Here is a 45,983-nt window from a genome sequence, read left to right on the forward strand (position 1 = left end):
TTTGTTTTGTCAGTTAAAAACTTTGGCTCCGTCCTCTCTTGGGGGCGCGCCCCCAAGAGAGGACGGACAATACTCTGAAAGAGGTAATTCCTAAATCAAAATTTTGCACTTCGATTTGGAATCTTCATACATTATATATATGGGGTTCTTAAAAGGAGATAGGGGAAGATAAGAGGAGATAAAGGAAGATAAGAGACGAATGTTTCAGGCATGTGAGTGTGTGCCAAAAATAAGTTGTCGTCACAAAAATGGTTCCCGGACGGGAGTATGCCGTCCGGGAACCATTTTGTCTTAAGATGTGTTTGTTACTTCTTATTTTGCCTTATAAGTGATTGTCAGTTTCTCGAATCCTTCCTCGTCTTCGTCTCCAAGATATGCTTTCAGGTTGTTTCCGACCAGTTCGAATTCAAGCAGATTGCCTTCGTCTGCGAATGCAGAAGGAACCGCTCCCTTGTTCTTGCCGGTTGCCATCCATGCTGCCGGTAGGAAAAACCTTCCAAGATACTTCATGCCGGAGTATACTTTGCATTGCATGGCAAGTGTTCCGAATGGCGATATTATCATCTCGTCGCAAGAACTCTTGTACCATATCTCATTTTCATACCCCATGTCGTCGTCATCTGCACCCATGCTTTGAAGAAATTTCTCAAACTCTTCAAACGTGCCGAATGTCTTGCTTATGGATTGTCCGCCTTTCTCGCCTGCCGTAAAATGATACTGTTCCGCCGTCCATGTTCTGCACAGACTGTTTATGTCACCGCTTATTTTCGGTGTCTTGCGATATTTGTACGTCTTTGTGCCGTTCTTGTCTTGGACTGTCATGCTGCTTTCCGTAAACGTCACTGTGCCGAAACCGTCAAGCGCATATACGTATTCTCCGGTTTTCTTGTACGTACCGGTCTTCAGTCCGTAGTTGTAACCGCTGCTGCCGTTGCTATTCTCACGCATCACCGGAGCATGCTTTTTGGTCAGGGACACTCCGCCATTGTTGTCTTTGTACTCGATGATATATTCCTCTCCTGCCGTAAGTTCAATGTACTTGTATGGAGAGTTGTCATCTGTTATTTCGTATTTTGCAGCGTTCTCCATGTTCGCTGGCGGAGTTACGGGAGTCTCATCCCCGTTTCCGTCGTCATCACTGCTGCATGCTGTAAGGCTTATCGCTGCTGTCATAAGAAACAGCATGCTTGTAAGAAAACCAATTTTTTTCATGTATGTTTTATTGTTATTAATATGATATTGTTGTCTTTGAAATAGGTGAGGAGCCTGTTGTATCGACACACAAGGCTCCTCATCGTTAAAAGAAAGGGACTAATATTAGAAGTTATAACCCACGTTGAACATGAAGTTGGAGTTCTTCATGTCCACGCCGTCCATATCGGATATGTTCGTAAGACCGAACTGATATGCGCAGCCGATGTAGAACTTGCTTACCGTAACGCCGGCGCCAATCTGCAGACCTGCATCGAACTTCTTTGCCACGTTGTCGTCAAAGAAATCCACGTCTAACTTCTCGTCCTCATCTTCCGTTTTCAACTTGCCGCTTATTCCGTATGCAAGATAAGGTCCGAAGTTTACCTGCAGCTGTGTGGCTTCGCTGAAGTTGTAACGATAAGAAGCGAGCACCGGAATTTCAAGATACAGCGGATTGGCTTTCATTTCGTAGCCGTCGCCCTTGAAACCTTTCTGTGTCGCATACAGTCCGGTCTGGACATAGAGGCTCTGCAACAGCGGTATGTCTACGTTTACTCCTACATTGAAGCCGAAGCGGCTCTTTACTGCATCGTCCATGTCGCCTGTTATAGTAGACAGGTTTCCACCAATGCGTACACCGAAAGTTATGGGCTTGTCTGCCTTTTCGGTCGAGAAGAACGAGGATGAACTTGCTGAATTCTGCGCAGATGCCGTGAGTGAAAGTACGGCACATGCTGCGATGATAAATAATTTTTTCATTGTTCTCTTGTTTTAAGTTATTAATAAAGTTGATTATAATGCGAAATCCATACGCCATATATTGTATAGTCTGTCAGTTGAGCAACGTTGTGGCAGGAAGAAAAAGCTTCGTCCGTGCAGTGAACGGATTGACGACAGACCGTTTTCGGGATGATGTGTGAGTTGTGCCATAATGATAATGAACAGTCTTCTCTTGTGTTAATTTATTCTTTCTATTGTTTATTTTCGTTGCAAAGATATAAAAATAGACGCAATTACCCCCCCCGTTATGTTAAAACAGGTTAAATGATGGTAATGAAAATAATGCCTTATGCCTTGCATAAAAGTTTGATGTGGAATGGCTGTATATTACTGAAGTGTTGAGTCCGGTGGTTGTATGGTAATAAAAAACACGCTGCCACTCTCGGCGAGCAGCAGCGTATCAAACTATGTTTAACTAAAAAATCTTTCAGAATTTGAAGGGAGTCTCACGACTACCTTTGCCATCCTTTCAAACAATCATGAAAACTTTACCTTAAAATAAACTACTATTAACCTAAACAATCTATTAACCTTTATGTGATGCAAAGGTACGATAATATTTTGTATCGCCAAGCGCTTATAAGTGTATTCTTGCCAATCAAAGTCTGTTTCTTGACATCTGTCAATGTCACAGTTGCCGATATATGTGTTTTCACTTCGCATAACGGCTGCCGGCGGCTGTTTTTATGTCGTGCCATGTACGGTCTGTGAAGTGCGACGGACTGTCGTGTGGATAGTTCATAAAAGGGCTTTTCAGACGCCTGTTGTAACGTGTTCATTTTCAAGTGAATACCTTTTGCGTTCCAAAAGGGCATCTTTCAGCCTCTAAAAGGCGGCATATTGGAACGCAAAAGGTGCCCTTTTAGAACGCGAAAGACGGCATATAGGAAATCCAACGGACATAAAGAGAAAACCGATTGGAAATCTGATGACCGATTTGGGATTAAAAACATCTTTTTATTTTGTATTTTGTCTATTTTCAACTAACTTTGTCTCTTGAAGAATTTAACCGGAAAATCACTTATGCGAGTACTTATTATAAATACCAGCGGCAGGACGGGCGGTGCCGCCGTGGCGGCAAACCGCCTTATGGAAGCTCTCAACAACAACGGCGAGAAGGCGAAGATGTTGGTGTGCGACAAGGATACCGATCAGATTACCGTTGTAGGACTGCATAACGGTCTGCGCCGTCATCTGAACTTTCTGTGGGAACGGTGGTGTATATTCGTGCGCATGCATTTCTCTAAGAAAAACCTTTTCGAGGTGGACATTGCCAACGCGGGTATGGACATAACGAAGCTGCGCGAGTTTAAGGAAGCCGATGTCATACATCTCAGCTGGATAAATCAGGGCATGCTGTCGCTCAAGGGAATAAGAAAGATACTGGAGAGCGGCAAGCCGGTGGTGTGGACCATGCACGACTTCTGGCCCTCTACGGGCATCTGTCACTATCCGCGCACTTGCAAGGAGTATCGCAACGGGACGTGTCGCAACTGCCGTTACCTGCCGGGAGGCGGCTCGGAGCATGACATGTCGTACAGGGTGTGGAAGAAGAAGGCACGTATATGGCATAGTCACAATATCATTTTCGTGGCGTGCAGCAAGTGGCTTGCTGCCAATGCGCGGTCGGCATCGCTGCTTGCAGGCAAGCAGGTTACAGCTATTCCCAATCCTATCGACACACGTATCTTCCGTCCGTGTGACAAGACGGAGGCACGGATGAACCTTTCTCTGCCGCAAGACAAACGCTTGATACTCTTCGTGTCGCAGCGGATAACCGACAGGCGTAAGGGCATGGACTATTTTGTGGAGGCGTGCGGCAAGCTCGCTGCGGAACATCCGGAAATGTGCGACAGCACCGGAGTAGTGATTCTTGGCGGTCATGCGGAGGACTATGAAGATCGTTTGCCCTTTACTGCATATCCTTTAGGTTATGTAAGTGACGAGAAGAAGATTGTGGATGTGTATAATGCAGTTGACCTTTTCGTACTTCCGTCGCTTGAAGACAACCTGCCGAATACCATCATGGAGGCAATGGCGTGCGGTGTTCCGTGCGTGGGATTTAACGTCGGCGGCATTCCGGAGATGATAGACCATAGGAAAAACGGATATGTGGCTGAGTACAGGAATTCTTCCGACCTTGCCGCAGGTATGGCATGGACGCTCGAAAACGACGGTTATGCCGGTCTTTGCGAAAATGCCGTACGTAAGGTTGCGGCAAGCTATTCGCAGCAGAGTGTTGCCCTTAGATATATCGAAGTGTATAATCAGGCAATAGCCTACAGGCACTATAAGATATGATAAAGTTTACGATAATAACGGTTACATATAATGCGGCTGATGTTTTCAAGCGTACGGCGGACAGTGTGCTGGCTCAGAAGTATCCGTATGTGGAGCATCTGATAATCGACGGGGCGTCTACGGACCGTACTCTTGAGATGGCCGGTGTGTACAAGATGTGTTCTGATGCTACGGTTATAGGGCATACCGTGATAATAAAGTCGGAGCCCGACAAGGGGCTGTATGATGCCATGAACAAGGGACTGGACATGGCAACGGGGCACTATGTGTGTTTTCTCAATGCCGGGGACTTCTTTCCTGACAGTGATACCCTCGGTACTGTGGCCCGCAACATGCAACCTCGCAATCTGAACGGGGCTGACAAGCCGTTGCCTGCAGTGCTTTACGGTGATACGGATGTCACCGATAATGAAGGCAACTTCTTGTGTCACCGCCGTCTTTCACCGCCCGAAAAACTGACATGGCGTTCGTTCCGGAGCGGGATGCTCGTGTGTCATCAGGCTTTCTATGCCCGTACGGACATTGCCCGGAAATTTCATTATGACCTAAGATACCGCCATTCTGCCGATGTGGACTGGTGTATAAGAGTAATGAAAAAGGCTGATGATATGGGGTTGGAGATGAAGAATTTGCATGCCGTCGTTGCCTGTTATCAGCGCGAAGGACAGTCCACACGTTATCATCGTGCATCGCTCATGGAGCGTTTTGTCATCATGTGTCGTCATTACGGAATATGGCAGACGGTCGTAATGCATGCATGGTTTGTGATAAGACTTGTGCTTAAGCGTTGATATACAAGGATGTCTGAAAGCAGAATGATGATTTATGAATAATCGTCGGTTTTGCATTTAATAACAGTTTTTCTTTGACTTTATGTCGTAAAACATTTATTTTTGCACATGACAAATTATCTATAAACATATAAAAGTATTTTGAGATGAAAAAGACAATGATGAGTATAGCCCTCATGGCAGCACTATGCTTTTCTACCGGGGCATCTGCACAGAGTGTCAAAACTGCTAAAAAAACTTGTGGGAAAGAATGTGTTCAGAAGTGTGACGGTCAGATGAAGAAAGCGGCAGATTGTAAGGCTGCATGTGCAAAGGCTGACTGCAAGAAGATAGCTGACTGCAAGTCTGAATGTAAGAAAGTTAAGGCTTGCAAGTCTGAATGCAAGAAGGAAGCATGCAAGCAGGCTGAGACTTGTAAGGCAAAGGCAACGGATAAGGCTGCAAAATAATATAGCGCGGTATGTTATATGCCGTTTAACTTTGGTTATATAAACAAAAACACCGGGATGAATTGAGTTGTCATCCCGGTGTTTTTGTTGCCGTGCGGCATTAAAGCCGCCCTGTAATATCTTTTAAGTATATCTTAGTATCTGCCCCGGACGTATCTTCTTGTTCTTGCTTATGCGGTTGATTTTGCAGAGCTTGTCCACCGATATGCCGCGTTTGCGTGCGATAGAGGATATTGTCTCGCCACGTGATACCTTGTGATAGCGTACGTCTCCTCTGCTTCTTGCACTCGTCTTTGTTGTGTTGTTGACGTTGCCGTTCACGTCAGCGGAGTTATAGCTGTCGCTTGTTTTCCCATAGAGCCTGTTCGCTTTGTCCGATTCGTTCATGTAAGAGCTGCGTCGGAACATGTATGAATCCTCTGTTACATCCTGGTTTTTGAAGTCGAACATCAACGCAGGATTAAGTGCCACACCGCAAAGACGTGTCTCGAAGTGAAGGTGTGAACCCGTGCTGCGTCCTGTGTTGCCGCCTAATCCGATGGGATCTCCTGCCTTTACGTTCACGTTTTCGTTCACCAGATGCTTTGACATGTGACCGTATATGGTTTCAAGTCCGTTGTTGTGGCGTATCACCACATAGTTGCCGTATCCTCTTGCCTCGTATCTCACGATGCGCACCTTGCCGTCAAAGGCGGCACGGATTGTGTCTCCGATATACACTTTGATGTCAAGTCCCTTGTGCATGCGACCCCAACGGCGTCCGAAATTGGATGTGATGACCTTGCTTGTGGTAGGCATACAGAACTTGCGGAGGTTGATATTGAATGAATCAGGTAGCTGAGTGGCACGGTGTGCGTATTTGTTGCTCCACTCGGTGTACAACTGTGCCGCCGGAGAATGTGCCTGTTCTTTTTGTATTATGTTGCGTAGAACCAATGTGTCTACGGCTTTCATCTTTCTGTCCACCGGTGCCTGGCGTGCCAAAAGGTCTTGCGCCATTGCCGGAAGGGCTGATATTGTCAGGAAAGTTGTAATCGCAAATGTCTTAATTGTTCTTTTAAAATACATAATAATCATTATTGTTTATTTACAAAGCGGTGCGTGTCCGCATGGTAAGAACCGATAATAAATATGAAAGAAGTTATCGGTTAACTTAGTAGTTCGGTGCAAATATAATAAAAAACAGCTAAAGTTGTATATATATTAACAGTTTTTATTGTCAATTTAACACAATCATTAAGATGTCTAAACACTTTTGTTTCAGGATATTGCCGCCCAGTTTATGTTAGTTTTTCTTAATTCCGAAAGTCTTTTCCACAGTAGTGCATACTCCGGTTTGCGGCATGTCGGGTCGTCATCGACAATCTTTTGCGCCTCTTCGCGTGCCAGCTGTACAAGCTGTCCGTCGCGTGCTATGTCGGCAATCTTAAGGTCGAACGCCATGCCGCTTTGTTGCGTGCCTTCCAAATCGCCTGGTCCGCGCAGTTTGAGGTCGGCTTCCGCTATTCTGAAACCGTCGTTCGTGTCGCACATTATGTCTATTCTCCTGCGTGTATCCTTGCTTAGTTGCGGTTTGCTTACGAGTATACAGTATGACTGGTTGGCGCCTCGTCCCACACGTCCCCTCAACTGATGCAGTTGTGAAAGACCGAAACGTTCGGCGTTGAGGATTACCATTACAGAGGCATTTGGCACGTTTACCCCTACTTCGATCACTGTTGTTGCCACGAGGATTTGCGTCTCCCGGTTTACAAACTTCTGCATTTCAGCCTCTTTCTCTGCCGGTTTCATCTTGCCGTGAACCTTTCCTATCTTGAATTCGGGAAATACCTCGCACAATGTTTCGTATCCGTTTTCAAGATCCTGCAGGTCGCTTTTCTCGCTTTCCTGTATCAAAGGGAATACCATGTAGACCTGTCTTCCGTCGCGTATCTGCTGTCTTATGCCGTTGTAAAGACTCGTCATCTGATTGTTCAGCTTATGAATTGTCATCACGGGCTTGCGTCCCGGCGGCAGCTCGTCTATCACGCTGACATCTAGGTCACCGTATATCGTCATGGCAAGCGTGCGCGGTATCGGTGTCGCAGTCATCACAAGCACATGCGGCGGGTTGCTGCTTTTGTTCCACAACTTGGCACGTTGCGCCACGCCGAACCTGTGCTGCTCGTCCACGATGACAAGACCGAGGTTGGCAAACTGCACCGTTTCCTCTATAACGGCATGTGTTCCGACGAGTATCTGTACGCTTCCGTCCAGGAGACCGTCGAGCACAGCCTTTCTTTTCTTGCCTTTTACGATGCCTGTAAGCAGTTCGGTGCGTATGTCCATGTTGCCGAGAAATCCCCGTATAGTAGCCAGATGCTGTTCGGCAAGTATTTCTGTCGGAGCCATGATGCACGCCTGAAAACCGTTGTCGAGAGCAATAAGCATGGACATGAGGGCGACGAGTGTCTTGCCGCTGCCTACATCACCTTGCAACAGACGGTTCATCTGGCTTCCCGAGCACACGTCCCTGCGTATCTCCTTTATCACCCTTTTCTGTGCACCGGTGAGCGGAAAGGGAAGATGATCGTGATAAAAGCCGTTGAAAAACGTGCCTACTTTCTTGAAAATATATCCTCGGTATTTGCGCCGCTGGTCGCTTGCGTAGCGCAGAATGTTCAACTGTATGTAGAACAGTTCTTCGAACTTAAGACGGAGTTTTGCTTTGGACATGTCTTCGGAAGTCTTCGGATAGTGTATGTCACGCAGTGCCCTGTCCCGCGATACAAGCTTCAGCCGTCCCGTGATGAATGGCGGAAGTGTCTCGTCGAGCGGTACGGTAATTCTCTCAAGCATGCCTTTCATGATCTTCTCTACCGCCCTTGAGGTCATGCCTGCTTTCTTCATCTTCTCCGTTGTGCCGTAGTACGGCTGCATGCCCATTTGCGACAATTGCAGTTCCGATGCCTGTTCAATCTCGGGATGTGCCAGTTGGTAACGGTTGCCGAATATTGTCGGCTTGCCGAAGACGATGTATTTCTGTCCTACCTTGAATGTTTTTCTTATATATTGTACGCCTGTGAACCATACGAGGTCGGCAATTCCCGTGCCGTCGGAGAAGTGGGCTACGAGCCGTTTGCGTCGTGGTCCCATTTCAAATTCCTCGAAACTGAGTATCTGTCCGCTTATCTGGACGAACGGCATGTCGCTTCTTATCTCCTTGACGCTGTATATGCGGCTGCGGTCGACATACTTGTAAGGATAGTACTCCAGCAGATCTCTGAGCGTAGCTATGCCCAGTTCGCTGCTCAGCAGAACCTTTTTCCGCGGTCCGATGCCCGGCATATACTGTATGTCCTGGTCCAAGATGTCGATCATGTCGTATTGTTCCGGCGTTTTCTTGCTATTTGTTTATTATAGCCTCGGCTGTTTTCATGTCAAACGGAGTTGTAATCTTGATGTTCTCCCTGTTCCCTTCGGTCAGTGTTATGCTCACTCCTGCGTGCTCCATTACAGACGCGTCGTCGGTGAAGTCGTCCGTGTACGGCTGGCGGTATGCCTCTTTCAGCATGCCGATGTCAAATACCTGAGGCGTCTGCACAAGCACATATTCGTTTCTCGGCACGGTCACGGAATGACCGTCCGCATAGGTGTGGCGTATTGTGTCGACAACCGGAACAACCGGAACAACCGCCTTTGCGGTGCGTGCCATATCGTAACAGCGGCTTATTACCTCTGTTGCGGGAAACGGGCGCACGCCGTCGTGCACACCCACCGTCCCTGTTGTGCCGTCGGGTATCAGTGCCAATCCGTTCTTTACGGAGTGGAAGCGCGTCTCGCCCCCTTCCGCTATGCAGTGCACTATGTCGAAGTTGTGCTTCCGACACAATTCTTCCCAATATCCGTGCTGCGCCTTCGGCAATACCAATATGATGTTCAGTGCATCGCTGTATTCGCGAAACCGCCTTATCGTGTGCATCAGCACAGGCTCTCCGTCGAGCGGAAGAAACTGCTTGGGAATGTCTCCTCCCATGCGCAATCCCTTGCCCCCGGCTACGATTATAGCATATTCCATAACCCTTCGAGTGCCCTTTGCGTTATCTCTCCATAAGGTGCAGATACCTCATTCCGTTTGCTATTCCGTCTGCCGTGTCCGCATCTTTGAGAATGGACAGCAGCGTGTATGCGTATGGCAGAGCCGCAGCGGGACCTTCGCCTGTAACGATGTTGCCGTCTACGGTGTACAAATCGCCTGTATATTCGGCACCTTCGAGATACAGCTCGAAGCCCGGGTAGCACGTCGCACGCCTGCCTTTGAGCAATCCGAGACCGCCCAGTACCATTGGAGCAGCGCATATCGCCGCCACGAGTTTGCCTTTGCCGGCCTGGGCGAGAATGGCTTTTTTCACTCCATCGTGGTTGTTCAGGTTCTCGGCTCCCGGCATTCCTCCCGGCAGCATCAGCAGGTCGGCATCGTCAAAGCAAGCCTTGTCGAATGTCGTGTCCGCCTTTACTGTAACCCCGTGTGCACTCGTCACGTCTCTTGAGCCTGTTATACTTACCGTCGTAAACTCCACTCCGCCACGTCGCATGACGTCTAATGGTATCAGAGCCTCGATGTCCTCGAAGCCGTCCGCCATGAATTGATATACTTTTATCATATATAATAAGGTGTAATATGTATCTCTCAGTCTTTCAGACAAGCAAGATATGCCTGTATGGTATTACCCAGTCCCATGTACAACGCATCGCAGATGAGGGCGTGACCGATGCTCACCTCGTCGAGCCACGGTATGTTGCGGTGGAAATAAGTAAGGTTCTCAAGACTCAGGTCGTGCCCTGCGTTCAGTCCCAGTCCCAGTTCCTTCGCCACCTTTGCCGCCTCCACGAACGGCTTTATCGCCTCTTCCCTGTTTCGTGGATACCCCGCTGCGTATGGCTCTGTGTAGAGTTCTATGCGGTCGGTGCCACATTCTTTGGCTCCCTCCACCATTTTGCACGACGGGTCAACGAAGATACTGGTACGTATGCCCGCCTCTTTGAAACGTCCTATCACGTCGGTCAGGAACGCCCTGTTTGCCACCGTGTCCCATCCGTGGTTGCTTGTCAGCTGGTCGTCGGTGTCAGGCACGAGCGTCACCTGTGTCGGGCACACTTCCAACACCAGTTCTATATATTTGTCTATGGGGTTTCCCTCTATGTTCAGTTCTGTTTTCACAAGAGGCTTTATGCTGCGCACGTCCATGTATCGGATGTGCCTTTCGTCGGGGCGTGGGTGCACGGTGATGCCTTGTGCACCGAAAAGCTCACAATCGACCGCCACTTTCAGCACGTCGGGATTATTGCCGCCGCGTGCGTTACGGATAGTCGCCACCTTGTTGATGTTTACGCTGAGTTTTGTCATTTCCTTTAATTTTTCCGTCTGCCGGTTTCTTTTGCTGCCGTTCTTTCTGACCGCAGGCTGTCCGAAAACTCATGAGCTTATAACCGTCACAATCTAAATTATTCATTCATATCTGCCTGTTATTAAGCAAAAAACAGTATTTTTGCATATTACTCTGTCACAGGCAGCAATTCCGAGGCTGCCCTGCAATCGATTTTTTCCTGCATTGCCGGGCTGCCGTTTATCTTATTACAAAGATAGTTTAAACCGTGGACAATGCAAAATAAAATATGTTTTTTTATCAGTGTTGCCCCGCATGCGGTCATAAACGGGTACCTTGTGCATACAAAAACATAGAAGACAACATAACAGAACATGGCAGCGAAACAGTTGAGATTTGCCGTTTTCGGCAATATATACCAGGCAAGAAAATCGGCAGGCATACAAAGCATACTATCCTGTCTGCGGCATCACGGTGCCGATATATGTATGGAAAGGATGTTCCATGCGTTTCTTTCGGACAGCGGGAACAAGGGTCTTGATGATGTAAAGGTGTTTGATGGTAATGATTTCGATGCCGACTTTGTTCTTTCCATGGGCGGCGACGGCACGCTGTTGAAGTCGGCTGCCGGTGTAGGCGACAAGAACATACCCGTTGTCGGTGTCAATATGGGGCGTCTCGGTTTCCTTGCCAACGTCGGCGCAGGCGACATAAACAAGGCTCTCGACGACATTTGCGCGGGCAGATACGAGATCGACGAGCATGCCGTAATACAACTGTCGGCAGGCGGCACGCCGTTTGGCGGCTGCAGTTTTGCCATGAACGACATCTCCATACTTAAGCGCGACAACGCCTCGATGATAACCATACACACGTGGATCAACGACGAGTATATCGTTACATACCGTGCCGACGGGCTTATCGTTACAACCCCCACGGGTTCCACGGCATACTCTCTGTCCAACGGCGGACCTATAATAACGCCCGGCACGGGCATACTGTGCCTTACGCCGGTGGCTCCGCACAGTCTCAACATACGTCCCATAGTGATACCCGACAATGCTGTTATAAGGCTCGAAGTGGAGAGCCGCAGCCACAATTTCCTGATTGCGGCGGACGGACGGTCGGCTGACTGCCGCGAGGGTGTGCAGTTAGAGATACGCAAGGCGCCGTATACCATAAAGACGGTGAAGCTTGTAGGGCATACTTACGCCTCTACCTTGCGCGAGAAAATGATGTGGGGCGTTGACACGAGAAAGTGACGTTGAAGTGTGTAAAGAAACAAACCGCTTGTAAAATGAACATAAAAGAACTTTTCAGAAAGCACGAAAGCCGTTACACCACATCGCAGATAATGGGATGGTTGTGGCGCTCGTGGCGCGGCAACAGGCTGCAGGCGGTGCTTAACATAGTTCTGGGACTGCTCGGAGTCGTTGTCAGTCTGTCGTCGGTGTGGGCGGTTCAACACGCCATCGATGTGGCGTCGCATGCCGTCGAAGGCTCTCTATATATGTCGGTGGCGGTGATGGGCGCCCTTATACTGTGCGATTTCGCCATACATATATCAGGTGTATGGGTTAAAAACATATTGGGCATACGTGCGCAGAACCGCATGCAGCAGCGCATGCTCGACCGTATTCTGCGCTCGGAGTGGCACGGCAAGGAGAGCCACCACAGCGGTGATGTGCTCAACAGGCTCGAGTTTGATGTCAACAATGTGGTGAACTTCCTTACCGAGACCGTTCCCGGGGCAATCTCCGTGCTTGCCCTTTTCCTCGGAGCGTTCTTCTATCTCTTTTCCATGGACAGCCGTCTGGCACTTGTCATCGTTGCCATGATACCCGTGTTTGTGGTTATCAGCAAGATTTATGTCGGGCGCATGCGCCGGCTCACGCGCCTTGTACGCGACAGCGACAGCAAGGTTCAGAGCGTGTTGCAGGAGACAATACAGAACCGTATGCTGATAAAGACACTCGAACGCGACACCGCCATGGTGGAAAGGCTCGACCGCACACAGGGCGAGCTGCGCCGTAACGTGGTGCGCCGCACGGCATTTTCGGTCTTCTCCAACCTCGTTCTCAATTTCGGCTTTGCCCTCGGATACCTCGTCGCCTTCTTGTGGAGCGCCATGAGGATGTACAGTCACACACTCTCGTTCGGCGGAATGACGGCTTTCCTGCAGCTTGTGGGCAAGATACAGGGACCGGCGCGCAACCTGACAAAGCTCGTACCGGCGTTTGTGTCGGTATTTACGGCTGCCGAACGACTTATGGAACTGGAGGAAAACCCGCTCGAAGAACAGGGCGACTCGGTATATATGGCATCGTCCGGGGGCGTGGGTGTGAGGCTTGAAAACGTGTCGTACGGTTATGACAGTAATGAAGACAACGTCATAGACAGCCTTTCCTTCGACTTTGAACCCGGCAGTTGCACTGCCGTCCTGGGCGAGACCGGTGCGGGAAAGACAACACTTCTGCGCATGCTTCTTGCCCTTATACGTCCCGCCGAAGGCTCGGCTGTAATATATAACGGCAACGGCGAGAAGCCGCTTTCGCCCCTCACGCGGTGTAACTTCGTATATGTACCGCAGGGAAACACGCTTATGAGCGGTACCATACGCGACAATCTGCGTCTTGGAAAGCTCGATGCCGGCGACGAGGAGATGTTTGCCGCGCTTGATAAGGCATGTGCCGGATTTGTAAAGTTGCTGCCGAAGGGACTTGACACAGACTGTAGCGAGCACGGCGGAGGACTGAGCGAGGGGCAGGCGCAGCGCATAGCCATTGCCCGTGCGCTGCTTCGCGGCGGAAGCATAATGCTCTTCGACGAGGCTACAAGTGCCCTCGACCCCGATACAGAGCGCGCTTTGCTCCGTAACATCCTTGCCGCGCACGACAAGACGGTGATATTTATTACACACCGTCCCGCCGTTGTGGACTATTGCGACAAGGTGCTCCGGATAGATAAGAGGTAGGACTTACAATTTTCATACACCACCTTCTGACTTCCAAAAGGTGCCCTTTTGCACTGTAAAAGGGCACCTTTAAGCGTCTTAAATGCCACCTTTTGGAAGGCAAAAGATATCGGTTTGAATTTGAAAGTAAAAATTCCGAGAAAGCTACGGATCGTAAGTAAATGACGTTTTCATGAAGTCCGGGGATTTGATACATTATTCACATTAATATGATATGTATCGCCCGACTTCCCGAAAACAGTATAATTGTATCACATACAATGATTACATAACTTGAGATGTTACGTTCTATCAATAGCATGTAATCATTATTAATTTATCAAATTAAATTTAACCTTATGAAAAAACAAAAGCGATTAATTCTTGGTGGAGCCTTATTGGCATTGGCTCTTGCCGGTCATGCGCAGAAGATTGACTTCAATGCTTATGGCAGGAACGTGAATACGGTGACCGAACCGGGATTTACGCCGTGGGCGATAGAGAAGCTGCCGTCTGTCAGCATGACTCTTGACAACGGCGTAACCATAACGCTGAACAACGGAGACGTGGAAAACACCACACTGAAGTCAAACCAGTGGAAAGACGGAGTGGAGAAACTCGGCTCGAAGATTATCAACGACGCGGCGGTGCTTTACGGTCTTGACGAGGACGGCAATACCCCCACTCTTACGACAAGTGGAACGGTCAACGTCGTGATAGAAGGTCTGCCGGCAGGAGAACACTCGCTTCTTGCATATCATAACTGCGTTGACGGAGGCACTCCGGTCATTGCAAAACTCGATGTTGCGGTGAACGGCACGACCGTTCTTACGGGTGTGGCGCAGACACAGCGTGAGCTTTTACCCTCGGCAGGCGGTCAGTCGTATGTAAAATTTACGGCAGTGGAGGGACAGCCCGTCACCATCAGCTATACCAGCAAGGTTGAGGACGGTGTGGATATGGCGAACGTATATATCAATGCGCTTATCTTTGATCTGCCCAATCCCAAGACAACGGCGCTCGACCCTGTGCCGGCAAACAACGACATGCATGTGGACGGCGACAAGGGAAGCATAGAACTGTCGTGGACAATGGCATCGTCGGCTGTATCGAACAGGCTTTATATAGGTACGTCCGAAGACAACATGACGCTTGTGTCGGAGCTTTCGGGCAACAAGTACATGTTTGACAACGTTTATTCGATGAACACATATTACTGGCGTGTGGACGAGGTTGACGCTTCGGGCAATGTATATCAGGGCGACGTATGGACTTTCCGTCCACGTCAGTTGGCGTTCCCCGGTGCCGAGGGATACGGACGTTATGCCACGGGAGGTCGTGGAGGCGTGGTGTATCATGTCACTTCGCTCGACGACTACAGTGGTGATGAGGCTCCCATTCCCGGAACATTCCGTTACGGAATAAAAGAGGTCAAGGGACCACGCACCATCGTGTTTGATGTTGCAGGAACCATTACGCTTAAGTCGCGCCTGACATGTTCGGACCCATACGTTACCGTGGCAGGTCAGACCGCTCCGGGTAAGGGCATCCTGTTGCGCACCAGTCCGTTTGGAATGGCAAGCGAGGGCATTACCCGTTTCATACGTATGCGACTTGGATATCACAACGGCAACACCGAGCGCGGACTCGACGGACTGGGTATGGCGGGTAACAATCACGCCATAATGGACCACTGTTCCGTGGGTTGGACCATAGACGAGGCGTTCAGCTCGCGTAACGCACACAACATAACTCTTCAGCGCACGCTTATCTCCGAGGCTCTTAACGTTGCAGATCATCCGAACTATGGTTCGGGGGCTGCACATGGATATGCAGCTACTATAGGTGGCGACACCGGTTCGTATCATCACAATCTGCTTGCCCACAACGAGGGACGCAACTGGAGTATGTCCGGTGGGCTTGACGGAGGTGGCTCGTATGCCGGACATCATGACATGTTTAACAACGTTTGCTACAACTGGGGCGGACGCTCTACAGACGGCGGAACGCATCAGGGACAGTTCGTGAACAATTATTACAAGATGGGACCTGCAACGCGGCAGAAGTCTTTACTCAACGCACAGCTTGAAGGTACGGGCAACGGTTCGCAGTCGTATTATGTAAGCGGAAACATCCGTGAGAACCTTGACGGCTCGCGAACGGAGGATAAGTATGGTGATACTTACAGATATAGTCTGTCCGGCGGACAGCAGCTCGATTGGGAGGTGTTTGTAGACAAACCGTTCTTTGAGTCTTATGCAACGATAGAGTCTGCACGTCTCGCATACAAGACGGTATTGTCGGATGTGGGCTGTAACTCTCCTGTCCTTGACGACCACGATGTCCGTATGGTTGACGAAACGTTGAAAGGTACGTACAGTTGTGTCGGAAGTCAGTCGGGTAAGAAAGGTCTGATAGACCGTGAGGCGGATGCGGGAGGCTATGAGAACTATCCTGTAGAGGCACGTGGTGCAGACTTCGACACCGACGGTGACGGTATGCCGGACTGGTGGGAAGTGCTTAACGGCACCGATCCGTATACTGCCGACAATAACCGCGATGACAACCGCGACGGCTGGACGGCACTGGAAGACTATCTCAACTGGCTTGCCGAGCCTCACTTTAAGGTGGTGGCAGGTACCGAAAGTACCATAGACCTTAAGAAACTGTTTGCCGGTTTTGACAATAATCCTGTCTATGAGGTGGACTATGACAACGTGACACTGCCCGAAGGATTTGATGCGGAAGTGAGCGACAACGTTCTTGTTGTCAACTCTCCGGCAGATGTAAGCCGCCTTGTCACAATACCGGTGATAGCTACCGATGATGATAAAGCAGGCACGATGAAGCGTAATATAAATCTGTATGTAGCGTCCGGCACCACAGGCATAGATACTCCAATATCCATAGGTGATGACCGGAATACCGTATATCAGGTATATTCCGCCAACGGATTTCTTGTAAGGAACGGTCGTGATATGTCCGGACTTGCCCCCGGCATATATCTTCTTAAAGCCGTTAACGGCAGCAAGGTGCGTACTTTCAAGGTGACAAAGAAATAATACTTCAATCTGTTTTTTTATATATTGGTAGGGTAGTGGCGTGCATCAGGCATGCCACTATTGCTTTATAAGTAACAGAATAAGCAACAGGGATACAGCTTTTTGCTGTATCCCTGTTGTTAGTATTCATCATCTTCCCATATATTATAGTTGCTTTTCGGATCTTCTTTTGCTCCCGGAGGATTGCCTTCGTGTATGTTTCCTTTGTCTCCATCACCTTCTACTTCCCATGATACGGGTTCAAGCATTACCCCTTCGGAGCACACTTCTATGATTTCAACTTGTGGTTTTATATATTCTTTCCTGTCTTTCATTTTTCTTTGGTTTGTCTGTGAGTTTTTGAAACTATAGTCTTTGCAGTTTGTTTGAGCCTTTATCTCACTATGAATTTCCTGCCGTTGCGTATGTATATGCCTTTAGGCAGGTGGGTCGGTGATATGCCTTTGCCACATACAGCCTGTCCCTGCATGTTGTAAACCGCACTGTCTTCGTTGTCCGTCCTTCCTGTCAGGGCTTCGCGGATATCCGTTGTCTCTCCGTCGCTGACACCATCGAGATATGCGGTGAAACTCATTTTATGGCGTGCCTTGGGGTTTGCCACCTGATGGGCGTCTTCAATCCAGCAATCGAAACCTTTCATCTTGTAAGGCGATGTAAGGTGGTACATGTCTCCTCCGTACAGCATATATGCAGTGGACGGCGCATCCTGGCGCTGATAGCAGCCGTACAGTCTCAACTGACAGTCGCATCCTGAGTTTGTGAATGGACCGTCGTCGCTGCTCGTGTGCTTTGTTGCTTCTTCTTCTGTTATGTCACTTGGTTTCAGATTTACACGGTCTATGGTGTAGTACGGACCTTCGATTACGGTGTTGCTGCCGTCTCCTATCTCCACATTTCCCTGTCTTCCCTCATATCCGGGCTTTATTATGTAGTTCTTTCCGGCTTGTAGTACAATGGCGTCATCCTTATATTTTGTAAGGTCTATGAGTTTGAACGATATTGTATAAGGCGATGACATGTCTGTCAGTACGGCAATGCGTGGATTAGGGAAGAATGCAGTGTTGAGCTGTTGTTTTGTAAGGCTTACCGGCAGTGTTATGCCGTTCCACTTATCGGCTTTCAGCGAACGTTTCAGAATCATCACCCTGTTGGTATATATCGTTTTATCGTCTCCGTCCGTTCTGAAGCTTGTCTTGTCTTCGTCGAGTGCAAAGCTTTCGCCGAGATATTTCAACTGGAAGTCGTCAAAATATACGACATCGGTGTTGCCCATGTCTTTTGTTATTTCTATTCCCAGTTCGACATTCCTGCTTTCCGGCTCTTTCTTTTCGTCGAAGTTTATGTATATCAGTACGCTGTTGGGGAATGTCTGCGCATAGAACGTTATTGCTGCCTCAATCTTATTGCTAACCAGTCCGTCTTCTACTATTGCCGGTTGGTTGGGGTTAAGTTCGAGTGCGTGGAACGGTTCGCCGTATGATTTCGGCAACAAGTCTACGTATGCGTTAGCTGCCGTGTTGTCCGTACTTACCGTGTTGCCTGTTTCTTTGGCATAAAGGCGAGCAATACAGTCATCGCCATTTTGTGAGTTGTAGAAGAAACCTTGGCAGTCCACTCTGTACCAGCCGCTTTGTTTGATATTGATTATTTGGTATAGCTTGTCGCCTTTTTTTTGCTTTTTTTATGCCTCCGCAGTAGAACATACCGTATTTTCCGGCGCCATGGTCATCCTGATTTTGTCCGGAAGAGAGTGTGATGTCTGTTCCGCATTCGTATGAAAAGTTACCGCTCTTTTTCCAACCGTCAGCCTCTTTGTCTGTTGTATTGTCGTCATTGTTGTACTGGTTCATTCTGTTGAAGTTCTGTGCCTTTAACAGGAATGTTGCGTCGGACGGGTTTTCCTTGTCGTATGTCGTATTGAACAGTGCAATCATTTCATCCTCGGTTACGACTTTCCATTGTGCGTACGAATCATCATTTTTCGCTTTGTCCTTTTGGTTAAGACACTTCACAAGGTTGTTGTTACCTCCTTTGAACACCTGGATAGTCATTTCTTGGTTGGATACAAGGTAATAGTCTTCTTTTATTGAGGTATTGTATTTTTTCTCACATTTTATATAGTATATCATATCTTCACCGTTATTCGATGCCTCTTCGAACGTCCAGTATATTCCGTCTCTTGGTTCTTTGCCTCTATCATAGAACACACCGTTCCTTCTGTAGGCATTCTCGCTTGTGTCATAGTCTACCCTTCCTATAAAGCTTCCTGTTTCTTTGTTGTAGAACGGACCGCTCATGGTGTATGCCCCGTTTGACTGTTTCTCGAAAGTAATAGGCAATCCGACAGTAAACGTTGTGGTACGTGTTCCCCAAAAACCTCCGGCATTAAGGAACATATCTTTGCCGACATTGTATAAAAATATTCTTTCCGCTTTCCCGGTTGTTCCCGATATGAGTTTGGATAGTGATTGTCCTTTTCCGGTAAAGAAACTTTGTTCAACGTTGATTTGGGCAGATACATTGCCTGTATATATTATAGAGAATAGCGATGTAATGAATAGTGTACAATAAAATCTTTTCATAATCTGCTTACTTGATTTGTTAATTAACTTAAATTAGATGGTTTTCAGAATTATACTATATAAGTGTCGGATGAATGCCGACATTGATTTAAATACTGTTATTTTATGCAAAAGTACCTGTTTCTATGTGTTTTATAATAAAAGGTATCTTCGTTTTCATTTAATTTAACCCCTTTCGGGGGGGGTAACATTCGTTAACATAAAACACATAAATGTTATTTGAATTTAACATTTATAATCTTTGGATTTCTTATGTGTTCTATATTGTTCTGCCAACAGATATTTTGTGGATTTTTATGTTGGTTTATGTTGATTTCCAAAAGGCGGCGTTTCGGGTTCTGAAAGACGGCATATCAGACGCCAAGAGGTGCCCTTTTGGCATGCAAAAGGGCACCTCTTGGAACGTGACTTGTAATATGTTGATTGTCAATATGATAGCATGCCAGCTTTTGGAACTAATAAAATACGGGAAAATAGTGTGGTTTAAGTCGCGAAAAATGCAAGATAATGGTCTTAAACCGGCTAACAAGGCATACGTGTTTTATCTCCTTTTATCTTTTTATATCTCCCTTTATTTCCTTTATATATTCTATTTCCATCCTCCGGGTAGGGCTGTACCCCGGTGCAGCCGATGTGATTATGAATTATAATTCGTTGTCATTACTAATGATATAAGCCCTGCGGTTTCGGATGTTCCATGGAACATCCCTACAGGTTTCATTAACAAAGGATACGTCTTTTATCTACCTTTATCTTCTTATATCTTCCCTTATCTCTTTTAAAACATTTCCGATAGCCCGGCTTTAAACCGCTTTTTAATAAAGCAGAAGCAGTCCGGCAAACGCGCAGTAGACAATCATGCGTATCGGATTAATCTTGAATTTCCATGTTCCTACAGCCGTGGCGGCAAACAGGAAGCAGCTTATCCAGAACTGCCATGGCGTGAGTGAAGGTGTGCCGAAGTTGTCGGGTGTCATCAACAGGAGGGTTGCCGCGCCGAGAAGTCCCACTACGGCAGGTCTTAGTCCTGCGAAAATGTCGTGCACCGTCTGTGTCTTCATGTATTTCATGAATAGCTTGCAGATAGCGATCATCAGTATAAGCGAGGGCAGTATGAGGGCAAACGTAGCCGTGAGGCTTCCTAATACAGCCATAAAACCGCTGTACCCGGCGTTGTGTACGGCAGTGTATCCGCAGTATGTGGCAGAGTTTATGCCTATCGGTCCCGGTGTCATCTGGCTTATGGCGACGATGTCGGTGAACTCTCCGGTTGTCATCCAGTGGTGACGGTGCACCACCTCGCTCTGTATCAGGGACAGCATGCCGTATCCGCCGCCGAACCCGAACAGTCCTATCTGAAAGAAAGTGATGAAAAGATAAAGGAAAATCATTGCCGTTAACGTTGCTTTTGTCGTTGTTATTCGATTGGTCTTATATACCGTCCGTATATATATCCTGCTGTTCCGGCAATCAGTATAATAAGTATGGGCGACACTCCGAGCGCCCAGATTGCCATGGCGCACGTTATCGGAATCCAGCAGTTGGTGAGTGTTATTCTTGCGCTTTTGGCAAGGTTGAATGTCGGCACCGCTATGAGAGCCACCACCGCGGGACGTATGCCGCGGAATATTGCCTCTACGATGCAGTTGTCCTTGAAGCTGTGGAAGAACATGGCGATGAGCAGTATGATGAGGAATGAGGGCAGCGCGGTGCCGAGGCACGTGCATACCGCCCCTTTTATTTTCCTCAGCTTGTATCCTATGAATATGCTGATGTTTATTGCAAACACTCCCGGACAGCTCTGCGCTATTGCCAGCACATCAAGAAACTCCTCCTCGTTCATCCATTTGTGCCTCTCCACTATTTCGCCTTGTATAATGGGAATCATGGCATATCCACCCCCGAGGGTGAACATGCCGATTCTGAAAAATGTCTTGAATGAAGTCCAGTATATGTTGTTCATCAGTTCTTTGTTCTTTCTTCAATCCACTTGCGTGCGTTGACGAATGCCTCGATCCATGGCGTAACCTCGTCGTTGCGACGGTCGAGCGGATACCATGCGTTCTGCCAAGGGAAGATAGCACGCTCCAAGTGGGGCATCATTGCCAAGTGTCTGCCGTCGGCAGAGCATATACCTGCCACGTTATAGTCAGACCCGTTGGGATTTCCGGGATATCCGGCGTGGTTGTATCTGGCTATGATGTTGTACTTGTCTTCACCTTCCGGAAGAGAGAACTTGCCTTCTCCGTGAGCCACCCAGATGCCTAACTTGCTTCCGCCAAGTGAGCCGAGCATCACGCTGTTGTTGCTTGGGATGTCCAGACTTACAAATCCGCTCTCGAACTTATGCGAGTCGTTGTGAAGCATGCGGGCACGTTTCGCGTGGTCGGGGTTGATGAGATTAAGCTCTACCATAAGCTGGCAGCCGTTGCATATGCCGAGACTCAGCGTGTCCTCGCGTGCATAGAACTTGTCGAGAGCTTCTTTCGCTTTCGGGTTGAAGAGGAAAGCGCCTGCCCAACCCTTTGCCGATCCGAGCACATCGGAGTTCGAGAAACCGCCACAGAACACAATCATGTTTATGTCGTCGAGCGTCTCACGACCGCTGATAAGGTCTGTCATCATCACGTCCTTCACGTCGAAGCCGGCGAGATACAGCGAGTATGCCATCTCACGGTCGCCGTTCGTACCCTTCTCGCGGATGATTGCCGCCTTGATGCCGGTGACGTTTCTGCGGTCGGCACTTATGCCATACTGTGCCAGTGTGCCGCTGAAGTCGCTGTTGAACTTCATCTCTATCGGCTGGTTCTTGTAGTTGGCATATCTCTTTTCGGCACATCCGTTCATGCTTTGCTTGCGGTCTAACAGGTAGGAAGTTCTGTACCACACATCGCGCAGGGCATCTATATCGAACTCATGGCTGAATTCTCCCTTGCTCACCATTATGGTGCGTGTGTCTGCAACAGGCTTTCCTATCATCGCATATGCCGTCCCGCTTTCGTCCATGATTGCCTTGAAGGCTTCGGCATTGCTGTCCGCAATCTGTACAATTACGCCCGGATTCTCTGCCAAGAGCAGCTTTGTCATGTCATCACATGCCATTCCGTCAAGGCTTATCTTCATGCCTCCGCACTTGTTTGCAAAGCACATTTCGAGCAGTGCCGTTATCATACCACCTGCGCTTATGTCGTGTCCGGCAAGCAACAAGCCCGTCTTTACCAGCTTCTGCACAGCCTCGAAAGCGTCTACAAAGTAGTTAGCGTCTTTCACAGTAGGCACGTCACTGCCCACCTTACCCAATGACTGGGCGAACGCGCTGCCGCCGAGACGCAGCTCATCAGATGAGAAGTCGATGTGATAGAACGACGAGTTATCATCGTTTACGGCAACAGGCGATACCACCTTGCGCACGTCTTCCACCTCTCCACCGGCACTTACGATAACCGTTCCCGGGCTTATTATCTTGTTGCCGTCTGGATATTGCTGTGTCATCGACAACGAGTCCTTACCCGTAGGTACGTTTACATGTATGTCGCAACAGAAGTCGCTCAATGCCTTTACGGCACTGTAGAGGCGTGCATCCTCGCCCTCCTGCGAGCGGCAGGGCCACATCCAGTTTGCCGACAGGCTTACGCTTCCCAGTCCGTCGGACAGCGGTGCCCATACGATATTGGTCAGAGCTTCGGCTACAGACAACACGCTGCCTGCCTCGGGCGATGCAAGTCCTGCCTGCGGTGCATGTCCTATGGACGTTGCTATGCCGGCTTTGCCGCGGTAGTCGAGTGCCACCACGCCGCAGTCGGACAGCGGCAACTGTATCTCTCCCTGGCATTGCTGGCGTGCAATCTTGCCCGTCACGCTTCGGTCAACCTTGTTCGTGAGCCAGTCCTTGCATGCTACCGCCTCCATGCCGAGCACGTCCGACACATATTTATCCAACTTGTCGGAGTGGCTGTAGTCCGCGTTTTCGTATTTGCGTTCAACCGTGTTGTCGCGCATGTAGGTTACAGGCGAGTGTCCGAACATCTGTGCCACATCGAGGTCGAACGGCTTCACGCCGTCGCCCTGCTCGAAAGAGAAGTGCGCGTCGCCCGTCGTTTCGCCCACAACATACAGCGGTGCACGCTCGCGCTCGGCAATCTTGCGCACCTGTTCTATGTGCTGTTCGTCGATGAGCAGTCCCATGCGCTCCTGACTTTCGTTTGCTATTATCTCCTTTGCACTTAGCGTTTTGTCGCCTATAGGCAGTTTTGTCATGTCTATTCGTCCGCCGCATTCTTCCACAAGCTCGCTCAGACAGTTCAGATGACCTGCCGAACCGTGATCGTGGATGGATACTACGGGGTTGTTGTCGTCCTCCGCCAAGGCGCGTACAAGGTTGTATGCACGTTTCTGCATCTCGGGGTTCGCACGCTGTACGGCGTTCAGTTCAATGCCGTTGGAGTAGCGTCCGGTGTCTACGGACGACACGCTTCCGCCGCCAAGACCTATGCGGTAGTTGTCTCCTCCGACGACAACTACCTTGTTGCCTTGCTGCGGCTCTTTCTTCAGACAGTCGCGTTTTGTGCCGTAGCCCACGCCTCCTGCCAACATTATAACCTTGTCGTAAGCGTATTTTTCATCACCTTCCTTGTGCTCGAATGTGAGCAGCGAGCCGCAGATGAGCGGCTGTCCGAACTTGTTTCCGAAGTCGCTGGCACCGTTGGAAGCCTTTATAAGAATTTGTTCCGGGGTCTGGTAGAGCCACTTGCGGGGCTTTAGAGGATAACGGGGGGCGGAGGACTCGGAGTTCTCGGAGGGCTCCGAGGTCTCAGAGAGCCTTGGATAAGATGTCATGTAAACGGCGGTTCCGGCTATGGGCCATGAGCCTACGCCTCCTCCCATACGGTCGCGTATCTCGCCGCCTGTTCCCGTTGCGGCGCCGTTGAATGGTTCCACTGTTGTGGGAAAGTTGTGTGTCTCTGCCTTGAGGGATATCACGCTCTCTATGTCCTTTATGCGGAAATAGTCTGATGTGGTCTGGTCGGCAGGCGAGAACTGTTCTATTACCGGTCCGGCAGAGAATGCCACATTGTCTTTGTAGGCACTCAATATCTTGTGCGGGTTCTCCTTTGTCGTTCTCTTAATCATGGCGAAGAGCGACGATTCCATTTCTTTTCCGTCTATAACGAACACCCCTCCGAATATCTTATGCCGGCAGTGTTCGGAGTTTATCTGTGCAAATCCGAATATTTCCGAGTCTGTCAGCGGTCGTCCCAGCTGCTTTTCTATGTTGTGCAGGTAGTCAATCTCCTCGGGAGACAGCGCCAGTCCTTCCTGTTCATTATACTCTTCGAGGTTCTCCACGTGCTTTATCGGCTCGGGCTGAAGGTTAACGTTGAAGATGTTCTGGTCCAGACCCTCGTACATTCGTTGCAACATAGGGTCGTGTTCAGCCTCGGCACTGCTTACCGGGAAGTATTCCTCTATACGCAAAATGCCGCTGAGATTCATGTTCTGTGTAATCTCTACGGCATTGGTACTCCATGGAGTAATCATTTCACGGCGCGGTCCGACAAAGAACCCGTCAAGTTTTTCTGTGTTCTCAAGCGTTGCATTGCCGAACAGCCAACTAAGTTCGTCGATTTCTTCCCTGCCCGGGCGATGATCGGTCTGTACCGCAATCACGCTCTGTGAGGGAGTTCTAAAAAAGAGAATCATAATCCGGTGTATATATTTAGAATATTATTTGTTGTCCTATACTGTGTGCAAAGATACATCAAAACGGGCGATTGGCAAAATAAAACATTGTTTTTGTGGGCGTTATAAGACCATTTAGGCAGATAGTCCTATCGTATCCGCCGGTCTTATTGCCGCTGTTCATATCTCTTGCAGAATATCATCAGCAGGCAGAAACCAGCGAATGCGAACGGCACGCCGGTAAGTGCCGCATAGTTGACGCTTAGTCCTGCGTCTATGGGCAGTCCTCCGCAGAAAGCCCCGAGGGCGTTTCCAAGGTTGAAAGCCATTTGTATGCTTGCCCCTCCCAGCATTTCGCCGCCGGGCGCATGCTTGAGTATCAGAAACTGTTGCGGCACGCTTGCACCGAAAAGACATGCCGTGCACACTACCATTAGGGTTGCCGACACCCAGCCGTATCCGGCAAAGAAAAATATGGAAAGCAGCACCACCGCCGCCAGTCCTTGCGTATATCCTGCCACGCGTCCCGGCGAATATCTGTCCGACAACCGTCCGCTGAGAATATTTCCTATCACCATTCCGCCTCCGGCAGCAATCATCAGCAATGGCAGCATGGCTTCTGTAAATCCGCCTTCATCGGTCAGTATCGGCGATATATAGCTATACCAGCAGAATATGCCGCCGTTTCCGAGCATCGTGGCGATGATTATCAGCCATGGCGCTCCGTTTTTCAGAAAACCGAACTGACGTTTATATCCGTGGTCAGGCAGAGCTTCGATGTCGGGAACCCACTTCCATATATAATAAAGTACGGCGATGCTGACGATTATGACGAATACAAACGGTACGCGCCATGATATTCCCGAGCTTAGAGCAGTGCCGAGAGGCACGCCCAAGAGGTTTGCCACGGTCATGCCTGCAACCATCACCGACATGGCACTGTTCTGATGTTTCTCGTCTGCCAGGCGCACGGCGGCTATCGATGCCACACCGAAGTAGGCTCCGTGAGGCAGTCCGGAGATAAATCGCGCGATGAGCAGTGTATAATAGTCGGGTGCAAGCGAAGACAAGACAGCTCCGCAAAGCATCACTCCCGCAAGTACAAGAAGTATGTTCTTCGGACCGTATTTGTGTACCACGGTGAGCAACGGAGCACCGAATGTCACACCTAAGGCATAGGCGGAAATCAGATGCCCCGCTTTTGTAATGCTCACACCGAGGCTCAACGCCACATCTGCCAATATGCCCATCATCACATACTCCGTGATGCCCAATGCCAGTGTACCGAAGGCAAGGGCTACAAGACTTTTCTTCATTGTTGCATGTTATCCTTTGTTTTCAGGCTGCAAAGGTAGCTTAAGACATCATGACGGCAAAGAACAAACAGCCCCGTCAATGTTAAAAAAACATCGGCGGGGCAATTATTTGATTTACGGCAAGTCTCTACTTGCTTGTATCCGGGTTTCTGTACGCATCATAGCGTGATACCCAAACCTACGGCAAACGGATATGCCTTGGTTCCGTCGTTGAGTTTGTACAGCGGTGTGAGAGCGGCACGGGCATACAGTTGCAAACAATCGTATCCTATATGGTACTCGAGGTTCATTCCCCAGTGATTGACGCGTTGTGTGTTTCTTACTGTCATAAATCCGTCGTCGACGTTGTATTTGTATTTATGGCTGAGATTTTCACGCCATTCCACAGATATGCCCAGACCTGTATAGAATATGTTCTTTTTACCCGTCTGGAAGTCTACAATAAGCGGAACGCGCACGCTTTGGTACCTCATGTAGTTCTTCTTGGTAGGATATTCGGCAAAATGTTCCACATTGTTGGCTTTCATGATATATCCGTTCTGCATGTGGTTGTATGCAAGAGACCATTGTACACCTCCGGTAATGCCGAACCGTCCGTCCTTGGTTAGAGTTCCGGTAAGCACAATTGGCGTTATTCCCACTTCCCATGAGCTGTTGTTACGCGTCTGAAGATTGCTGTGGCTGTTGTTTGCAAAACCTTCAGTCAGCCCGTTCATTCCGATGAAGAATGTAGGCAGTGTCGCCTTGAACTTACGGTTGCCTTTCTTGGGGATGAACGGCGAGCCTACATATATGCGTTCAACCTGCTGCCCGTCTACAAACGTGCTTTCGTAGGCCTTTGTCAGTTTGTTGTCCAATGTATCGTAAACCGAAACCTTTGTCTCGGCACTGTCCATGGCAATCACAATCTTGCGGTTGTTTACAATTAGCGTGGTGTCGTTTGCTTCTGCCGCTACATTGGTTGCTGCAAGAGCCATGACGATGAGGCTGAAAAATGTTTTGATTTTCATACTGATATATTTTCTTGTTTGTTTATATGCTTTTTTCCGTTTCCCTTTTCATTTTCTTTTCTTCGCATAACATATCTGCATTATGTCGTCGGGCGACAGCCTGCCCTCGATATATATCACCGCGCCGCTGCCGTATGCGCTCTTGCTGAAGAGGATATATCGGTTTGTGCCGTCGTCGAGAGCCGGCATCATGTAGTATCCGCTTGTGATTACGCCGTTGTCCACCACCTCGCGTATCTTCCGCGCTTTGCGCCTGTCTTCTTTCAGTATTGTCTCTATGTTGCTGCCTATGTGCTTGTATGTAAGGCTTTTATATACGCGCAGACTGTGACCGTGCAGGTTTGTGTTGTTCATTTCCACCATTTTGCACCCTTTCATGTGTCCGTATTTGCTGAAAATCCTGCCGATGCCGAGCCCGTCTTGCGCCGTTACCGATATTACGGCGGTAAATATCGAAAAGATGACCGCCGCAAGTCTTTTTGCCGTTTGCTTTTTCATGTGAGTAGTGTTTATTGTATTTGTCCCAAAGCTTCGAATGTCTCATCCTCTCCGATTGCCACCATCATAAGCGCCTTTTCCGCTTCCGATGTCACGATGCGACTGTCTGTACACACCTTTCCGTCGATGACGGCGTAATTGCCCGATGTGCCGTTGCGGTGCATCATTATCGGAATGGCAATAAGAATCACTGCCGACGCCACCGCCGCATATCTGATGTATATGCGTATGGCGCCTGTTCTTGTATTACGCAATGCGTTCTTGCGCTGCACGGTCTCATATCCGAAAAGCGCGCGCAGGGCTTTCCACTCGTCGGGAATGTCATTCCCTGAGTTTGTGAAATATCTGCGTAGTAACTTCTCCTCATTGTTGGATGTATCGCCGTCGAGATACTTCTCTATCAGATTTTCTATGTATTTCCTGTCCTTGTTCATACTGTCTGTCCTTTCTTGTGAAATATGTATGTGCCTTGCCTTGTGTCAGTCGCGGTTCATGGCGTTGTATGCCGTTATTCTCATGAATTCCTCTTTTATCCTCCTTCGTGCCCTCGACAGATTTTGTCGCAGGCTTTCGGGCGTGCAACCCGTAATCTTCATTATCTCCTCCTTGTCGTATCCGTCGATTTCCTTCATCCTCAATATCTGCGACTGAAGAGGCGGCAGACTGTCCATTATTCTTCTTATCACGTCTATTTCGTCCGCCGTCTCCACCGTGGTGTCTTCCTTGCCGTGGTCCTGCTGTACGTGTGTGACCGTCATCTCGTGCCGTGCATGTCTCCTGCCGTCATAGAATTTGTTGCGCAGTATGGTAAGTGCGAGAGCCTTGGGGCATGTATGTCTGTCAAGTTCGCCGTGCATGCTCCACAACTTCAGCATGACCTCCTGTACGAGATCTTCTGCCGTTTCGCTGTTGCCGGAGAGCCTTATGGCGGTTGCCATAAGTTCGTTTCTCATCGTTACTATATTGCGGTTGAATTGTTCTATATTCATATTTCGGTATGAACGGTGCGAAAACTGTGCTTTAACAGATGTCATGCCGTTTTGCGGTATATTGTTTTCCGTTCTTGTTGTATAAACGTTCGAGACACGATTTTGTGACATCATAATGCTGTTTTAATATGAAAATTTTATCTTCTTTGTAACCCGTTGGAAACCAGGATAATACCTTTTGGCTTCCAAAAGGGCACCTTTCAGGCTTTAAAAGACGGCATTTCGCAGTCTGAAAGGCGGCATATTGCATGACGGGAGATGATGTCTTGGCAATTTGCAGGTTTTATAGGGTTTATAGGACATATAGGTTCTATAGGACTTATAGACTTATAATATCATTATAAAAAACACCAAAACAGTGTGCCGTTAAGATAATAATGATTAAATTTGCGGAACATTTTATTGTTTATGAACAGACCTTTGGATTACACCATAAACGTATGCGGAAAGCTGATAGACCTGTCGCATCCTAAAGTTATGGGAATACTTAATGCCACTCCCGACTCGTTCTATGCCGGAAGCCGCAAACAGACGGAGGCGGAAATAGCCGACCGTGCAGACCGGATAGTGGAAGAGGGCGGCTCTATAATAGATGTCGGGGCATATTCAACGCGCCCCGGAGCGGCAGAGGTTACGGCGGAGGAAGAGATGACGCGTATGCGCATGGCTCTCACGGTGGTGCGCCGTTGTCAGCCCGATGTGCCGCTGTCTGTGGACACGTTCCGTCCGGAAGTGGCACGCATGGCGGTGGAGGAGTTTGGTGCAGGCATCGTCAACGACGTGTCGGGCGGAGATGTCAACGGAGCTTTCGGAGGTTCGGATAGTACTGAAAACGGCGGAGCCGGAACAAGGCAGGAGGGAGAAGCATATCCGCCGATGTTTCGCATGGCGGCACGGCTCGGCGTACCTTATATATTAATGTCATCACAACCGTCGCTGAGAAGCATGATGATGGGTTTTGCCAAAGACGTCAGACTGTTGCGCGAGCTTGGTGTCAAGGATATAATACTTGATCCGGGGTTCGGCTTCGGCAAGACCTTGCAGCAGAACTATGCCATTCTTGCCGGGCTGGAGCGTCTTCTCGAACTGGAACTGCCGTTGCTTGTCGGGGCATCGCGCAAGTCGATGATATTCCGTTTGCTCGGTTCCACGCCCGATGAATCGCTCAACGGAACAACAGTAATAAATACCATTGCGCTTGCCAAAGGGGCGTCGATACTCCGTGTACACGATGTAAGGGCTTGCGCGGAGGCAGTAAGAATAATGGAGGAAACGGCAGAAAATGTTTGAATTCGGAATAAAGGACATTGTCGATATAGTGGCAGTGGCGCTGATGCTGTACTATATTTACAGACTGATGAAGGAGTCGCGCTCGCTCAACGTGTTCATCGGCATAATGGTATTCATACCCACGTGGCTCTTTGTAAGTCAGATATTGGAGATGCGCCTGTTGGGAAGCATCATGGACAAGTTGGTGAGCGTGGGAACGATAGCGCTGATAATACTGTTCCAGGATGAGATACGCAAGTTTCTGTATACACTCGGAGCACATCAGCGGATGAGGGCTATAGTGAGACTGTTTTCATCGGAAGACAAGTCGGACAAGACAAGCAAGAAAAGCATAATGCCTATTGTCATGGCGTGTATGAGCATGGGCAAGTCGCGAACCGGCGCGTTGATAGTCATCGAGCGCCATTCTCCGCTCGACGACATTGTGGATACAGGCGAGGAGATAGACGCCAAGATAAACCAGCGTTTGATGGAAAATATCTTTTTCAAGAATTCGCCTTTGCACGACGGGGCTATGGTAATTTTAAAAAAGCGCATACGTGCTGCCGGTTGTATATTGCCTGTCAGCCATAGCATAGATATCCCGAAAGAGCTTGGTTTGCGTCATCGTGCCGCCATGGGAATGTCGCAACACAGCGATGCCATAACCGTTGTGGTGTCTGAAGAGACGGGGCGCATAGCCGTGGCGATAAACGGAAAATTCAGATTGAGGCTCTCGGCGGAGGAGTTGGAGAGTATCCTCACAAAGGAATTGGGTGTCTGAGATGTTTTGATGGGGCGTGTGAAAAGAAGATAAAGGGAGATAGAAGAAGATATAGGAAGATAAAAGACGTATGCCTTGTTGCTTGTTTCAAAGCTATTGTCCTTTATTTTCTGTGGCTTTAGCCACATAATTTCCCATAACTTCTCATAACTTCGTATGTTAAAACCTCGATGCAATCGTGCGATGTTTCACCTTTATTTGCAGCTTATAGATTTATTTATGTAAATATATTTGTCCGTTTAAGACATGATATCTAATTTAGCGCTACTGCCACGAAAGCGGCATAACGGTTTGATGAAATCTATAAACGAGGATGTTATGGAATATACAATAAATCATGATAAGGCGCGCAACATGTTTACAACAGTTGTCGACGGGCATACGGCATACGTGGAATACCGCTTGCAAAACGGAGTGTTGGACATCATACATACAATAGTGCCACGTCCAGTGGAAGGGCGTGGCATAGCGGCGGCACTTGTGAAAAGAGCATACGGATATGCTTCGGAACAGGGGCTTGAGCGTGCCGGCACGTGCCCTTATGCGGCAAAATGGCTTGAACGGCATCCGTAAATGCCGTGAAATAACGTTGTACTAAAGCTTCGTTTCGCCCTCTACATATTCCTCCATGAACAGATGTTCGCCGTCGAATACTGCGTAGGTGAACTGTGATATCCAGTCGCCGAGAATCATCATGCGTGTCTTTCGCGACAGCATGAGGTCGAGTTCGATGTGCCGGTGACCATATATGAAGAAGTCAATGTCTTTGTGTGTCTTCATATATTCCTTTGTATAGAGCACCAGTTCCTCTTTGTCCTCACCCATATACGGCGGCTCTTTCCCGTCTTTACGCTTCAGACGACTGTGCTTTGCCCATTCAAGTCCGAAGCCGATGCCCCACCGCGGGTGAAGCATACTGAACAGACGCTGGCACGTCTTGTTGTGGAACACGCTGCGGATGAACATGAATTTGCGGTTGCTGTCGCCCAGACCGTCGCCGTGGGCAAGGTAGAATATCTTCCCGTAAAGCTCTGTTGTGGTTGGCTTGGAGTGTATGTTGACACCGCATTCGTTTTCTAAATATCCGTACATCCATATATCGTGGTTGCCCGTAAAATAGTGCACTTCCACTCCCATGTCGGTGAGTTCGGACAGTTTGCCGAGAAAACGCGTGTAGCCTTTTGGTACGGCATGCTTGTATTCGTACCAAAAGTCGAACATATCGCCCAACATGTATATGGCGGAAGCCTTGTGCTTGATGTCGTCGAGGAAGCGTACCAGCCTTCGCTCTTGTGTCCTTCCATGTTCTATGGCGAGCGATCCCAAATGGGCGTCGGATATGAAATAGATGTTTTTCATCCTGTTTTGGTGTTTGTGAAATGTAGCCGGCGTGCTGCCGTTTCTATGTGTTGTACTATTCGAAACCAAGTTCCAGACGTGCCTCTTCGGACATCATGCTTTTGTCCCACTCCGGTTCAAAGACCAGATTTACCGTTGCCGATGTCACTTCGGGCAGTCCGTCTACCTTCTGGCGCACATCTTCCAGTATGAAGTCGGCTGCCGGACAGGTGGGTGCGGTGAACGTCATGTCCACCTCTACGGTGCTGTCTTCTTTCACCTCGATGCGGTATATCAGTCCGAGGTCGTAGATGTTCACCGGTATTTCGGGGTCATAGACTGTTTTAAGTACATCCACTATTTTTTCTTCAATACGTGTCTTCTCTGCTTGTTCCATATTCTTTAGATGCTTTTGTATTATGCAAAGATAATGCAAACCGAATGCAATGAAACTTGTTTCAAATTGCTGAGGTGCCGCTTATCTTATGCAAAGATAATGCAAGCTGAATGCAATGAAACTTGTTTAAGATTGCTGAGGCGTAGCTTATCTTATGCAAAGATACTCTAAAAAGGGTGTAATGCCAAAGAAGACATGCTTTTTGTGCCTGTATGACGCCAATATCCCGGCTTTTGAACCACAATGTCCTGTTGTCGGAGAGTTTATGAAGCCGCCTGTCGGTATATAGCCGGTAATGAAAGAACTACAGTCTTCCCTCTTCGCTGTAGCTGTAATACCGTCCGTCGGTGATGATGAGGTGGTCGAGAAAATGTATGCGCATGGTTTCGCAGGCTTGCGATATGTGTTTTGTAATCTTGTCGTCGTTTCCGCTCGGATGGCAGTTTCCGCTCGGGTGGTTGTGGCAAAGCACCACGGCAGTGGCGTTGTTAAGCAACGTCTGTTTCATTATTACGCGCACATCCACCGCCGTTTCCGTTATTCCACCGTGTGACAGACGTATGCTTTTTATTAGTTTGTAATTCTGGTTCAGCAACAGTATCCATGCTTCTTCGGTGTCAAGATCCTGCATGATGGGGTGTATATATTCGTATATGGCGTCGGCAGAGTTGAGATGTCTGCGCTCTTCCGCTTTTTCTATCTGCCTGCGCTTGCCCAGTTCGCATGCGGCGAGCACCGTTATTGCCTTTGCCGGTCCCAATCCTTTGTAGCGCCCTCCGGCTAGGTCGGGAATGCCCATTTTCCCTAATGTGTTGAGGTTGTTGTTGCAGTCGGCAAGCACACGTTTCATCAAGTCCACCGCACTCTCGTCTCTCGAACCGGAGCCAATGAGTATGGCGAGCAGTTCGGCATTCGACAGCGCCTGTGCCCCGAGCCGCTCCAGTTTCTCGCGCGGGCGATCCGCCTCGTCCCATTCGTTGATGCTCAGTTTCTTCATTTGCGGTGTAGTATGGTATTATATAATATTAAAGTATAGGTTCGGGATATTCACATATGTCTTCTATCTCCCTCTATATTCCCTTATCTTCTTCTATCTCCTTTTGCCAACCGGCAGATTATTTATAGAAAGTCTTGTCGAAAGCGTGGAACTCGTTCTGTCCGAGAACGCAGCGTTTCCACCATGCGCTGATAAATCCGCAGCCGTAACCCATGAGTTGCACGAAAGCGGCACCAATGCTCATGATGCCTATGCGCATGCTTTTGTTTGCACGTGACGAGTCGATGAAGATTAGAAGGGAATAGGCGATGAGGGGCAGCCACGGTGCGGCACAGAGCCAGTACCATTTGTCTATGTCGTCGTATTCCATGAGAATACGCCCTACTGCCGAAGTAAGTATGAGGGCAATAGCCCCAACGGTAAAGACCATTGGCAACAGATGGACGAGCTTAAGAGAGTCGGGATATTTTTTGTAGAGGTTTATGCGCGCTATGCCGCTGTTGTAAACTTGGCGGAAGAACTTGCGGAAGTCTGTGCGACGCTTGTGCCATACCCATGCGTCGGGGAACAGACGGCATTTGTATCCTGCCTTGAATATACGTATGGAAAAGTCTATGTCTTCACCAAAACGCATCTCGGAAAAACCGTTCAATGCCTTGTAAACATCGCGCTTGATGCCCATGTTGAATGAGCGCGGATAGAACTTGTCGAGCTTTTTCTTCTTTCCCCCGCGTATTCCGCCAGTTGTGAAGAAGCTCGTCATCGAGTAGCTTATTGCCTTCTGTGTGTCGGTGAATGACAGATGTGCACTGTCGGAACCGCCGAAAGCATCGGCATCCTCATTTTCCAGTTCTCTGTTTACAGCATTGAAATATTCCGGTGGCAGTACAACGTCCGAGTCGAGAATGATAAGATACTCGCCTTTTGCACGTTCGGCACCGTAGTTGCGGCTCTTTCCCGGTCCGCTGTTGTCCTTGGAAAAATAGTGTATATCCAGCGCCCCGGTATATCCTTTGCATATATCCTTGCATGTGAGGGTGCTGCCGTCTTCAACGATGACAACTTCAAAATCCTTGAAAGTCTGTGTCGTGAGGCTTTCCAACAGTTCGTCCACTTCATCCGGACGGTTGTATACGGGAACGATAACGGAATATTTCATAGTGTGTTTAGGGTTGTATGTGGGGGCTTTTGGCTTTGCCGCATTCGGCGTTGCGGTGCCATAAAGAAAAAGGATTGTCGTGAAAAAAGCAAAAAGGTAAGAAACCTTTGGCATAGTTCCGCATGCTGTCGCGGATGTTTCCGGTTCCTTACCTTATATATTTATTATTCTTTTACACGGTTCAGATAGCTGCCGTCACGTGTGTCAACCTGTATTAGGTCGCCCTCGTTGATAAACAGCGGCACGCGTACTTCCACACCGGTCTCGAGAGTTGCGGGCTTTGTGGCATTGGTTGCAGTGTCGCCTTTGACACCCGGCTCACTGTGTGTTATGCGCAGGTTGGTCTTGACGGGCATCTCTGCATAGAGGATAGTGTTTGTGTCGGCATCGCTGACAACCTCTACAATATCGCTTTCTTTCATGAAGTCGGCTCCGGTAATAAGGTCTTTGGCGATAGGAATCTGGTCGAATGTTTCCTGATTCATGAATATATAGTCTGCGCCATCCATGTAGAGATACTGGTACGGGCGGCGTTCAACACGTACATCCTCGAGAGCTTCGCCGATGTTGAAACGCTTTTCAAGTACGCGTCCGCTGACAACGTCCTTCAATGTCGTACGCATGATGGTGTTGCCTTTACCCGGTTTAACGTGGAGGAAGTCAATACAGAAGTACAACTTGCCATCCATGCGGATGCAAGTTCCTTTCTTGATGTCTTGTGATTTAATCATAATGAATTTACTTTATTTATTAAAATTACTTGCCTTAAGTAAGTGATTTACAGGCTGCAAAGTTACTATAATTTTGCAAAAAAACATAAAACAATCCACTAAAAACGCTTAATTCTTGGTTATTTAAAAAGAAATATGTAATTTTGCAGCCCAAAGTGTGAAAACAAATAATAATAAAATAAAATAAACAACAATGAAAAGAACATTTCAGCCGCACAACAGAAGAAGAGTGAACAAGCACGGCTTCCGTGAAAGAATGGCAACAAAGAACGGGCGTCGTGTACTTGCGTCGCGTCGTGCAAAGGGTCGCAAGAAGCTGACTGTTTCTGATGAGAACCACGGTAAGTAATCGTTTCTTCTGAAGAAATTCACAAGGAAAACAGAAAGAAGTAAAGTAATGCTTTGCTTCTTTCTGTTTTTTATGTATCTTTGCAGGAAAACAAACGTTGAGAAATGAAGACCGGCGATTTCTTTAAAAAGTGTCTGAGCATGCGTGTTTGGGGCAATATGGCAGCCATGGCGTTGGTTGTCGTGCTGCTGGTTGTCGGTGTGAAATTGGGCATAGACAAATATACCAGGCACGGAGAAGAAATCGTTATTCCGGATGTAAGGCGCAAAACGTTTGCAGATGCGGAAAATATATTGTTGGAAAAGGGACTGGATGTGGTGATTTCGGATACGGGATATGTACGCTCATTGTCGCCCGACTGTATACTCGAACAGAGTCCTGAGCCGGGAAAGGCGGTGAAGTCGGGACGTGTGATATACCTTATTATAAATTCGGCACATTCGCCCATGCTTACCTTGCCGGATATAATAGATAACAATTCTTATCGCGAGGCAAGGGCGAAACTCATAGCCATGGGCTTTAAGGTAGGTTCGCCGCAGTATGTGAGAGGAGAAAAAGACTGGGTATACGGGGTGAAGTGTAAGGGACGGAACATCAGTAACGGTGATAAGGTCTCTGTAGAAGACATTCTTGTTATACAGGTCGGTGACGGCATGCGCGATATGAACGATTCTTTGATATATACCGACAGTGACTTTTTTTATGGTGACTCTCTGACACATCGTGAGCGTGGAGTACACATGGAAGGTATATACGAAGATGACGGATCCGGCTCGGGAGAAGGTGACGACTTTGAGGTTGTGGACGGACCGGAGTGACCGATGCTCTCTGTATGATGTGTGCTATTATTCGGATTGCGGCTTTTTGATATGAATGAAACAATGAGCGAGGGATATATAGATAAGGTGGAGGACGACGGTGAACAGTCGTTGTACGAACATTTCCGCCTGATTGTGGATAAGGGGCAGGAACCTCTTAGAATAGACAAATTCCTGCTGGACAAACTGCATGACACAAGCCGTAACCGTATACAGCGTGCTGCGGATGCCGGATTTATATATATCAACGGTAATCCCGTGAAGAGCAATTATAAAGTGAAGCCTCTTGAAGAGGTCGTCATGATGCTTGACAGACCGTTCTATGAAAACACGATAGAAGCAGAAGATATTCCGTTGAAGGTTGTTTATGAGGACAACGAACTGATGGTGGTGGACAAGCCTGCCGGGCTTGTCGTTCATCCCGGATGCGGCAACTATCATGGAACGCTGGTGAATGCCATTGCATGGCATCTGAGAAACAATCCGGAATATGATCCCAACGACCCTGAGGTGGGGGGGCTTGTGCACAGGATTGACAAGGATACAAGCGGACTGCTGGTGGTGGCGAAGACGCCTGAGGCAAAGTCAAAGTTGGGCTGTCAGTTTTTCAACAAGACAACACGTCGCAGCTATAATGCACTTGTGTGGGGTAACTTTGTCGAGGACGAAGGGCGGATTGAAGGCAATATAGGGCGCGACCCCAAAGACAGGCTGCGCATGGCTGTGTTTCCGCCGGAGTCGGGTATAGGCAAGTCCGCCGTAACCCATTATCGGGTGATAGAGCGTTTCGGCTATGTTACGTGGGTGGAGTGTATACTTGAGACGGGAAGAACGCATCAGATACGTGCCCACATGAGGCATATCGGGCATCCGCTGTTCTGTGACGAACGTTATGGTGGCGACGAGATAATACGCGGAAACCGAAGCGGCAGCTACAAACAGTATATCCGGAACTGTTTTAAGATTTGTCCGCGCCAGGCACTTCATGCGAGAACACTTGGCTTTATACATCCGTCTACCGGCAGACAAATGGATTTTGAAACACCGTTGCCCGAAGATCTGGCTATGTTGGTGGACAAGTGGAGGAGATATATTAAAGGAAACGATTTAAATAATGATACTATATGAAAAATCTTAAAAGAACAATAGCCATCGTATGTGGCGGCGACTCTTCTGAACACGGTGTGTCTTTGCGCTCTGCTCAAGGGCTTTATACGTTTTTTGACAAAGATCGCTACAATGTTTATATTGTAGAAATGACAGGGCACGACTGGCATGTGAACCTGCATGACGGCACCACGGCAAAAATTGACCGCAACGATTTTTCGTTTATGGAGAACGGCACGCTTGTGCAGTTTGACTATGCTTATATCACGATACATGGTACGCCGGGAGAGAACGGCATATTGCAGGGATATTTTGAGCTTATACATCTGCCTTATTCTACAAGCGACGTGCTCGTAGAGGCCATGACTTTCAACAAGTTTGTGCTCAACCAGTATCTTCGCGGATATGGGGTGAGCGTTGCAGACAGCTTGCTTATAAGAAAAGGATATGAGGAGATTGTAAGCGATGATGAGATAGAAGAACGTATCGGTATGCCGTGTTTTGTGAAGCCTGCAGCCGACGGCAGCAGTTTTGGAGTTTCCAAGGTCAAGAATAAAGACCAGCTTGCACCGGCTATACGTAAGGCGATGCTTGAGAGCGAAGACGTAATGGTGGAAAGCTATATGGACGGAACGGAGATTTCGGTGGGCTGTTACCGCTCCGCAGACAATATTGTTGTGCTGCCCGCAACAGAAGTTGTTACGAGCAATGAGTTCTTTGACTATGATGCGAAGTACAACGGACAGGTGAAGGAAATTACACCGGCAAGGCTCAGTGAGGAAACCACACGGCGTGTAAACGAGATAACAAAGAGCATATATGAGATACTTCATTGTAACGGAATAATACGTATCGATTATATCATAACCCGTGGCAAGGGAAGCAACGGCGAGATTGTTGACAAGGTCAATATGATGGAGATAAACACAACTCCCGGTATGACAGCCACCAGCTTTATTCCCCAGCAGGTAAAGGCTGCCGGACTTGATATGTCGGAAGTGCTGACGGATATAGTGGAGAACAGTTTTAAGTAAGAAACATACGGACTGCTTATAAGTTAATGGGCTTGTCTCCGGTAGCGGAGCGCTTGTTTTATAAGCGGTTTTTTATTATGACAGATGATTATGGAGCATAATTCTTGTAACGCAGGTTGCGATTTGAGCAAGTTTGACGGAATACGCCCGTTTAATCCGGAAGAATTGCCCGCTGTATATGAACGGCTTTTGGAAGATACGCAGTTCAGACAGGTCATTGCCTATATCTTGCCGGGGGCACCGTTGGAGGCTGTAAGGCAGAAGATGATGGCGTGTCGGACAAATCTGGATTTCCAGTTTGCTTTTTGCTATGATTTCCTTAACGGTCTTTTGAAAAAGACTTCTGCAGGCATTGACATGGACCGTGCGGCAATAGACAAGAAGAAGCGTTACACATTTGTGAGTAATCATAGGGACATTGTCCTTGACTCGGCTTTTCTTGACAAACTGCTTATTGATGCGGGATTTGATACGACCTGTGAGATAGCAATAGGCGACAACCTGCTCTCTCTGCCGTGGGTGAAAGATCTGGTGCGTGTCAACAAGTCGTTTATAGTGCGTCGGGGGCTGTCGCCGAGAGAGACGTTGGCGGCGAGCAGAACTCTTTCGGAGTATATGCACTTTGTCATAAATGAAAAGAACGATAATATATGGATTGCCCAGCGTGAAGGTAGAGCGAAGGACTCAAACGACCGTACGCAGCCTGCAATATTGAAGATGATGGCAATGGGAGGGCAGGGGAGTGTCGTCGAGAGACTTGCCGGACTGCACATCGTTCCGTTGTCTATTTCATACGAATATGACCCCTGCGATTTCCTTAAAGCTGCCGAGTTTCAGCTGAAACGCGATGTCGAAGGTTGGAAAAAGTCCGCTCATGACGACGTAGTCAGCATGCAGACCGGTATAATGGGATATAAAGGGCGTATACATTATCACTGTTCGCCGTGTATAGATGACTATTTGTATGGTGAAGCAGCCGGTCTTCCGAAGACAGATGTGTTTGATGCCGTGGCGGCACATATAGACAAAGAGATACATCGCAACTATTGTCTGTTCCCTATAAACTATGTTGCGCTTGACATGCTTGGCGGTACTGCGCTTCATAACGATAAATACACATTGGAGGATAAGGCTGTATTTGAACAATATTTTGCAGGGCAAATGGCGAAGATAGACATTCCTAATAAGGATGAATCTTTTCTTTATGAACGTATGTTGAAGATGTATGCCAATCCTGCTGTCAATTATCTTTCGGCAATAGAGCGGGCGTAAATGAAAAGATTGCTGTTATTGTTTTCGTTGATAGTGCTGTTGGCTGCGTGTGAGAACGATGCCTATGATGCCGGTGACGGTGCACTTTCATACATGCGCGCGGATTTTGTAGAGGCAAGAACCGATGCTTCCGCGCGTTTTGTAAGTATTGTCACCGATGATGATGAACATCTGGTCGTGTTGCCGTCGTTTGCATGTAAATGGGCGGAGAGACCCGATACAGTCTATCGTGCATTGTTTTATTATAATAAGGTTGAGGCATTAGACGGTTCCGTGTGTGCGCAACCTATTGCTGCGTCGCCTGTGTTGACGCCGAAGATACGTAATTCGGCTGATGTTGAAGAAGCGCCTGTCGCTGATCCTGTGACACTTGTCAGTGCATGGCGTAGTAGAAACGGCAAGTATATCAATATGGAATTGTCAATAAAGACAGGTAATCCCGATGATGAAAACATCAAGCATGTGCTGGGCCTGCTGTATGAAGGCGCAGACGAAAAAGACACCGGCGGCAGGCGTATAAATCTTATTCTGACTCACAATCGCATGGGACTGCCAGAGTATTATTCTGTTACGGCGTTTGTGAGCATACCGGTAAATGACATTCCCGGAGGACTTTCCGGTGGTGATGAAATATCTGTCAGAGTGAATACTTATGGCGGTATGGTGACAAAAACATTTTCTTTCTGAAAAATGAATGACTTCTTTCGTAATTTGCTTTTATCTGTAAAGAGAGCGTTCCCTTCAACGGTCAAGACTTCTTTTTGGCTTCTTAAGATTATGATACCTGTGTCGCTGTGTGTCAGTCTGTTGCAGTTCTATGGTGTGATAGAAGTCATGGCAAGGTGTATCGACCCTGTATTCCGTTATGTCGGTTTGCCCGGCAGTTCGGCAATAGCATTTCTTACAGGAGCGTTTGTTACGGGTTATGCCGGTATGGCTGTGATGTTGTCTATGGTTCTTACGTTGCGCCAGGCAACGATAATATCGCTGATGATATGTCTGTGTCATGCTTTGCCTATGGAAAGTGCCGTGGCAAGGAAGACCGGTTCCTCTTTTATACGTATGAGTCTCATACGTATAGTTATGGCATTTGTCTGTGCTTTTTATCTCAATGCCGTGCTTCCGGAAAATACAGAGCCGTTTGGTCTTGCTGTGCATAGTATTCAGAACGTCACAGTGTGGAAGATGCTTGGCGGTTGGATATTGTCATCATTGAAATTGTCTGTAATGATTTTCTTGATAATATTCGGACTGATGATTGTTCAGAGGCTCATGGAATTGTACAATCTCATACCCCGTCTGTCGCGTCCGTTACGTCCGTTGATGAGGCTTTTCGGACTTCCGGAAGATTCGTCGTACATGTGGCTTGTCGGCAATGTGCTTGGAATATCCTACGGATGTGCAGTTATGACAGATCTAGAAGAACGGGGCGTGATAACAAAGGAGGAGGCAAACGATGTAAATTATCATCTTATAATGAACCATTCGCTTATTGAGGATACTTGTGTATTTGCTGCTGTTGGCATCAGTGCTTTCTGGATTGTGTCCACGAGAGTGCTTTTTGCCCTTGTTGTTGTGTGGGGACGTAAGGGTATGAGAAGCCTTGTTTCTGCCGTGGCGAGATGATTTTTCGCATTCCGCGACACTTGTGACGCTTATGACACTTGTCTATATAAAAGGCTTGAGAATATAAAATACATGTAAATCATCGCACTCATGTTGATATGACAGTGAATATTAATTCGTCGAATTAATATTAGGCAAACCGGGCAAAATAAAGCCCGGTCATATAATCACGACCGGGCTTTCATTATCCCAAAATCAAACTTTTTACGTCTGGTACCTTAATCATCCCATATACTGTAACTTGCTTCATCCCAATCGAGCACGTCTTCCTTGGACATCGCACCTTCGTTTTCGTCTCCTAAATCAGGATCTTGAGACGTTTCTTGTGAGCTGACAATTATCTCGCTCTCCATTAAGTCATACGTTCTCATATCAATGATTTCTATCTTGGGGCTGATATATTTCTTCATGTCTAAACCTCTCCTTTCTTTTATTTGATTACAACTTTTCTATCGTTAAATACATATATACCTTTTGCTGTGGGGCGACCGGCGGTCTTTATACCCTGCAGCGTGTAATAACTGTTGTTCTCCACTTGAGACTCCGTTTCTGCATCAATACCGTTTATGTCGGTAGTCTCGCTGCCGTCGAACACAAGTCTGAATGCCTTGGCAGTTGTGCTTCCGTCAAGAAAATCCTTGTCGAGAGTTATATATGCGGAGTTTATTGAGCACTTGCCTGCACCCGGAACGAAGAAACCTATTGTAACGTACGGGTCTGAAGTGTTGAGTCTCTTGTATCCGAATATGAAGTTGCTTCTGTTATCCTCTGTCGTAACGGGAATTTCCGTACGGCTAATCTGTCCGTTAAGAAGGTTGTCGCCGTTTGCTTTGTTCTGTTTTTGGTTAGGCTCCTTATAGTATTCCATTGTCACTGCCTGCGTGCGTTCTCCGTCTCCTCTGTCCTTTCTCGCCAAGATAACAGGCATCTCTGCCGGGAGAACACGCTCGTCACCAAGATCATAAGATTTCATCGTCACTGTTCTTTCCGCCTTGTTGGCATTGCCTATGGTGAACACGTCGATGCCTTCCGGCACTATTACGGCATGATAATCGCAGAAAGCTCTGAACGTTGTGTATCCGCCAATCTTTTCGGCATCGGCATTCGGACAATAAAAATTGTATTTGCGGTCGCGGATGACGTAGTAGATCTTTGTAAGGTCGGGGTCGTTTGGAGACTGGCGTATGTACAGACGGATAAAGTATTCGCCGGTTGGAAGATTGAACGTGCAGGCGTTGACATTTTCCTCGTTATACTCGGCATTGCTCTGGTTTGCAGCCGTGCGGAGGAAGTTTACATATTGCGTATCCTTGTTCCCATAGCTGTCTTTGGGATTGATGTTGTAATTATTGCTTTCCTTTTTCTCTTCTGTTGTTCCTGACAGGTCTACTGGCACCACGATGTCTTCTTCAAAGAATGTGTTCTTGAAGTTCTTGTTATATACGAAAGCGAATTGTTTGCCTGCCGTAAGCGGCACCGGCGTCTCCTCGTTGCCGTCTGTTCCAATATACTTGTAGCACGATTCGTCAGCATCATAAACCAACTTGTAGGCATGCTTGGTCTGCTTGTCGGGATTTGCAGACGACCAACCTTCTGCATCACTGTCATCGCTGTTGCCCACGGCGGGTCCCATAATGTAGAGGCTGTGGTTGAATGCGATGCGGTAAGTAGATGTCGTGGCATTCATGGAGAATGTGTATGACTCTATGTCGTCGGACACCACGGGGTTCAAAGCCTGGTTGGAACGAGCCATACCTTTGGTAAACAAACCTCCGTGAAGCGCCGTTGCGTCAACGCCGTTGTATGCATCACCGTCATGGCTGTAAGCCCATTGCTCTTCCGGACGTATTGCCGCATCCCAACTTGCTGTCATGTTGCCTTTATTAAAATTATCTATACCTGTCTTGCTGAATACGGCAAGATAAAGCTGACCCCATCCGTTCTTCGGTCTTGTTACAGTGGCACGATAGACGATGCTGTCTGCATTTTCAGTTTCCGTCGTATATGCAAAACCGTTTTTGAACCAGTACTTTTTCATAAACTGGCGGTGCTGTGAATTTGTAGGGTCTATATCTTCGGTAGCTTTCGCATTCGTAAGATTACCTACCAGATAATATCCTCCCTCATCCAATTCTCCTCCGAAATATTCTTTGTTGATGATAATCTCCAACTTGTTTTCTGTATTGAGAAGCCATGTGTAAGACATTCCGGTGCTCTTTTTCAATTTAAATTTATGCTCAGATGCCGCTGTAGTCTTGCTTTTTCCGTATGCTTCATACTTGGTGTTCTTGCCGGCATATTTTTCGTCTGTCGGTTCCTTTGTTCCCAATTCATAATTGTCATTGTTGTCCCCGTGTGGTCTGTAGCTTACACTCTTGTCTCCGTTTTCTATCCAATAGTGTATATAGCCATCCGCGTCTGTTTGTAAAAGGAAGTCCTGTATGTTAAACGAAAAGAGATTTCCCAGCACATCGCCTCCGTTACGAACCCGAGACGGTGACATCTTGAACCTCGCAGGCTCTCCGTTCTCTCCCATCTCAGATATGCAGAAGTAATAAGTATTGGCAGGATCAGACGGAATTGCGGTGAGTTCTCCTTCTCCGTATGCCACTTTGTTTGTCGCATTGACAGTGACAGATACCGCCAACAGCAACATGACCGATAAAAAAATGAATAGTTTTTTCATATTGTTTTTAGTTAATAGTATTTTTGTGAAAAGATGTGTCGGTATTGACATAAAGATTTTTACACCGATACAAACATGTCGATGTATATACTTATAAAAATTAAAAAAACAACCGGAATTATTTAGCAAGCACAAATTACCCCCCCACGATAAAAATGTCGGAGATGTTGATATTCAACGTGTTAGTGTTTGCCGATTTGCTTTTCATTATTTTCTTAATAAGGGCTTACACTTGCAAAAGTATGTTGTTTTCTCTTTTTAGAATGTATTATGTCGGAAAATGTAAACGTTTCTAAATGCAAACGTTTGCACTTTCCTTGCCCTCCACATAACATATAATAAGTCTCTCTTTCCTTTTTCTTTTTCCCCGTTTCGCCTGTATAGTGCTGCGTATTCCTCCTTTCCTTCCTCGCCCCCTCCCTTATAATATATCCTCTCGTGTCCGTCTGTCCGTTGTCTCTAATTCGTTAAATTACGTTATGCAGTTTTACTCCGACAAGTGTAATCTGCGTGCTGTTTTCGGTTGCCAATGACAGATATGACAGATGTTTTTATAACTTCCGTAAAATAAATTAAAAATAGAGGGGCGGCACCCTTTCTTCATTTTTTAATTTTTTTCAAGTAAACCGTGAAAACATCTGTCATATCTGTCATTTTCACGACAAAACGATGTTGTGTCAGGATAAAAAAGTCATCGTTGCAAAGAGTTTCGATTATAAATTTTCACCGACAAAGCTGCGATTATAAATTTTCACCGACAAAGCTGCGATTATAAATTATGAATTATCATAACCCATAGCTTTATGCCTCATAACCCATAGCTTTATGCAGCGTAACCCATAGCTTTGTCACGAACATTTTAAAGTGACTGACTTTACCTGATTTTACTTTACACTTTTCTTATTATTTTCCTAATATACTTCACTCTCATTTCAGTTCTTTACCAACTGCCTTTACAATAGATGAAAAGTGCTCCTGAAACGCTTTACAAAGACGTTATCGGGTACAAATCTACACACAATGATTCTGACAACTTTCACTTTACACCATTCTTGTTGTTTTCCTTATTTATTTCACTCCCCCTAAAATATTTTACCGATTCTTTTACAAATCAGCGCGTGAGTTCGGAATAATAACTTGCGCCTTCAACCATGTTCACCTCGGCGTACAGACAAAAACAAGACATTTTGTAGAACGAAGTAAAAACTATGCCCCTGCATTGGGACAATATGTTCTGATATACATATTTTCCCGACTCGTATATTATATAATAATGTGTCCCCGTTTGCGCACACTTGACATTTATCAATTCTTCGGATAAAATCGTATATTTTGTGAAAAAAGTTTTATAAAAGCTTGCAAGTAATGTAAAAACTCAGTACTTTTGCATCCGCTTTTGAGGCTTACGCCTTTTGGAGCGAATAGAGAAAGAGTTCTTTGAAAGAG

The 45,983-nt window shown here is 47.6% G+C and carries 41 protein-coding genes; 16 read left to right on the plus strand and 25 right to left on the minus strand.

The window, feature by feature from the left end:
* Positions 1–312: 312 nt before the first annotated feature.
* Both HPS54_RS09940 and HPS54_RS09945 read right to left on the minus strand, forming a co-directional pair.
* Positions 313–1,212: a hypothetical protein gene (locus HPS54_RS09940; RefSeq protein ID WP_172345302.1), complete on the minus strand. Its 900-nt coding sequence runs from the start codon at positions 1,210–1,212 to the stop codon at positions 313–315.
* Between the two features lie 105 nt (positions 1,213–1,317).
* Positions 1,318–1,953: a porin family protein gene (locus HPS54_RS09945; RefSeq protein WP_172345303.1), complete on the minus strand. Its 636-nt coding sequence runs from the start codon at positions 1,951–1,953 to the stop codon at positions 1,318–1,320.
* 1,044 nt (positions 1,954–2,997) lie between these two features.
* On the opposite strand from HPS54_RS09945, the gene HPS54_RS09950 reads away from it, so the two are divergent.
* From HPS54_RS09950 to HPS54_RS09960, 3 genes are all read left to right on the plus strand, one after another.
* A complete protein-coding gene (locus HPS54_RS09950; RefSeq protein WP_172345304.1) occupies positions 2,998–4,275 on the plus strand; it encodes a glycosyltransferase family 4 protein in 1,278 nt (425 codons plus the stop codon).
* The gene (locus HPS54_RS09955) at positions 4,272–5,066 is read left to right on the plus strand and encodes a glycosyltransferase family 2 protein (protein ID WP_172345305.1); all 795 of its coding nucleotides are present in this window, start codon (positions 4,272–4,274) and stop codon (positions 5,064–5,066) included. The genes HPS54_RS09950 and HPS54_RS09955 overlap by 4 nt, the downstream gene beginning before the upstream one ends.
* A 146-nt stretch (positions 5,067–5,212) precedes the next feature.
* Positions 5,213–5,515, plus strand: coding sequence for a hypothetical protein (locus tag HPS54_RS09960; protein ID WP_172345306.1), 303 nt, complete (start codon positions 5,213–5,215; stop codon positions 5,513–5,515).
* 123 nt (positions 5,516–5,638) lie between these two features.
* On the opposite strand, the gene HPS54_RS09965 is transcribed toward HPS54_RS09960, so the two are convergent.
* From HPS54_RS09965 to HPS54_RS09985, 5 genes are all read right to left on the minus strand, one after another.
* Entirely contained in the window at positions 5,639–6,583 is a 945-nt protein-coding gene (locus HPS54_RS09965; RefSeq protein ID WP_172345307.1) for a peptidoglycan DD-metalloendopeptidase family protein, read from the minus strand.
* Positions 6,584–6,775: 192 nt separating this feature from the next.
* On the minus strand, positions 6,776–8,875 hold the full coding sequence (gene recG, locus HPS54_RS09970; protein ID WP_172345308.1) for an ATP-dependent DNA helicase RecG: 2,100 nt from the start codon (positions 8,873–8,875) through the stop codon (positions 6,776–6,778).
* A 25-nt stretch (positions 8,876–8,900) separates the two neighbouring features.
* Positions 8,901–9,572 carry a 2-C-methyl-D-erythritol 4-phosphate cytidylyltransferase gene (locus HPS54_RS09975; RefSeq protein WP_172345309.1) on the minus strand — a complete coding sequence of 224 codons (672 nt, stop codon included), beginning with the start codon at positions 9,570–9,572 and terminating at the stop codon, positions 8,901–8,903.
* 22 nt (positions 9,573–9,594) lie between these two features.
* On the minus strand, positions 9,595–10,158 hold the full coding sequence (locus HPS54_RS09980) for a DJ-1 family glyoxalase III (RefSeq protein ID WP_172345310.1): 564 nt from the start codon (positions 10,156–10,158) through the stop codon (positions 9,595–9,597).
* A 26-nt stretch (positions 10,159–10,184) separates the two neighbouring features.
* Positions 10,185–10,901 (minus strand): pyridoxine 5'-phosphate synthase, encoded by a 717-nt coding sequence (locus HPS54_RS09985; RefSeq protein ID WP_172345311.1) that lies wholly within the window; start codon positions 10,899–10,901, stop codon positions 10,185–10,187.
* Between the two features lie 354 nt (positions 10,902–11,255).
* Between HPS54_RS09985 and HPS54_RS09990 the strand changes: the two genes are divergently transcribed.
* The 3 genes from HPS54_RS09990 (at position 11,256) to HPS54_RS10000 (ending at position 16,896) form a co-directional block, all read left to right on the plus strand.
* On the plus strand, positions 11,256–12,143 hold the full coding sequence (locus HPS54_RS09990; RefSeq protein ID WP_172345312.1) for an NAD kinase: 888 nt from the start codon (positions 11,256–11,258) through the stop codon (positions 12,141–12,143).
* Positions 12,144–12,178: 35 nt separating this feature from the next.
* The gene (locus HPS54_RS09995; RefSeq protein ID WP_172345313.1) at positions 12,179–13,855 is read left to right on the plus strand and encodes an ABC transporter ATP-binding protein; all 1,677 of its coding nucleotides are present in this window, start codon (positions 12,179–12,181) and stop codon (positions 13,853–13,855) included.
* 338 nt (positions 13,856–14,193) lie between these two features.
* Entirely contained in the window at positions 14,194–16,896 is a 2,703-nt protein-coding gene (locus HPS54_RS10000) for a T9SS type A sorting domain-containing protein (RefSeq protein WP_216653072.1), read from the plus strand.
* 119 nt (positions 16,897–17,015) lie between these two features.
* Here the strand turns inward: HPS54_RS10000 and HPS54_RS10005 are convergent, their stop codons facing one another.
* The 11 genes from HPS54_RS10005 to HPS54_RS10055 all read right to left on the minus strand — a co-directional run bounded on the left by HPS54_RS10005 (position 17,016) and on the right by HPS54_RS10055 (position 28,970).
* The gene (locus tag HPS54_RS10005; protein ID WP_172345314.1) at positions 17,016–17,210 is read right to left on the minus strand and encodes a hypothetical protein; all 195 of its coding nucleotides are present in this window, start codon (positions 17,208–17,210) and stop codon (positions 17,016–17,018) included.
* A 59-nt stretch (positions 17,211–17,269) separates the two neighbouring features.
* On the minus strand, positions 17,270–18,511 hold the full coding sequence (locus HPS54_RS10010; protein WP_172345315.1) for a hypothetical protein: 1,242 nt from the start codon (positions 18,509–18,511) through the stop codon (positions 17,270–17,272).
* Positions 18,468–19,478, minus strand: coding sequence for a hypothetical protein (locus tag HPS54_RS10015; protein WP_172345316.1), 1,011 nt, complete (start codon positions 19,476–19,478; stop codon positions 18,468–18,470). The genes HPS54_RS10010 and HPS54_RS10015 overlap by 44 nt, the downstream gene beginning before the upstream one ends.
* Positions 19,479–20,293: 815 nt before the next feature.
* A complete protein-coding gene (locus HPS54_RS10020; RefSeq protein ID WP_172345317.1) occupies positions 20,294–20,869 on the minus strand; it encodes a chromate transporter in 576 nt (191 codons plus the stop codon).
* Between the two features lie 26 nt (positions 20,870–20,895).
* On the minus strand, positions 20,896–21,441 hold the full coding sequence (locus HPS54_RS10025) for a chromate transporter (protein WP_172345318.1): 546 nt from the start codon (positions 21,439–21,441) through the stop codon (positions 20,896–20,898).
* On the minus strand, positions 21,441–25,178 hold the full coding sequence (gene purL, locus HPS54_RS10030; RefSeq protein ID WP_172345319.1) for a phosphoribosylformylglycinamidine synthase: 3,738 nt from the start codon (positions 25,176–25,178) through the stop codon (positions 21,441–21,443). The genes HPS54_RS10025 and purL overlap by 1 nt, the downstream gene beginning before the upstream one ends.
* A 146-nt stretch (positions 25,179–25,324) precedes the next feature.
* Positions 25,325–26,473 (minus strand): MFS transporter, encoded by a 1,149-nt coding sequence (locus HPS54_RS10035; protein ID WP_172345320.1) that lies wholly within the window; start codon positions 26,471–26,473, stop codon positions 25,325–25,327.
* A gap of 158 nt (positions 26,474–26,631) precedes the next feature.
* Complete coding sequence (locus HPS54_RS10040; protein WP_172345321.1) at positions 26,632–27,483, minus strand: hypothetical protein; 852 nt, start codon at positions 27,481–27,483, stop codon at positions 26,632–26,634.
* A 48-nt stretch (positions 27,484–27,531) separates the two neighbouring features.
* Entirely contained in the window at positions 27,532–27,981 is a 450-nt protein-coding gene (locus HPS54_RS10045; RefSeq protein WP_172345322.1) for a DUF6108 family protein, read from the minus strand.
* Between the two features lie 11 nt (positions 27,982–27,992).
* Positions 27,993–28,415, minus strand: a complete 423-nt coding sequence (locus tag HPS54_RS10050; RefSeq protein WP_172345323.1) for a hypothetical protein — start codon at positions 28,413–28,415, stop codon at positions 27,993–27,995.
* Between the two features lie 45 nt (positions 28,416–28,460).
* The gene (locus tag HPS54_RS10055) at positions 28,461–28,970 is read right to left on the minus strand and encodes an RNA polymerase sigma factor (RefSeq protein ID WP_172345324.1); all 510 of its coding nucleotides are present in this window, start codon (positions 28,968–28,970) and stop codon (positions 28,461–28,463) included.
* 408 nt (positions 28,971–29,378) lie between these two features.
* Here HPS54_RS10055 and HPS54_RS10060 point away from each other — a divergent pair, with 408 nt between their 5' ends.
* From HPS54_RS10060 to HPS54_RS10070, 3 genes are all read left to right on the plus strand, one after another.
* Positions 29,379–30,260 carry a dihydropteroate synthase gene (locus HPS54_RS10060; protein WP_172345325.1) on the plus strand — a complete coding sequence of 294 codons (882 nt, stop codon included), beginning with the start codon at positions 29,379–29,381 and terminating at the stop codon, positions 30,258–30,260.
* Positions 30,253–31,023, plus strand: coding sequence for a diadenylate cyclase CdaA (cdaA, locus tag HPS54_RS10065; RefSeq protein ID WP_172345326.1), 771 nt, complete (start codon positions 30,253–30,255; stop codon positions 31,021–31,023). Before HPS54_RS10060 ends, cdaA begins: the two co-directional genes overlap by 8 nt.
* 318 nt (positions 31,024–31,341) lie before the next feature.
* The gene (locus HPS54_RS10070) at positions 31,342–31,596 is read left to right on the plus strand and encodes a GNAT family N-acetyltransferase (RefSeq protein ID WP_172345339.1); all 255 of its coding nucleotides are present in this window, start codon (positions 31,342–31,344) and stop codon (positions 31,594–31,596) included.
* A 21-nt stretch (positions 31,597–31,617) separates the two neighbouring features.
* On the opposite strand, the gene HPS54_RS10075 is transcribed toward HPS54_RS10070, so the two are convergent.
* The 5 genes from HPS54_RS10075 to efp form a co-directional block, all read right to left on the minus strand.
* Positions 31,618–32,382 (minus strand): UDP-2,3-diacylglucosamine diphosphatase, encoded by a 765-nt coding sequence (locus HPS54_RS10075; RefSeq protein ID WP_172345327.1) that lies wholly within the window; start codon positions 32,380–32,382, stop codon positions 31,618–31,620.
* Between the two features lie 55 nt (positions 32,383–32,437).
* A complete protein-coding gene (locus HPS54_RS10080; protein ID WP_172345328.1) occupies positions 32,438–32,758 on the minus strand; it encodes a metal-sulfur cluster assembly factor in 321 nt (106 codons plus the stop codon).
* 304 nt (positions 32,759–33,062) lie between these two features.
* Complete coding sequence (radC, locus tag HPS54_RS10085) at positions 33,063–33,755, minus strand: RadC family protein (protein WP_172345329.1); 693 nt, start codon at positions 33,753–33,755, stop codon at positions 33,063–33,065.
* A 118-nt stretch (positions 33,756–33,873) separates the two neighbouring features.
* Positions 33,874–34,914, minus strand: a complete 1,041-nt coding sequence (locus HPS54_RS10090; RefSeq protein WP_172345330.1) for a glycosyltransferase family 2 protein — start codon at positions 34,912–34,914, stop codon at positions 33,874–33,876.
* A gap of 164 nt (positions 34,915–35,078) precedes the next feature.
* Entirely contained in the window at positions 35,079–35,645 is a 567-nt protein-coding gene (efp, locus tag HPS54_RS10095; protein ID WP_172345331.1) for an elongation factor P, read from the minus strand.
* 193 nt (positions 35,646–35,838) lie between these two features.
* Here efp and rpmH point away from each other — a divergent pair, with 193 nt between their 5' ends.
* From rpmH to HPS54_RS10130, 7 genes are all read left to right on the plus strand, one after another.
* Positions 35,839–35,994, plus strand: a complete 156-nt coding sequence (rpmH, locus tag HPS54_RS10100; protein ID WP_027450624.1) for a 50S ribosomal protein L34 — start codon at positions 35,839–35,841, stop codon at positions 35,992–35,994.
* Positions 35,995–36,098: 104 nt separating this feature from the next.
* Positions 36,099–36,812, plus strand: a complete 714-nt coding sequence (locus tag HPS54_RS10105; protein WP_172345332.1) for a PASTA domain-containing protein — start codon at positions 36,099–36,101, stop codon at positions 36,810–36,812.
* Positions 36,813–36,863: 51 nt separating this feature from the next.
* A complete protein-coding gene (locus HPS54_RS10110; RefSeq protein WP_253951985.1) occupies positions 36,864–37,940 on the plus strand; it encodes an RluA family pseudouridine synthase in 1,077 nt (358 codons plus the stop codon).
* Complete coding sequence (locus HPS54_RS10115) at positions 37,937–38,953, plus strand: D-alanine--D-alanine ligase (protein ID WP_172345333.1); 1,017 nt, start codon at positions 37,937–37,939, stop codon at positions 38,951–38,953. The genes HPS54_RS10110 and HPS54_RS10115 overlap by 4 nt, the downstream gene beginning before the upstream one ends.
* A 90-nt stretch (positions 38,954–39,043) precedes the next feature.
* Positions 39,044–40,225 (plus strand): 1-acyl-sn-glycerol-3-phosphate acyltransferase, encoded by a 1,182-nt coding sequence (locus HPS54_RS10120; protein ID WP_172345334.1) that lies wholly within the window; start codon positions 39,044–39,046, stop codon positions 40,223–40,225.
* Positions 40,226–40,912, plus strand: a complete 687-nt coding sequence (locus HPS54_RS10125) for a NigD1/NigD2 family lipoprotein (protein ID WP_172345335.1) — start codon at positions 40,226–40,228, stop codon at positions 40,910–40,912.
* 3 nt (positions 40,913–40,915) lie between these two features.
* Positions 40,916–41,851, plus strand: a complete 936-nt coding sequence (locus HPS54_RS10130) for a nucleoside recognition domain-containing protein (protein ID WP_338142815.1) — start codon at positions 40,916–40,918, stop codon at positions 41,849–41,851.
* Positions 41,852–42,069: 218 nt separating this feature from the next.
* On the opposite strand, the gene HPS54_RS10135 is transcribed toward HPS54_RS10130, so the two are convergent.
* Both HPS54_RS10135 and HPS54_RS10140 read right to left on the minus strand, forming a co-directional pair.
* Positions 42,070–42,222, minus strand: a complete 153-nt coding sequence (locus HPS54_RS10135) for a hypothetical protein (RefSeq protein WP_172345337.1) — start codon at positions 42,220–42,222, stop codon at positions 42,070–42,072.
* Between the two features lie 59 nt (positions 42,223–42,281).
* Positions 42,282–44,537, minus strand: a complete 2,256-nt coding sequence (locus HPS54_RS10140) for a hypothetical protein (RefSeq protein WP_172345338.1) — start codon at positions 44,535–44,537, stop codon at positions 42,282–42,284.
* Positions 44,538–45,983 lie beyond the last annotated feature (1,446 nt).

The sequence above is a fragment of the Xylanibacter caecicola genome, assembly GCF_013166515.1.
In the GTDB taxonomy this organism is placed as follows: Bacteria; Bacteroidota; Bacteroidia; order Bacteroidales; family Bacteroidaceae; genus Prevotella; species Prevotella caecicola.

Coding starts and splice junctions, on each gene's coding strand:
- HPS54_RS09990 (WP_172345312.1), top strand. CDS start 11,256: ATGGCAGCGAAACAGTTGAGATTTGCCGTTTTCGGCAATATATACCAG.
- HPS54_RS09950 (WP_172345304.1), top strand. CDS start 2,998: ATGCGAGTACTTATTATAAATACCAGCGGCAGGACGGGCGGTGCCGCC.
- HPS54_RS10135 (WP_172345337.1), bottom strand. CDS start 42,222: ATGAGAACGTATGACTTAATGGAGAGCGAGATAATTGTCAGCTCACAA.
- cdaA (WP_172345326.1), top strand. CDS start 30,253: ATGTTTGAATTCGGAATAAAGGACATTGTCGATATAGTGGCAGTGGCG.
- HPS54_RS10000 (WP_216653072.1), top strand. CDS start 14,194: ATGAAAAAACAAAAGCGATTAATTCTTGGTGGAGCCTTATTGGCATTG.
- efp (WP_172345331.1), bottom strand. CDS start 35,645: ATGATTAAATCACAAGACATCAAGAAAGGAACTTGCATCCGCATGGAT.
- HPS54_RS10125 (WP_172345335.1), top strand. CDS start 40,226: ATGAAAAGATTGCTGTTATTGTTTTCGTTGATAGTGCTGTTGGCTGCG.
- HPS54_RS09945 (WP_172345303.1), bottom strand. CDS start 1,953: ATGAAAAAATTATTTATCATCGCAGCATGTGCCGTACTTTCACTCACG.
- HPS54_RS10045 (WP_172345322.1), bottom strand. CDS start 27,981: ATGAAAAAGCAAACGGCAAAAAGACTTGCGGCGGTCATCTTTTCGATA.
- rpmH (WP_027450624.1), top strand. CDS start 35,839: ATGAAAAGAACATTTCAGCCGCACAACAGAAGAAGAGTGAACAAGCAC.
- HPS54_RS10075 (WP_172345327.1), bottom strand. CDS start 32,382: ATGAAAAACATCTATTTCATATCCGACGCCCATTTGGGATCGCTCGCC.
- HPS54_RS10080 (WP_172345328.1), bottom strand. CDS start 32,758: ATGGAACAAGCAGAGAAGACACGTATTGAAGAAAAAATAGTGGATGTA.
- HPS54_RS10055 (WP_172345324.1), bottom strand. CDS start 28,970: ATGAATATAGAACAATTCAACCGCAATATAGTAACGATGAGAAACGAA.
- HPS54_RS10025 (WP_172345318.1), bottom strand. CDS start 21,441: ATGAACAACATATACTGGACTTCATTCAAGACATTTTTCAGAATCGGC.
- HPS54_RS10070 (WP_172345339.1), top strand. CDS start 31,342: ATGGAATATACAATAAATCATGATAAGGCGCGCAACATGTTTACAACA.
- radC (WP_172345329.1), bottom strand. CDS start 33,755: ATGAAGAAACTGAGCATCAACGAATGGGACGAGGCGGATCGCCCGCGC.
- HPS54_RS10130 (WP_338142815.1), top strand. CDS start 40,916: ATGAATGACTTCTTTCGTAATTTGCTTTTATCTGTAAAGAGAGCGTTC.
- HPS54_RS10120 (WP_172345334.1), top strand. CDS start 39,044: ATGGAGCATAATTCTTGTAACGCAGGTTGCGATTTGAGCAAGTTTGAC.
- HPS54_RS09940 (WP_172345302.1), bottom strand. CDS start 1,212: ATGAAAAAAATTGGTTTTCTTACAAGCATGCTGTTTCTTATGACAGCA.
- HPS54_RS10015 (WP_172345316.1), bottom strand. CDS start 19,478: ATGAAAAGATTTTATTGTACACTATTCATTACATCGCTATTCTCTATA.
- HPS54_RS10020 (WP_172345317.1), bottom strand. CDS start 20,869: ATGATTTTCCTTTATCTTTTCATCACTTTCTTTCAGATAGGACTGTTC.
- HPS54_RS09955 (WP_172345305.1), top strand. CDS start 4,272: ATGATAAAGTTTACGATAATAACGGTTACATATAATGCGGCTGATGTT.
- HPS54_RS10115 (WP_172345333.1), top strand. CDS start 37,937: ATGAAAAATCTTAAAAGAACAATAGCCATCGTATGTGGCGGCGACTCT.
- HPS54_RS10005 (WP_172345314.1), bottom strand. CDS start 17,210: ATGAAAGACAGGAAAGAATATATAAAACCACAAGTTGAAATCATAGAA.
- HPS54_RS10110 (WP_253951985.1), top strand. CDS start 36,864: ATGAATGAAACAATGAGCGAGGGATATATAGATAAGGTGGAGGACGAC.
- HPS54_RS10140 (WP_172345338.1), bottom strand. CDS start 44,537: ATGAAAAAACTATTCATTTTTTTATCGGTCATGTTGCTGTTGGCGGTA.
- HPS54_RS09975 (WP_172345309.1), bottom strand. CDS start 9,572: ATGGAATATGCTATAATCGTAGCCGGGGGCAAGGGATTGCGCATGGGA.
- HPS54_RS09965 (WP_172345307.1), bottom strand. CDS start 6,583: ATGTATTTTAAAAGAACAATTAAGACATTTGCGATTACAACTTTCCTG.
- purL (WP_172345319.1), bottom strand. CDS start 25,178: ATGATTCTCTTTTTTAGAACTCCCTCACAGAGCGTGATTGCGGTACAG.
- HPS54_RS10105 (WP_172345332.1), top strand. CDS start 36,099: ATGAAGACCGGCGATTTCTTTAAAAAGTGTCTGAGCATGCGTGTTTGG.
- HPS54_RS09980 (WP_172345310.1), bottom strand. CDS start 10,158: ATGATAAAAGTATATCAATTCATGGCGGACGGCTTCGAGGACATCGAG.
- HPS54_RS10090 (WP_172345330.1), bottom strand. CDS start 34,914: ATGAAATATTCCGTTATCGTTCCCGTATACAACCGTCCGGATGAAGTG.
- HPS54_RS09995 (WP_172345313.1), top strand. CDS start 12,179: ATGAACATAAAAGAACTTTTCAGAAAGCACGAAAGCCGTTACACCACA.
- HPS54_RS10060 (WP_172345325.1), top strand. CDS start 29,379: ATGAACAGACCTTTGGATTACACCATAAACGTATGCGGAAAGCTGATA.
- HPS54_RS10050 (WP_172345323.1), bottom strand. CDS start 28,415: ATGAACAAGGACAGGAAATACATAGAAAATCTGATAGAGAAGTATCTC.
- HPS54_RS10035 (WP_172345320.1), bottom strand. CDS start 26,473: ATGAAGAAAAGTCTTGTAGCCCTTGCCTTCGGTACACTGGCATTGGGC.
- HPS54_RS10040 (WP_172345321.1), bottom strand. CDS start 27,483: ATGAAAATCAAAACATTTTTCAGCCTCATCGTCATGGCTCTTGCAGCA.
- HPS54_RS09985 (WP_172345311.1), bottom strand. CDS start 10,901: ATGACAAAACTCAGCGTAAACATCAACAAGGTGGCGACTATCCGTAAC.
- HPS54_RS09960 (WP_172345306.1), top strand. CDS start 5,213: ATGAAAAAGACAATGATGAGTATAGCCCTCATGGCAGCACTATGCTTT.
- recG (WP_172345308.1), bottom strand. CDS start 8,875: ATGATCGACATCTTGGACCAGGACATACAGTATATGCCGGGCATCGGA.